Source organism: Phenylobacterium sp., assembly GCF_013911965.1.
Classification (GTDB): Bacteria; Pseudomonadota; Alphaproteobacteria; order Caulobacterales; family Caulobacteraceae; genus Phenylobacterium.
The window spans coordinates 55,522-99,335 of sequence record NZ_JACESE010000015.1 but is presented as its reverse complement, the minus strand read 5'-3'; the positions used below and the strand labels follow the sequence as shown (position 1 = coordinate 99,335).

Genomic DNA, 43,814 nt, shown 5'->3' with positions numbered 1-43,814 from the left:
CCCGCCGCAGCCTGATGGCCGCAGGCCTCGGCCTCGCGCTTCCGCCGTCGCTCGCGATCGCCGCGCCGCCGGCCGGCGGGCGGCTCGCCTTCGCCGTCTTCCGCAACGGCGACCGCGTCGGCGAGCACCTGATGCGGTTTTCCCGCAGCGGCGGCGGGGTCGACGTCTCGACCGAGGCCGAGATGATCGTGAAGCTCGGCCCCGTGCCCGTCTTCCGCTACACCCACACGGCGACCGAACGCTGGCGCGACGGCGACTTCGCCGCCCTTTCGACCCAGACCAACTCCAACGGCAAGCGCGAGCGGGTCAGCGCCGAGGCCACCGGCGCCGGCGTGCGCATCGAGGGCCCCGGCGGCCAGGTGAACGCCCCCGCCGGGACCGCGCCCCTCACCCACTGGAATACGGCCGCCTTCGACGGGCCGCTGTTCAATCCCCAGCTCGGCAAGCTCCTGAAGGTCAGCGTTTCCCGGGGCGGGCGCGAGCGCGTGCAGACCGCGGCCGGCGCCACGGTCGCCGCCACCCGCTGGTCGGTGCGGGGCGAGGCCGAGATCGACAACTGGTATGACGAAGGCGGCGTCTGGGCCGGTTTGCGCGGCAGGCTCGAGGATGGGTCGACCCTGCTCTACCGCCGGCTCTGACGGGCAAAACTTCCCGTGGCGCCGGGCCCCGCGGAGGCCTAAATCTTCCCCATGCGCCAGACCTTCGATGAAACCACCGACCGCTCCTTCGGCCCCAAGCACGTCCCCCTGATCCGCCAGGCCATGGCCGAGCAGGCCCTGGACGGATTCCTCGTGCCGCATGAGGACGAGCACCAGAACGAATATCTGCCCGAGGCCAACGACCGCCTGGCCTGGGCCACCGGCTTCACCGGCTCGGCCGGCGCCGCGGTGATCCTGAAGGACAAGGCCGCCGTCTTCGTCGACGGGCGCTACACGCTGCAGGTCCGCGACCAGGTGGACGAGAGCCTGTTCGAGATCCGCGACCTCGTGGAGGGCGGCGTGCCGGCCTATCTCGAGACCGCCGCGGCCAGGGGCCAGGCCATCGGCTATGATCCGCGCCTGCACAGCCCCGATGCGCTGGCCCGAATCCGCGCGGCGGTGGAGAAGGCCGGGGCGACGCTGAAGCCCGTGGCGAAGAACCCGCTGGACGCCGCCTGGGGCGCCGCCCGCCCCGCCCAGCCGCAGGCCCCGGTCGTTCCCCATCCGCTCGAATACGCTGGCGAAGAGTCCGGCGCCAAGCGCGCCCGGGTGGGCGAGGCTGTGGCCGAGAAGGGCGCGGACGCCGCCGTCCTCACCGCCCCGGCCTCCATCGCCTGGCTGTTCAACATCCGCGGCGGCGACGTGATCCGCAGCCCCCTGCCGCTGGCCCAGGCGATCCTGCGCAAGGACGGCTCGGCCCGCCTCTTCCTCGACCCGGCCAAGGTGACGCCCGACCTGCCAGCCTGGCTCGGCAACGAGGTCAGCCTGGAGACGCCCGACCAACTGGAAGGCGCGCTCGCAAGCCTCAAGGGCCAGAAGGTGCTGGTGGACGCCGGCCAGTCCTCGGCCTGGTACTTCGACACCCTGGAGGGCGCCGGCGCGCAGACCATCCGCGCCGAGGATCCCTGCGCCCTGCCGCGGGCCTGCAAGAACGCCGTGGAGATCGAAGGCGCCCACAAGGCCCATGTGCGCGACGGCGCGGCGCTGGCCCGCTTCCTCCATTGGCTGGCCACCGAGGCGCAGGTGAGCCTGCCCGACGAGAAGACGGTGGTGACCAAGCTGGAAGGCTTCCGTGAGGCCACCGGCGCGCTGAAGGACCTCTCCTTCGACACCATCGCAGGCGCGGCCTCCAACGGCGCCATCGTCCACTACCGCCCGACCGAGCGGCTGAACAGGCGCACCGAGGCCGGCTCCCTGCTGCTGGTCGATTCCGGCGCCCAGTACCTGGACGGCACCACCGACGTGACCCGCACGGTCGCCATCGGCGAGCCCTCCCGCGAGATGGCCGAGCGCTTCACCCTGGTGCTGAAGGGCCACCTGGCGCTCGCCCGCATTCGCTTCCCGGCCGGGACCACCGGCTCGGCCCTGGATGCGCTGGCGCGCGCGCCGCTGTGGATGGCGGGCCTCGACTACGACCACGGCACCGGCCATGGCGTCGGCAGCTATCTGGGCGTCCACGAGGGGCCGCAGCGCATCTCGAAGGCCCCGAACAGCGTGGCCCTGAAGCCCGGCATGATCGTCTCCAACGAGCCCGGCTACTACAAGGAAGGCGCCTACGGCATCCGCATCGAGAACCTGCAGTATGTGACCGCGGCCAAGGAGATCGACGGCGGCGAGCGGCCCATGCTGGGCTTCGAAACCCTGACGCTCGCGCCCATCGACCGCCGCCTGATCGTGGTCGACATGCTGAGCCCGGAGGAACGCGGCCAGATGGACGCCTACCACGCCCGCGTCCTGCGCGAGGTCGGCCCGCTGGTCGATGGCGAGGTCAAGGCCTGGCTCACCGAGGCCTGCGCGGCGCTGTAGCACCTGAAAGCCCCTCCCCCTTGCGGGGAGGGGAAAGGACCACGGCTAGCCCGCCACCAGCTTCAGCCAGTCGTCCTCGCTGATGACCTCGATGCCGAGGTCGGTGGCCGTCTTGAGCTTCGAGCCGGCGCCGGGGCCGGCCACGACCAGGTCGGTCTTCTTCGACACCGAACCCGACACCTTGGCGCCCAGCGCCTCGGCCTGGGCCTTGGCCTCGTCGCGGGTCATGCGCTCGAGGCTGCCGGTGAAGACGATCGTCTTGCCGGCCACCGCCGTGTCGGTCTTGGGCCGCTCGGCCGGCTGGACCTCCAGCTCGGCCAGCAGGTTCTCCACCGTGCGGTTGTTGTGGTCCTCGGCGAAGAAGGTCCCGATCATCCGCGCGGCCACGGGGCCGACGCCGTCCACCGCCTCCAGTTCGCGGAAGGCCTCGCCCGGCCGGTGCTCGACGGCCGCGCGGGCGGCGCGCTCGAAGGCCGCCCAGTCGTGGAAGCGCCGCTCCAGCGCCTCGCGCGCCGTCCTGTTCAGCTTCGGGATCGCCGCCTTGGCGCGGGTGTCGAAGCTGGCCTCGTCGGGCACCAGCAGGTCGCGCGGCGGCGCCTCGGCCCAGGCGAGGATGGCCTCCAGCGCCGTCGGCCCGACGCCCTCCAGATGCACGAACTGGGCGTGGGCCTCCCCTTCAAGAGCCGCCGCCGCCGCCCGTGCGGCGGCCAGGAAGGCCTCCACCGTCTCGAAGTTGCGGGCGAGCGCCAGCGAGGTCGTCTCGCCGATGTGGCGCATGCCCAGGCCGTAGATGAAGCGATCCAGCGGGATGGCTCGGCGCGCCTCGATGCCGGCGATCAGATTGGCGACGCTCGTCTCGCCGTAGCCCTCGGTCCCGCGCAGTTCGTCGAGCTTCTCCTGGTCCTTGGCCAGACGGAAGATGTCGGCGGGCTCCTTGATCCAGCCGCGATCGAAGAAGGCCTGGAGCTGCTTCTCGCCCAGGCCCTCGATGTCGAAGGCCCGCCGCGAGACGAAGTGCTTCAGGTGTTCGATCCGCTGGAAGGGACAGGCGAGTTCGCCGGTGCAGCGGCGCACCACCGTCTCGGCGCCTGAGGCGGTCGTCTCGCGCGCCAGGGGCGTCTTCAGCGGACAGGGACAGGTCTCGGGAAAGTCGTACGGCGCGGCCTCCGCCGGGCGCGCCTCCAGCACCGGGCCGACCACCTGCGGGATCACGTCGCCGGCCCGCTGGACGATGACCGTGTCGCCGATGCGGATGTCCTTGCGGGCGATCTCGTCGGCGTTGTGCAGCGTGGCGTTCTCGACCACCACGCCGCCGACCGTGACGGGCGCCAGCCGGGCCACCGGCGTCACCGCGCCCGTGCGGCCCACCTGCAGGTCGATGGCGTTCAGGACCGTGCGCGCCTGCTCGGCCGGGAACTTGCGCGCGATGGCCCAGCGCGGGGAGCGCGAGACGAAGCCCAGCCGGTGCTGCCAGTCCAGTCGGTCGACCTTGTAGACCACCCCGTCGATGTCGAAGCCGAGCTTCGGGCGCTCCACCTCCATGTCGCGGTAGGCGTCGAGCAGGCCTTGCGCCCCCTCCACCCGCCGGGACTGCGGCGTCGTCTGGAACCCCCAGGCCTTCAGCAGCTCCAGCGCCTGCCACTGGGTCTCGGCGAAGGGTTCGCTGGTCAGGCCCCAGGCATAGGCGAAGAAGCGCAGCGGGCGCTGGGCGGTGATCTTCGGATCGATCTGCCGCAACGAACCGGCCGCGGCGTTGCGGGGATTGGCGTAGGTCCGCTGGCCGGCGGCCTCGGCCGCATCGTTCAGCGCCTGGAAGCCCGCGTGCTCCAGATAGACCTCGCCGCGGATCTCGATCACGTCGGGAAAGCCCGATCCCTTCAGCCGGTGCGGAATGTCGGCGATGGTCCGCAGATTGGCCGTGACGTCTTCGCCCACCCGCCCGTCGCCGCGCGTGGCGCCGCGGACCAGCTGGCCCTTCTCGTAACGGATCGAGGCCGACAGCCCGTCGATCTTGGGCTCGGCCGTATAGGCGAAGGTCTCGCCGTCGAGGCGCAGGAAGCGCCGCACGCGGGCGTCGAACTCCACCGCCTCCTCGTCGGAGAAGGCGTTGTCCAGGCTGAGCATGGGCACGCCGTGCTCGACCGGGGAGAACTGGGCGGACGCCGCCGCGCCGACCTTCAGGCTCGGGGAATTCTCGCGGATGAGGTCCGGAAAGAGCGCCTCGATCTCGGCGTTGCGGCGCTTGAGCGCGTCGTACTCGGCGTCGGAGACCTTCGGCGCGTCTTCCTGGAAATAGGCGATGTCGTGGGCCGCCAGGGTGTCGGCGAGCCAGGTCAGCTCCTCGGCGGCCTCGGCTTCGGAAAGCTCGGCCGGGGGCCTGGGGTTCGGCGTCTCAAGCATGCATCAGGGCCCGGGCGGCGGCGCGAGCCGCATCGGTGATCTCCGCGCCGGCCAGCATGCGGGCGATCTCCTCCTCGCGGTCGTCGGGGGAAAGCACCTCGACGGCGGTGCGCACGCTCTGCGCATCGCCCGCCTTCTTGATGCGCCAGTGGGCGTCGGCCCGGGCGGCCACCTGCGGGCTGTGGGTGACCACCAGCACCTGGGCGTCGGCCGCCAGCCGGCGCAGGCGCAGGCCCACCGCGTCTGCCACGGCCCCGCCCACGCCCTGGTCCACCTCGTCGAAGATCATCAGCGGCTGGGCGCCCTCGGCCCGGCCGGCGAGCGCCGCCTTCAGCGCCAGGGCCAGGCGCGCCAGCTCCCCGCCCGAGGCGATCTGGCCCAGTTCGCCGAAGGGCGCGCCGGGATTGGTGGAGATCTCGAAGGCGACGCGGTCCTGGCCGGCGGGGCCCGCCTTTTCCGGCGCCAGGGTCTCCAGCGCGACGCGGAAGCGGGCCTTGTCGAGCTTCAGCGGGCCGAGCTCGGTCATGACGGCCGCGGCCAGGCGTTCGCCCGCGGCGGCGCGCGCCTCGCTCAGGGTCTGGGCGGCGGCCAGATAGTCGGACCGGGCCTGGGCAAGCGCGGCCTCGGCCGCCTTCAGATCCTCGCCCGAGCTTTCGGCGGCGCGCAGGCGCTCGGCGAAGCGGACGCGCAGGGCCGGCAACTCCTCGACGCTGACCGAAAGCTTGCGGGCCATGCCCCGCAGGTCGAACAGCCGCTCCTCGGTCTTCTCCAGACGCTCGGGCTCGAAATCGAACGCCTCGGCGGCCGCGTCAATGGCGGCCTCGGCCTCCTGCGCCTCGACCAGGGCCCGGTCGATGGCCGCCGACGCGGCGGCCAGCCGGCTGACGGCGGGGCCGTCGTCGGCCGCCCCGGCGGTGACCGCCCGCTCGCGCGCCCGTTCCAGCGCCCGGATGGCCTGGCCCATGCGCGGCGACAGGCCCTCGAACGCCTCGCGCGCCGAGGCGATGTCGGCGAGCGCCTTTTCCGAGGCCCCCAGCACCGCGCGGATTTCGGCGAGTTCGGTCTCCTCCCCCTCCCGCGGCTCCAGCCGGTCGAGCTCGGAGAGGCGCAGCGACAGCTCCTCCATCTCCGCAGCGGCGCGATCGGCCATCTCGGCCAGTTCGTCCCGGCGGGCCTGCGCCGCACGCCAGGCCTTCCACCGCTCCGCCACCACGGCGAGCGGCGCGGAAAGCTGGCCATAGGCGTCGAGCAGCGGCCGGTGCGTGCGGGAATCGAGCAGGCCCACCGTTTCGTGCTGGCCATGCACCTCGATCAGCAGGCCGCCGAGCTCGCGAAGGACCCCGACGCTGGTGGCCTGGTCGTTGACGAAGGCGCGGCTGCGGCCGTCGGCCGAGACGGTGCGGCGCAGGATCAGGTCTTCGGAGGGATCATAGGCCAGGCCCTTCTCCTCCAGCACCGCCCACACCGGATGATCGGGGGCCGGCGCGAACAGGGCCGTCGCCTGGGCCTGGGGCGCGCCCTGGCGGACAAGCGCGGCCTCGGCGCGGGCGCCGGTCGCCAGGCCAAGGGCGTCGAGGATGATCGACTTGCCCGCCCCCGTCTCGCCGGTCAGGGCCGTCAGCCCCGGCCCGATCGGCAGGTCGAGCGCCTCGATCAGCACCACGTCGCGGATCCACAGTCCGATCAGCATGGGCCGCAAGATTGCTTGGAATCGCTTCGGGCGGAAGCCCGCACGTTCGCCTTAGGTTCTAATCCCGCACGCCTAGTTGGTGGTCGGCGGGCGCAGGGTCGCATCCTTGTCCTGGACGAGCTCGCCCTCCTCTTCGCCGCCGCCCACGAAGGGCAGGCGCGAGAAGAGGCCGCGCCGCTCGGCCGATTCCGGCGCGTTGGCCGGTCGCAGGCCGCGGCTGGTGAGCAGGTCATAGGCGTCCCGATACCAGACCGTGCCGGGATAGTTGAAGCCGAGGACCGCGCCGTTGCGCTTGGCCTCCTCGGCCAGGCCCAGCGTCAGATAGGCCTCCACCAGACGGTAGAGCGCCTCGGGCGTGTGGCTGGTGGTCTCGTAGCTGTCGATGACGGTGTTGAAGCGGCCGATGGCGGCGAGCGTGTCGCCGTTGCGCAGATAGTAGCGCCCGATCGTCATTTCCTTGCCGGCCAGCTGGTCGCGGACCATGTCGATCTTCAGGCGGGCGTCACGGGCGTATTCGCTCTCGGGATAGCGCTGCACCACCTCCTGCAGGGCGGCCAGCGCCTGGCCCGTGGCCGCCTGGTCGCGGCCCACGTCGACGATCTGCTCGAAGTAGCAGATGGCCTTCAGATAGTAGGCGTACACCGCCGCCGGATTGCCCGGCGCCTGGGTGAGGAAGCGGTCGGCGTCGGCGATCGCCTCGGCGTAGTCGTTGGCCTGATAGTGGGCGTAGGCCGTCATCAGGATCGCGCGGCGGGCCCAGACCGAATAGGGGTGCTGGCGCTCCACCTCGGCGAAATAGTCCACCGCCTGGTTCCACAGGCCACGGTCCAGCCGGTTGGCGCCGGTGTTGTAGAGCAGCTCCACCGGGCGCTCTTCATAGACCAGCCGGGGCCGCTCTTCGCGGCCGGCGCAGCCCGCTGTCAGGGCGAGAGCGGCGAGGACCGCCATCACGGCGGGACCCCGCAGGGAATTGTGAAGCAGAGACACCTTCACCTCAAAAGGACCAACGCGCGCCCCCGCGCCGCGAGCCCTCGCTTCTACACCACACGGACGGTCGCGCAAACGGAAGGTCAGACCGCCAGGGCGAGCTCGGGGGCGAAGGTCCGCACGCGCCAGGCTTGCGGCTGGTCCAGCAGGGCGCGCACCAGCTGGTTGTTGATGCCGTGGCCCGCCAGCTTGCCTTCGAAACGGCCGACGATGGGCGCGCCCAGCACATAGAGGTCGCCGATGGCGTCCAGCGCCTTGTGGCGCACGAACTCGTCGGGGCGGCGCAGGCCTTCGGGATTGAGGATGCGGTCGCCCTCGATGACGACGGCGTTCTCCAGCGAGCCGCCGCGGGCGAGGCCCATGGCGCGCAGGGCCTCAACCTCATGGGCGAAGCCGAAGGTGCGGCAGTCGGCCAGTTCCCGACGGAACGCCTGTTCGTCCATGGGAAGGTCGACCGCCTGACGGCCGATGACGGGCGAGGCGAAGGCGATCTCGAAGGCCATTTCGAAGCGCTCGGCCGGAAGGAGGCGGGCGCTCTTGTCGCCGTCGACCACCTCGATGGGGGCGAGGATCTCGATATAGCGGCGCGGGGCCTCCTGGCGACGGCGGCCGGCCTGGTCGAGGATCTGGACGAAAGGCTCGGACGAGCCGTCCATGATCGGCATTTCCGGGCCGTCGAGCTCGACCACGGCGTTGTCGACGCCGAGCATGGCGAAGGCCGCCATCAGGTGCTCGATGGTGGAGACGGTGACGCCGTCGGCGTTGCCGATGACGGTGCCCAGCTGGGTCTTGCAGACCGCCTCGCCCGACACGGGCACGCGGTTGTCGCGGTCGGTCACGTCGGTGCGCACGAAGACGACGCCGGCGTCGGCCGGCGCGGGGCGCACCGCCACGCGGACGTGCGCGCCGGTGTGGACGCCGACGCCCGCAAAGATGGCCGGGCCCAGGACGGTATGCTGGCAGGCGATGACGGCGTTGGCTGCGGACACGACGGTAACCTTCTTAACGAACAGGAGGCGCGGCCCGTCAGTGACGGCCGCGAATTGCCCCACAGGCCAGATAGTCGCTCTGTTGCGGCGCCGCAAAGCACGTCCTGTTTCCGAATGTTTCGCGTGAACTGGACCATGAAAGTTTGAACGCTTTCAGCCGCTTAGCCTGACGCAAGTTCGCGCGGCGCGGGAATCAACAACGGCCGGACCCGAATGGATCCGGCCGTCGCCGAAACGGAACTGGCGCGGACGCCTAGTTGGCCAGGCGGCGCAGGAAGGACGGGATCTCCAGATCCTCGCCGGCGTCGCCGCTCTCCTCCGGCTGCTCGGCGGCCTGAGCGCCGCCGCGGCTGGCGGCGGGACGGCTCTGAGCCGGCGCCGGCGCGGGGGCCGGCGGCGTGTCGTAGCGCGGACGCCCGCCGAACAGGCTCAGGAAGCCGCCGCGCTGGCGGCGGTCGTCGCCATAGGCGTTGTCGGTGAACAGGGGCTCGTCCTCGCCCTCCTCGGCCACCATCGGATCGACGATGCGGGTGACCGGGCGCTGTTGCGGCGCCTGGGCGGCCGGCTGGGGCTGCGGCTCGGGGGCCGGCGGCGGAGCGTAGAGATCGCGCTGGACCTCCGGCTCGTCGTCATAGGCCGCGGCCGGCGGCTCGGGCGCGCGCGCCTGGGGCTGGGGCGGCGGGGCGTAGGCCTGCGGCTCCGGCGCGCGGGGCGCGGGCTCGGGCGGCCGGTAGGCGGCCGGACGCTCATAGGTCGGCTGCTGGGCCACCGGGCGAGCCGGCTCGGGCTGGCGGATCGGCGCCGGCTGCGGCGCAGGGGCCGCCGGGCGGCGCACTTCGGCCTTGGGCTCGATCGCCGCGATGGACGCGCCGTCCATGCCGGTCGCCACGACCGAGACGCGGATCATGCCTTCCAGCGACGGGTCGAAGGCCGCGCCGAAGATGATGTTGGCTTCGCTGTCGACCTGTTCGGAGATGGCGTTGGCCGCCTCGTCGACCTCCAGCAGGGTCATGTCCAGGCCGCCGGTGACGTTGACCAGCACGGCCTTGGCGCCCTTCAGCGACACCTCGTCGAGCAGCGGGTTCTGGATGGCGTTCTGGGCCGCCATCAGGGCGCGGTCGTCGCCCGAGGCCTCGCCCGTCCCCATCATCGCCTTGCCCATCTCGGTCATGACCGTGCGGACGTCGGCGAAGTCGAGGTTGATCAGGCCCGGCAGGACCATCAGGTCGGTGATGGAGCGCACGCCGGAGTGCAGCACCTGGTCGGCCATGCCGAAGGCCTCGGCGAAGGTCGTCCGCTCGTTGGCCACGCGGAACAGGTTCTGGTTCGGGATGACGATCAGGGTGTCGACATAGCGCTGCAGCTCGGCGATGCCGGAGTCGGCCAGACGCATGCGGTGGCGGCCCTCGAAGTGGAAGGGCTTGGTCACCACGCCGACGGTCAGGATGCCGCGTTCGCGGGCGCACTTGGCGATGATCGGGGCCGCGCCGGTGCCGGTGCCGCCGCCCATGCCGGCGGTGATGAACACCATGTGGGCGCCGTCGAGGTGCTCGCCGATCTCCGGGATCGACTCCTCGGCCGCGCTCATGCCGACCTCGGGATGGGCGCCGGCGCCGAGGCCTTGCGTCACCGTCGCGCCGAGCTGGATGCGCCGGTCGGTCTTGGAGAAGGCGAGCTGCTGGGCGTCGGTGTTGGCCACCACGAACTCGACGCCCTCGAGATGGGCCTCGATCATGTTGTTGACCGCGTTGCCGCCCGCGCCGCCGACGCCGAACACTACGATACGCGGCTTCAGTTCCGTCTCGCGCGGCGCCGTCAATGCAATAGCCATAGGACCCTGCGTCCTCCGCAAATCTCTGTATGAAGCGCACGCGACCCGCCCGCAGCGCGCTTCGATTGGGATGCGGTTAACTAAGCGACCACCATCCTTAATCGAACGTAAACCGCTTACATTGAGTCGCGGGTCCGTCGATCCGTGGAACGTGTATATTTTCTTGTGGCGTAAGGGCTGTGGCGACTTTGCGGCAAGCTTGCTGCGTCACCCTGACTCAGGCCTGCGGCGGCGTGGCGCAGGGACTGGCCAAGCTTTGCCGCTTGCGACTCATCTTGGCCGGCCGAAACTAAACTTGACCTTACAGGTTTTCGCGCAGCCAGGCGGCGGCCTTGGCCACCGGATTGGCCCGGGGATCCAAGGATTCGCGCCGAATTCGCGCACCTGTCATCGCGTTGGCCGAGACCGCCTCACGCGGGCCGAAGGCGGCGCGGTGCAGCACGCCGGCCGCCGCGCAGAAGGCCGGTCCCGAGGCGGCGTCGGCCAGGTGCGGCACGCGGCGCGGCCGGCCCAGGCGCACGGGCCGGTCGAAGACGCGGACGGCCACCTCCCGGACGCCGGCCAGCTGGCTGGCCCCGCCGGTCAGGACGATGCCCGCCCCCGGCTCCACCGGCGCGCCGGAGGCCTTGAGCCGGTCGCGAAGCAGTTCCAGCGTCTCCTCGACGCGCGGCGCGATGATGCCCTTGAGCAGCGAGCGCGGGGCGATCACCGGCCCGGCGCCCGGATCGTCGCCCCGCGGCGGCGCCTCGATCATCTCGCGGTCCTCGTTGGCCGAGGCGATGGCGCTGCCGTGCAGGGTCTTGATCCGCTCCGCGCCGGCCAGGGAGGTGGAAAGCCCGCGGGCGATGTCGGCGGTCACGTGCTGGCCGCCCACCGGCAGGGTCTCCACATGGACGAGGCTGCCGGCGGTGAACACCGCGGCGGAGGTCGAGCCGCCGCCCATGTCGATGCAAACCGCGCCGAGGTCCATCTCGTCTTCTTCCAGCGCCGCGAGCGCCGAAACGAAGGGCGCGGCGACGACGCCTTCGAACTGCAGGTGAGCGCGCTCGACGCAGGCGCCGAGCGTCTGGAAGGCGGCTTCGCTGATCGAGACGACGAGCAGCTCCACCGCCAGGCTGCGGCCGAACATGGCGCGCGGATCGCGGACGCCGCTCTGGCCGTCGACGCGCCAGGCGATGGGCAGGATATGGGCCGCGCGGCGGTCGGGGATCTTCACCTGGGCGAGCGCGGCGTGGATGGCGCGCACCAGGTCGTGGTCGGCGATCGGCTTGGCGCCCAGGGAGACCCGGCCGGCGATGCGGTGGCTGGCCAGCTGGCCGCCGGCGACCGCCACGGTGACGCCCTGGACGTTGACGCCCGCGACGTTCTCGGCCCGCTCCACGGCCTGGGCGATGGCGTCGGAGGCCTCGTCCAGATTGACGATCGAGCCGCCGCGGATGCCGCGCGACTGGACATAGCCGACGCCCGTGGCCGTCAGCGTGCGGTCGGCCCGGCGGACGCCGTCCGGCTTCATGATGAAGCAGGAGACCTTGGAGGCGCCGAGATCGACGGCCGCCACCAGGGGCTGACGCCCCAGGGCGGCCTTCAGGCTCTCGCGGTTGTCCTTCCGGTCGACGGTCTTGGCCCCGAACGGCACGCTTCTTCTTCCTTCTGACACCTAGGCGCCGTCGGCGACCATCTGGCCGGGCTGGCCATGGTCGCGCGGACGGACCGCCACCATCGTCGGATCGCGCAGGTCGATCCGTTCAAAACCGAGTTCCAGGATGCGCGAGCGCTGGTCGAGCTGCTCGAGCTGGATGAGGGCCGCTTCTTCGTCGACCGCAGGAAGCTGAACCAGGGACCCGTCCTTCAGACGCAGGTCCCAGCGACGATCGTCCACGCGCACCAGGGCTTCGACCCGCGCCAGCAGGCGCGGACGGGCCGCCACGCGCGGCAGGATGGCCGCGGCGTTTCGGTTGGCCCCCTCGCCCACCACCAGCGGCAGGTCGGCGAAGTCCATGGCCTGGGCCTCGGGGATCACCTCGCCCCGTTCGTCGATGACGAAGCTGCGGCCTTCGTGCTGCCAGACGGCGAGCTGACGGCGCTCGGTCACGGCGATGACGAGGGTGTCGGGCAGCAGGCGCACCACGCGGGCGTCCTTGACCCAGCCGACCGCCTCCACCCGCTGACGCAGGCCTTCCAGGTCGAGGCCCAGCAGGGGCTGGTCGCGATAGACGCCGGCGGCGGCCAGGATGTCCCGCGTGGCGGCGGGCGAGGCGCCCTGCACATGGACGGCGCGCAGCTTGAACCCCATGGCCGCGAACTGGCGGCCGATCGCGCTCTCCGTTCCCGCCCCCAGCCGCTCCGCCCGGTCGCCGGTGGCGAGCGCCACGGCCAGGGTGAGGACGAGCACGGCGCCGGCGGCGCCCAGGGCGTAGGCCGGCGACAGCCCCACGCCACGCGCCGCGCCCAGCTTGGCGGGCGCATAGCCCGGCTGAGCCTTGGCGCCGCCGCGGGACTTTCGGGGACTGGAGGCCGCTTTGGGCCGGGGCTTCGCCTTAGACTGCGGTCCCCCCCGCAACGCCGCGGGCATAAGCGTCCTCCACGATCCAGAGCACAAGATGGTCGAAATCCACCCCGAGCTTGGCCGCCTGCTCCGGTACGAGCGAGGTGGGGGTCATCCCGGGCTGGGTATTGACCTCCAAGAGGACCAGAATGTCGTTAATGTCGTCATAACGAAGATCCGAGCGGGTCACGCCGCGACAACCTAGCGCGGCATGGGCGCGCTCGCTCAACTCCATCGCCTTTTCAAACACATGGGCCGGGAGATCGGCCGGAACGACGTGGTCCGAACCGCCCTCCCCGTACTTGGCCTCGTAGTCGTAGAAGCCCGCTCTGGGCACGATCTCGGTCACCGTCATGGCCTTGCCGTCCATGACGCCGCAGGCCAGCTCCTTGCCGCGGATATAGGGCTCGATCAGCACCTCTTCGCCGAAGGTCCAGGACGGGGCGACGAGGTCCTGCGGCGGGCGATTCGCCCCCTCGAAGACCATGAACACGCCGACCGACGAGCCCTGGGCGTTGGGCTTGATCACATAGGGCGGGGCCATGACGTGGTCGGCCGCGGCCTCGAAGCGGTTGAAGAGCCCGCCGCCGGGAACGGCGACGCCGGCCGCGGCCAGCACCGCCTTGGCCTTGGCCTTGTCCATGGCGAGCGCCGAGGCGAGCACGCCCGAATGGGTGTAGCGCAGGCCGAGCGTCTCCAGGACGCCCTGAATGCAGCCGTCCTCGCCCCACTCGCCGTGCAGGGCGTTGAAGCAGACGTCCGGCGCAAGCTCCGTCAGGCGCAGCGCCACGTCGCGGCCGGCGTCCAGCCGCGTCACCTTCGCCCCCAGCCGCTCCAGGGCGCGGGCGCAGGCCTCGCCGGAGACGAGGCTGACCTCCCGTTCGGGCGAGAGGCCGCCCAGCAGGACGGCGACGTGTTGACCGGCGATGGAAAAGGCCATGGGGGTCTCGGGACTTGCAGTGGGGAGAGCGCCTCCCTTCGGCGGCGGGAAGGCCGCCGTCAAGCGCCCTCACCCGATCAGAGGGCCGGCGACGGCGCCGCGGGCGCAGGCTCGGCGGCCGGCCCGACAACCTTCTCGCCGCGCGACAGCAGCCAGTACATGACCGGCGTGGCCACGCGCGAGAGCACGGTGGAGGTGACCAGGCCGCCGATGATGGCGATGGCGAGCGGCGAATAGAGGCCAGATCCCTCCAGGGCCAGCGGCGTCAGGCCGGCGATGGCCGTCACCGAGGTCAGCAGCACCGGCAGGAAGCGCACCTCGCCGGCCCGCTCGATGGCCGGGCGCAACGCCATGCCGCCGCGGCGGAGCTGCTCGGTGAAGTCCACCAGCAGGATGGAGTTTTTGATCTCGATCCCGATGAGGGCGATCATGCCGATGGTGGCGGTGAAGCTCATCGAATTGCCGGTGATCCAGAGCGCGGTCACCGCCCCGAACAGGCCGAGCGGGATGATGCCGGCCACCACCAGGGCGGTCTTGAACTTGCCGAACTCCAGGACCAGCACGGCGAGGATGCCGAAGACGGCGATCATGATGGCCGCGCCGAGGCCCGCGAAGCTTTCGGACTGAGCCTCAGCCTGGCCGCCGAGGCTCAGCGTATAGCCCGGCGGCAGGTTCAGCTCCCTTTCGAGCCGCGCCACCACGTCCTCCGTCACCGCCGAGGTCAGGTAGCCGGTGGAGACATAGGCCGTCACCGTCACCGTCCGCAGGCGGTCGATGCGGTCGATCCGCGCCGGACTGGAGGTCAGCTCCGGCTCGGCGACGACCCCCAGCGGCACGGCCGAGCCGGTCGTGGTCGGCAGGTAGATGTCCTCCAGCGCCGCAAGCTCGTTGCGGCCCGCCATCGGCAGCCGGACGTTCACGGCGTAGTCGTCCCCGTCGGCGTCGCGGTAGCGGGCCACCGGCTCGCCGGACAGCGCCAGGCGCGCGATCCGCCGCCCCGCCCCGGCCGGCACGCCGAGCGCGGCGGCCTTGGCCTCGTCCAGGCCGAGCTCGAGGTCGGTGCGGTCCAGGCGCATGGGGTTCACCACGTCGCGGGCGCCCGGCGTGGCCTTCAGCACACCCTCCGCCTGCCCGGCCAGCGCCTTGAGCACCTCCAGGTTCTGCCCTTGAAGCCGCACGGCGATCGGCGCCTCGATCGGCGGGCCGTTCTCGAAGACGATCACGCGGATGCGCGCGCCGGGATAGCGGTCGAAGTCGCGCCGCAGCGCGTCCAGCAGGGCGCCGCTTTCGCCGGGCTCCCAGGCCTCCAGCGAGGCGTAGACCTCGGCATAGTTGGGCTGCGGCTCGGCCTGGTTGACGTTGTAGAAGATCTGCGGATTGCCGCGCCCGAGATTGGCCGCGCGCCAGACGATCGCCTCCTCCTGCGCCAGCCGTCGCTCGACGAAGCGCAGCGCCTCGTCGGTCTTGGCCAGCGCCGTCCCCTGCTGGGTCTCGATCCGGACGATGAACTGCGGGGTTTCGGCCGCGGGAAACAGGCTCGAGCCGATGGCGCCGAGCATCGGGATGGTGGTGGCGCAGATGCCGAGAATGATGGCCAGCGCGATCCAGGGCCGCGCCAGGGCCCGGTGCAGGATCGGCGTGTAGAAGCGATGGATGCCGCCGTTGATGGTCCGCAGGAGGGCGTTGCCCTCCGGATCCTCGTGGCGTGACAGGATGCGGCTGGCCAGGAAGGGCACGATGGTCAGGGAGACGATCAGCGAGGCGCCCACCGTGGTCAGCACCGCCACCGGCAGGGAGCGGATATAGGCGCCCGAGCCTTCCGGCAGCGCCATCAGCGGCAGGAAGGCCAGCATCAGGGTCGCCGTGCAGCCGAGGACCGCCAGCGAGATCTGCCGCGTGCCGTTCACCGCCGCAGCGGTCCGATCCTCGCCCTCGCGCAGGCGCCGCGCGATGTTCTCCGTGACCACGATGGAGTCGTCGACCAGCAGGCCGAGACTGAGCACGAAGCCGGCGATGGCAAGCTGGTTCAGGGTGAAGCCGAAGCCCTGCATGACCGCCAGGCCCATCAGCAGGGAGAGCGGGATCGACATCATCACCACCACGCCGGCCCGCAGGCCGAGCGGCAGAAGGGTGATCAGCACCAGGGTCAGGGCCAGGCCGAAATCGCGGAACAGGCGGTTCAGCCGATGCTTGACGTTCTCCGACTGCTGGAAGGCCCGCTCCAGCTTCACGCCGGGCGGAAGGCTCCGCTCGAACTCGTCCAGGGCGGCGTTGACGCTGCGGGTGACCTTGGCGACGTCGGCGCCGTCCTTCTGCTTCACGGTGACGAACAGGGCGCGCTGGCCGTTGAACCGGGTCAGGTGGGTGGCCTCGGCCTGGGCCCAGCCCACCTGGGCCACGTCCTGAACGCGGACGACCCGTCCGTCCACCGAGCGGACCGGGGTCTGGCGGATGGCCTCCAGATCGCGGAAGGCGCCGCCGGATTTGACGTTGAACCGCCGGTCGCCGGCGTGGACCGCGCCGATCGGCGCCTCGGCGCCCGCCGCCGCCAGCGCGTCGGCGACGGCCGTGGCCGGAAGCTGCAGGGCCGAGAGCTTGGGCAGGTCCAGCGCCACCTGCACTTCGGAGGGCGGCGCGCCCCAGTATTCGGCCTGGCGGACTCCGGGCGTCCGCGCCAGTCGCTCGCGCAGCCGCTCGGCCACCTTCTCCAGGCGGCGCATGGGCAGATGGTCGCTGACGAGCGCCACCTGGACGATGGCGACTTCGGTGGTGCGGGCGCGGCGGACCTCCAGCAGGGCCAGTCCGTCGGGCAGGCGCGAGCGGATGGCGTTCACCTCGCGCACCACCTCGTCGTACTTCCGGTCGGGCTCGACGCTCCAGTCGAAGCTCACCTGGACCACGGCCGCGCCGTCCTGGCTGGTGGAGCGGATCTCCTCGACGTCGTCCAGACCGTCCAGCGCGTCCTCCAGCGGGTCGGCGACGAGCTGCTCCATCTCGGTCGGTTCGGCGCCGGGCAGGACGGCGCGCACCACCATGATCGGGATCGGGAAGTGCGGATCCTCCGACCGCGGGATGCTGAAGAAGGCGTTCAGCCCCAGGACCGTCAGCAGGGCGAAGGCGACGAGGGTGAACTGCCAGCGGCGGACGGCGAAACCGGCGGGATCGAAGCTCACGAGCCGGCGTCCTGCGCCTGGGCGATCAGGGCCTGCGGGTCGACCACCTGCACCTTGTCGCCGTCGCCGACGAAGCCGCCGCCGGCGGTGATGACCCGCGCGTCCGCGGGCAGACCGCGGACCAGGGCGTCGTCGCCCTCGAAGCCGCCGAAGGCGACTTCCGTCCGGCGGGCCACGCCCTTGTCCAGCCGCAGGACATAGGCGCGGCCGTTCTGCGCCTCCTGGATGGCCTCGGCCGGCACGCGGGCGAAGTCCGTCCCGCCCTCGGCCGGGGCGGAGATCTCGGCGCTCGCCACCTGGCCGCTGCGCAGGCCGGGGCCGGGCGGAATCTCGATGTCGACATTGACCGTGCCCGTGGCGCGTCCGGCCTGGCCGCCGATCTGGATGATGCGCCCCTGCAGCTCTCGCTCGCCGATGCGCACGGTGGCGGAGGCGCCGGTCTGCAGCCGGGCGGCGTCCTGGTCCGGAACCGGCGCACGCAGGACGAGCGGGCTGGCCGCGTCGGCCACCACCACCACGGCCTGTCCGGGCTGGACCACCTGGCCCGGCGCGGCGGGGCGCGACAGCACCACCCCGTCCGACGGGGCGGCGAGCGTCGCCCAGCGCCGGTCGAAGGCGGCGGCCGCATAGGCCGCTTCGGCCGCCTCCAGCGCGCTCTTGCGGTCGTCCAGCCGCTGCCGGCTGACGAAGCCCTGCTCGAAAAGGGTTTGGTCGCGCGCATAGTTGCGCCGCGCCTGCTCCAGGCTGGCGAGGGCCTGCTGGCGTCCGGCCTCCACGGCCGTCGGGTCGATGCGCGCGATCAGTTGGCCCTTTCGGACGAGGTCGCCCTCCTCCACCGAAAGCTGGGTGATGACGCCAGGCACGCGGAAGGAAAGCTGGGCTTCGCGCTGGCGCTGCAGGGTCCCGGTGGCGGTGACCCGATCAAGCCCGCCGGCGGGACGCACGGCCGCCGCCTCGACGGCCGGCGGCGGCGGCTCGGCCGCCTCCTCCGTCCCGCCGCCGCAGGCGGCGAGCAGCATAACGGCGGCCATGGCCGCGCTGCTCGACAACAGGCTCGATCGCGTCATCCCCGGCCGCTCCGATGCTCACACCGTCAATTTGAACAGTGTTAGCTTACGTCGTAAGCGATGGCAATGCGGCGGATCGGCGTTCGCCGGAAGGCCGCCTCAGGCGGGCCGGCCGATCCGCTTGATCTCCCAGTGGAGGTCGACGCCCGTCTTGGCCTTCACGTCGGCGCGGACGGCCTCGCCCAGGCCTTCCAGGTCCGCGGCCGTGGCCTCGCCGGTGTTGATCATGAAGTTGGCATGCAGGGGCGAGAACATGGCCCCGCCGAAGGGTTTGCCGCGCCAGCCGGCCTCGTCGACCAGTTTCCAGGAGGAATGCCCCTCCGGATTCTTGAAGGTCGAGCCGCCGGTCTTTTCGCGGATCGGCTGGCTCTGTTCGCGCCGGGCCGTGATCGCCTCGATCCGGCCCTGGATCGCGTCGGGCGCGTCGGGCCGGCCCTCATAGGTCGCCTCGATCCAGATGATGTCGGCCGGCGCCTGGCTGTGGCGATAGGCGTAGCCGAAGTCGTCCAGGGCGAAGTCCCGGCGGGCGCCGGTGCGGTCGATCCCCCAGGCGGAGACCAGGACGTCCTTGGTCTCCGACCCGTAGCAGCCGGCGTTCATGGTCAGCGCCCCGCCGACCGAGCCAGGAATGCCGGCGTAGAATTCCAGGCCCGCCACGCCCGCCTTGGCGGCGGCCCGGGCGACGGCGGCGTCCAGCGCCGCGGCGCCGGCGGTGACGCGCGTCCCCTCCACGGCGATCTGGCCGAAGGCGCGGCCGGCCAGGCGGATGACCACGCCCTCCACCCCGCCGTCGCGGACGATGACGTTGGAGCCGACGCCGAGCACCGTGACGGGGACCTCGCGGGGAAGCGCCTTCAGGAAGGCCGCCAGGTCCTCGGCGTCGGCCGGCAGGAAGAGGACGTCCGCCGCCCCGCCCACGCGGAACCAGGTGAAGGGCGCCAGCGGCTCGTCGCGCAGCAGCCGGCCGCGGACCGCCGGCAGGGCGTCACGCCAGCTCATTTCGCCTTCGCGCGCAGGGCGTCGAGCTGGTCGGGCAGAGCATAGGCCCAGGCGGTGATGTCCCCGGCGCCCAGGCAGACCACGAGGTCGCCCTCGCGCGCCTCGTTCAGCACGATCTCCGGCAGGGCCTCAGGGCTTGGCAGGGCCAGGGCGCGGCGGTGGCCGTAGCGGCGCAGGCCGTCGACCAGGGCGTCGCGGCTGGCGCCCTCCAGCGGCGCCTCGCCGGCGGCGTAGACGTCGGCCACGATCACCACGTCGGCGTCGGTGAAGCAGGCGCAGAAGTCCTCGAACAGGTCCTTCAGCCGGGAGTAGCGGTGCGGCTGGACGACGGCGATCACCCGGGCGTTGGTCACCGCGCGGGCCGCCTTGAGGACCGAGCCGATCTCGACCGGATGGTGGCCGTAGTCGTCGATGATGCGCACCCCGCCCGAGACGCCGGTGGTGGTGAAGCGACGCTTCACGCCGCCAAAGCCCTTCAGCCCGGCGCGGATCGCCTCGGCGTCCACCGACAGCTCACGGGCCACGGCGATGGCGGCGAGCGCGTTGAGCACATTGTGCATGCCGGCCATGGGCAGGTGCAGGTCCGCCAGGCGGATCTCCTCGCCGTCGAGCGGACGGATCACCACGTCGAAATGGGCGCCGTCCGGCCCCATGGAGATCTTCTCGGCGCGCACCTCGGCCTGCGGATTGGCGCCATAGGTGACGAGCCGGCGGTTCTCCACCCGGGCGGCGAGCGCCAGCACCTCGGGATGGTCGGTGCAGACCGCGGCGAAGCCGTAGAAAGGGATGTTCTCGATGAAGTCCTGGAAGGCCTTCTTCACCGCCTCGAAGTCGCCGTAGTGGTCCAGGTGCTCGGGGTCGATGTTGGTGACCACGGCGACGGTGGACTTCAGCTTCAGGAAGGTGCCGTCGCTCTCGTCGGCCTCGACCACGATCCAGTCGCCCTCGCCCACCTTGGCGTTGGTGCCGTAGGCGTTGATGATGCCGCCATTGACCACGGTCGGATCGAGACCGCCGGCGTCGAGCAGGGCGGCGATCATCGAGGTCGTGGTGGTCTTGCCGTGCGTGCCGCCCACGGCGACGGAGAACTGCAGCCGCATCAGCTCGGCCAGCATCTCGGCCCGGCGGACGAGCGGCAGGCGCCGCTCGCGGGCGGCCTGCATCTCCGGATTGTCCGGCTTCACCGCGGTGGAATAGACGACGGCCGAGGCGCCCTCCACCTGGCTCCCCTCGTGGCCGATGAAGATCTTCGCGCCCAGCTTCTCCAGCCGCTCGGTGTTGGCGCTGGCCTTGGCGTCGGAGCCCTGCACCGTATAGCCGATGCGCAGCATGATCTCGGCGATGCCGCTCATGCCGATGCCGCCGATGCCGATGAAGTGGACGGGACCGAGCTCGAAGGGGACGGGGCGGCGGCGGTTCATGGTCAGGGAAGGCCTTAAGGTGGGCCGCGGGCGCTAACGGCCCTGGGCGGCGGTCTGTTCGACGAGGTCGGCCAGGCGCTCGGCGGCGTCCGGCTTGGCGATGGAGCGGGCGCCGGCCGACATGCGGGCCAGGCGTTCGGGATTGGTCAGCAGCTTCTCCAGGGCGTTGGCCATGGAGTCGACGGTGAGCTGGTGTTCGCGCGCCATGACCGCCCCGCCGGCGTCGACCATCACCTGGGCGTTCTGGCCCTGGTCGTCGTCCAGCGCGATGGCCAGAGGCACGAGGATGGAGGGCCGCCCGGCGATGGCGAACTCGCAGACCGTCCCAGCCCCCGCGCGGCCCACGACCAGATGCGCCTGGCGCAGGCGGGTGGCCATGTCGCGGAAGAAGGGCGCGATCTCCGCCTCCACCATGGCGTCGGCATAGATGCGGCGCGCGGCGTCCATGGACTCCTTGCGCGTCTGCTGCTGAACGCGCAGGCGGGTGCGCAGGCCCTCGGGCAGCTTGCGGATCGCCTCGGGCGTCAGCTCGGAGAGCAGGCGCGCGCCCTGGCTGCCGCCCGTGACCAGGAGGCGCAGCGTGCCGCCCTCTTCCGGCGGCAGGTAGGGCTTGTCGGCGAGGTCACGGATTTCCTGGCGGACCGGATTGCCGACCACGACGGCGTTCTGCGCCACCTTGGGCGGGGCCTTCTGCAGGGTGGGGAAGGCGCAGGCGACGGCGCGGACGTGGCTGGCCAGCCGGCGGTTGGCGCGGCCCATGACGGCGTTCTGCTCGTGGATCACCGTCGGCCGGCCCTGGGTGATGCCGGCGAGCAGGCCGGGCACGGACGGGTAGCCGCCGAAGCCGACGATGACCGCCGGGTCCAGCCGCTTGAAGGCCGCCCGCGCCTGCATCACGCCCTGGACGATGGCCAGGCCGGCGGCGGCCATGCCGATCGGGTCGCCGGACTTGAAGGTCCTGGCCGAGAGGCCGATCCGCTCCTCGGCGGGGAAGCTCTCGGCGAAGGCGGCGACGCGTTCGTCCGAGGCGAGCACGATGCGCCAGCCGCGCGCAATGAGCGTCTCGGCCAGCGCCTGGGCGGGGAACAGATGTCCGCCGGTTCCCCCGGCGGCGACCACGGCGAGCTTGCGCATGGCTCTGCGTTTAGGCGAAGGCGCCGGCCTTGGCGAGCCCCTCGGCCGGGGCATAGGCGCCCGGACGACGTCGGGTGAGCGCCAGAGCCATGCCCACGGTGAGACCGGAGGCCATCAGGGACGAACCGCCATAGGAGATGAACGGCAAGGTCATGCCCTTGGTCGGGATCATGTTGAGGTTCACCGCGATGTTGATGATCGCCTGCTGCCCCACCATCACGAAGAGGCCGGCGGCGGCCACCTGTTCGAACGGGTTGGACAGCTTCATGGCCTTGTAGAGGCCCCGGGTGACGATGACCGCGAAGAGGCTGATGACGATCAGCGAGAAGACGAGACCATACTCCTCCGCGGCCACCGAATAGATGAAGTCGGTGTGCAGGTCGGGCACGTGGCGCTTCATGACGCCCTCGCCCGGGCCGCGGCCAAAGAGGCCGCCGGCGGCGATGGCCTCGGCCGCCCGGTCCACCTGGTGGGTGTCGGCGGCTTCGGGCCGCAGGAAGCGGTTCACCCGGTCGGCCACGTGGGAGAAGAGGAAATAGGTGCTGAAGAGGCCGCACACCGCCACGCCGCCGAGCAGCATCACCCAGGAGAGCGGCACGCCGGCCATCCAAAAGGCGGCCCCGAAGGCCACGGTGATGAGCACCGTCTGGCCCACGTCCGGCTGGATCAGCAGCAGGATGACCGAGGTCAGATAGAGGGCGAAGGCGATGGAGACGCCGGGCACCCCCTCCCCCTTCTGCCCTTCGGAGAACATCCAGGCCACCAGCACGATCAGGGCCGGCTTCATGAATTCGGAGGGCTGCAGGGTGAAGCCGGCGAACTCCACCCACCGCGTCGCGCCCTTGGCGCTGTGCCCCATGAACGGCAGGGCGATCATCAGAGCGATGGCCGCCAGATAGGTGAAGAAGGCGAGCCTGCGGATGCCGCGCACGTCGAGCATCGAGACGATCAGCAGGACGCCGGCGCCCGCCACGGCGAAAACGCACTGGCGCAGGGCGAAGTGGAAGGGGTCGCCGACGTTCATCCGCGCCGCCGCCGCCGGGCTGGCGGCGAAGGACAGCAGGATGCCCAGGCCGATCAGGACGGCCACGGCGCCCAGCAGCCAGCGGTCGGTGGTCCACCACCAGACGCCGAGCGGCGAGCGGTCGCTGCGGGCGAAGGCGTGCGCCTGGCTCGGCTTGATCAGGTGGTCGGCGGTGCTCACGCGCGCGCGCCTTTCTGGACGGGGGCCTCGAGCCCCTGGACGGCGGCGCGGAACGCCTCGCCCCGGGCCTCGAAGTCGGCGAACTGGTCGAAGGAGGCGCAGGCCGGCGACAGCAGAACGACGGCGTCCTGGCCGGACGCGGCGGCGTCGGCATAGGCGCGCTCCACGGCCCGCTCCAGCGTGCCGCACTCAGCGACCGGGGCCTTGCCGTCCAGCACGTCGGCGAAGACGGGAGCGGCCTCCCCGATCAGGTAGGCCTTCTCGATGCGCGGGAAGAGGTCGGTCAGGCTCTCGATGCCGCCGGCCTTCGCCTGACCGCCGGCGATCCAGTAGAATTTCGGATAGCTGGACATGGCCTGGCGCGCGGCGTCGGCGTTGGTGGCCTTGGAATCATTGACGAAGCGCACGCGGCCCACCTGGCCGACCGTCTCCATCCGGTGGGCCAGGCCCGGGAAGGTCATCAGGCCCTCGGCGGCCTCCTCGGCCGACAGGCCCAGGCCCCGGGCGGCGGCATAGGCGGCCGCCGCGTTCTGCCAGTTGTGGCGGCCCGGCAGGGAGCGGGCCCGCAGCAGGTCGGCGATCTCCACGGCGCGTTCGCCGGTGGCGTCGTAGAGCAGGCCCTGCAGCACATAGACCCCGCGGCCTATGGCCTTGGAGGACGAGATCGGCACGATGGTCCGGCGGTTGGCCGCGGTGATCTCCGTGCAGATGCGCTGGCAGTAGGCGTCGTCCACGCCGATGACTGCGACATCGCCCTTGCCCTGGTTCAGCAGCACCCGGCGCTTGGCCGCCACATAGCCGTCCATGCCGCCGTGGCGGTCCAGATGGTCGGGCGTGATGTTGAGCAGGATCGAGACGTCGGGCTTGAGGCTGTGCGTCAGGTCGAGCTGGTAGGAGGAGACCTCCAGCACATAGACCGCGCCGCCGTGCATGTCGTCGAGGCCGAGCACCCCGTAGCCGATATTGCCGCCGATGCGGGTGTCGCGGCCCGCATGGGCGCAGATGTGGCCGATCAGGGCGGTGGTGGTGGACTTGCCGTTGGTGCCGGTGATGGCGACCACCTTGGGCCGCTTGTGCTCCGGCGCGGCGTTCACCGCGCGGGCGAAGAGCTCGATGTCGCCGATGATCTCGACGCCGGCCGCCTTGGCCCGTTCGACCGTCCAGTGCGGCGTCGGATGCGTGAGCGGGACGCCCGGCGACAGGACCAGGGCGGCGAAGCTCCACCAGTCGGCGGAGTTGAGGTCCACAAGCTCGAACCCTTCGGCCGCCGCAGCCTCGCGCGCGGCTGGGCGCTCGTCCCACAGGGCCACCTGGGCGCCGCCGGCCTGCAGGGCGCGCGCGGCCGCAAGCCCCGTACGGGCCAGGCCGAACACCGCCACCGTCTTGCCTTCGAAGCCGCGGACCGGGATCATCGGACGAGCACCAGCCTCCCTATCTCAGCTTCAGGGTCGCAAGGCCGATGAGGGCCAGGACCACGGCCACGATCCAGAAGCGGATCACGACGGTGGACTCCGACCAGCCGAGCTTTTCGAAGTGGTGGTGGATGGGCGCCATGCGGAAGACGCGGCGTCCGGTGAGCTTGAACGAGACCACCTGGATCATCACCGACAGGGTCTCGAGCACGAAGAGGCCGCCGACGATGGCCAGCACGATCTCGTGCTTGGTGGCCACGGCCACGGCGCCGAGCGCGCCGCCGAGCGCCAGCGAACCCGTGTCGCCCATGAAGATCTTGGCCGGCGGGGCGTTGTACCAGAGGAAGCCCAGACCGGCCCCGATAATGGCTCCGCAAAAGACCGCCACCTCGCCCACGCCGGGCACGAAGTGGAGCTGCAGGTAGTTGGCGAACAGATAGTTGCCGACCAGATAGGCGATCAGGCCGAAGGCGGCGGCGGCGATCATCACCGGCACGGTGGCGAGGCCATCGAGCCCATCGGTGAAGTTCACCGCATTGGCCGCGCCGACGATCACGAAGGCCCCGAAGGCCAGGTAGAACCAGCCCAGGTCGAGCAGCAGCGCCTTGAAGATCGGGAAGGCCAGCGCCGTCGGCAGGTCGGGCGACTCCGCCGTGCGGCCGCCGTACAGGACGAGGATGGTCACCGCGGCCACGGCGACGGCGATCTCGAGGATCAGCCGCAGCCGGCTGGAAACCCCTGCGGTCGTCTGCTTGGTGACCTTGGCGTAGTCGTCGGTGAAGCCGAGGACGCCGTAGCTGGCGGTCACGAACAGGACCACCCAGACATAGACGTTCGAGAGGTCGGCCCACAGCAGGGTGCCGACGATCAGGCCGGCCAGGATCATCACCCCGCCCATGGTCGGCGTGCCGGCCTTTTCGACGATGTGCCGCTCGATGCCCTCGGCGCGGATCGGCTGGCCCTTGCCCTGCTTGGCCTGCATCCAGCGGATGAAGCGCGAGCCCATGGCGATCACCACCAGCTGGGCGGTGAACAGCGCCATTCCGGTACGGAAGGTGAGATATTTCAGCAGGTTGAGGAGCGGAATATGCCCCTCGGCCGCCAGCTGCGTGTAGAGCCAATAGAACATCAGCCCCGTCCCCCTTGCGCACGGCCGACCTCGGCCAGGGCGGCGGCGACCGCACCGGCTTTGGAACCGTTTGAACCCTTAACCATCACCACGTCGCCGGGCTCTACGGCCTGGACGATCTGCGGCCCCAGCTCGACCGCAGAGGAGGCGTAACCGCCCCGACGAGTCGAAGGAAGGGCGTCCCAGAGGGATTTCATGAGCGGTCCGCCGCAGAAGACGAGATCGACGCCCGCAGCCTCCAGCGGGCCCGCCAGCGCCGCGTGATAGGCCGGCGCCTCGGCGCCCAGCTCCAGCATGTCGGTCAGCGCGACGATCCGCCGCCCCTCGGGCTTGCGGGCGCCGAGGCTGGCGATGGCCGCGGCCATGGAGACCGGATTGGCGTTGTAGCTCTCGTCGATCAGGGTGAAGGCGCCGCCCTTCAGCGGCACGTGGCGCTCGGCCCCGCGGCCGGCCAGGGGCTCGAAAGCCCCCAGGGCGGCGACGGCGTCGTCCAGACGGACCTCCAGCGCCTCCAGCATCAGCAGCACGGCCATGCTGTTGAGGCCCCAGTGGAAGCCGGTCTGCAGGATCGGGAACTCCAGATCACGGCCATGCAGGCGCGCCCGGACGATCGCCTGGCCGGGTCCCGGACTGAAGGCGGTCAGGCGCGCATCGGCGCCCTCCCCCGTGCCGAAGGTCATCACGGTCGCGCCGGCGGCGCGCGCCTCGGCGGCCAACAGGTCGAACCAGGCATTGTCCGCGTTCAGGATCGCCGCGCCGCCGGGAACGAGGCCCGCGAAGATCTCGGCCTTCGCCCGGGCCACGCCGATCTCCCCGTCCGGGAAGTTCTCCACATGGACGGGGCCGACGGTGGTGATCACCGCCGCATGCGGACGCACCATCTGCGACAGGGGCGTGATCTCGTCGGCGTGGTTCATGCCGATCTCGAAGACGGCGCGCGCCGTCTCCCGCGGCATGCGGGCGAGCGTGAGCGGCACGCCGATGTGGTTGTTGTAGGACTTGACCGAGCTGTGGGCCGGCCCGGCCAGGGTCAGGCCCGCGCGAACGGCTTGCGTGACGCTGGTCTTGCCCACAGAGCCGGTGACGGCGCCGCGCCTGGCCTGCGGCGCGCGCTCGCGGGCGGCGACGCCGAGGGCCTCCAGGGCCTGGAAGGTGTCCTCGACCACCACGGCGGGCCCGTCCACGGGACGGGAGACCAGGGCGGCGGCCGCGCCCCTTTCCAGGGCCTGGGCCACGAACTCATGCCCGTCGCGGGCGCCGGCCAGCGCGATGAACAGGTCGCCCGGCTCGATGCTGCGGCTGTCGATGGAGACGCCGGCGACGGCGAAGCCGCCGCCCTCCACGCGCCCGCCCGTCGCCTGGGCGATCTCCTGCGAGGTCCAGAGCGGCTCAGACATGGTCGAGCTCCAGGGCCGCCGCCGTCTCGGCCACGTCGTCGAAATGGTGGGCCACGCCGCCGATGGTCTGGGTCTGCTCGTGACCCTTGCCGGCCACCACCAGCACGTCGCCCTCGCGAAGCTGGGCCACGCCGGCCCGGATCGCCTCGCGACGGTCGCCGATGTCCTGGGCGCCGGGCGCGCCGGCGCGCACCTGGGCGCGGATGGCGGCCGGGTCCTCGCTGCGCGGATTGTCGTCGGTGACGATGGCGATGTCGGCGAGTTCGGCGGCGGCCCGGCCCATCAGCGGCCGCTTGGCGGCGTCGCGATCGCCGCCGGCGCCGAAGACGACGATCAGCCGGCCGCGGGTATGGGGCCGCAGGGCCTTGAGCACGGTCTCCAGCCCGTCGGGGGTGTGGGCGTAGTCCACATAGGCCTCGCCCCCGCGCGGACCGGCCCCGACCCGCTGCAGGCGTCCCGGGGCGCCCTGCAGGCGCTCCAGCCCGGCCATGACCGTCTCGATGCTCTCGCCCGCGGCCAGGCAGAGGCCGGCGGCGACGAGGGCGTTGGAGGCCTGGAACGCGCCCGCCAGCGGCAGGCGCAGGTCCCACATGCGGCCGTCATAGGCCAGGCTCAGCCTCTGACCGTCCGGCTGCAGCTCGCGACGCGCCAGGCGCAGGGTCTCCCCCGCCTCGCCGACGGTGATCAGTCCCTGCCCCGACTGCACCGCGGCGGCGGCGAAGGCGCCGAAGGCGTCGGAATCGGCGTTCAGCACGGCCGTCGCCCCGCGCGGCAGCAGGCTCTCGAACAGGCGCAGCTTGGCCGCACGATAGGCGGCCATGGTGCCATGATAGTCCAGATGGTCCTGGGTCAGGTTCAGGAAGCCCGCGGCCTTCAGGGTGACCCCGTCCAGGCGGCGCTGATCGACGCCGTGGGACGACGCCTCCAGCGCCAGGTGCGTGACCTCCAGTTCGACCAGCTTCGCCAGCAGTTCGGCCATGTCGGCGGCGTCGGGCGTGGTCAGGCCCGGCGGGGTGAGCTGTTCGTCCAGCCCCGGCCCGGTGGCCCGCACGCCCAGCGTGCCCATGCTGGCGGCCCGGCGGCCGGCGCTGTTGAAGATCTGGCGGCAGAAGGCGGCCACCGAGGTCTTGCCGTTGGTGCCGGTGACCGCGACGCAGGTCTGCGGCTGGGCGCCCCAGAAGGCGGCGGCGGCCAGGGCGTAGGCGCGCCGGGGGTCGGCGACCTCGATCACCGGGATGGACAGCCCCTGGATCGGCTGGCCGGCGATCACGGCGGCTGCGCCCGCCTCGGCCGCCTGGGCGGCGAAGGCCGCGCCGTCGGCCTTGGCGCCCGGCAGGGCGGCGAACAGGAAGCCCGGCTTCACCTTGCGGCTGTCGGCGGTGACGCCGGAAATCTCGCAGTCGCCCGCCAGGTCGCGGCGCAGGATGTCGGAAAGACGCTTGCCCATCAGCGGCCGCCTCCGTCCAGGGCGTCGGCCGAGGCCAGGCGCGGCTGCTCGGCCAGCGGCCCGATATGACGCTGCACGCCCAGGAAGGGGGCGATGCGGGCGATGGTGTTTCCCACCGCCGGGGCGGCGACCCAGCCGCCGGTGGAATAGCCGAAGGTCTCCGGCGTGCCGTGCGGCTCGTCCAGCAGGACGAGGACGAAGTAGCGGTCGTTCTCCAGCGGGCCGTCGGTCGGGAAGACGGCGGCGAAGGAGGACACCTGCCGCTTGCCGTTGTAGCCGCGGATGGCGGGGTCGTACTTCTCGCCGGTGCCGGTCTTGCCGCCGACGCTCAGGCCGGGCACGTCGGCCTTGCCGCCGGAGCCGCCGGTGACGTTGGCGCGCATGATCTGCAGCATCTGGGCCGATGTGGTTTCCGACAGGACGCGCCGGCCGGCGGGCGCCTGACCCGGCTCAAGCTTGCGGATGGTCAATGGCAACAGCTTTCCTCCGTTCAGGAGGGGCAGCATGGCGCGAGTCAGGGCCAGGGGTGTGACATTCATCCCGTGGCCGAACGAGGTGGAGGCCACGGCGTCCTCGTTCCACACCTTGGGCGTCAGGGGCGAGGCGGACTCCGCCAGCTCGATCGGCGCCTTCTCGGTCAGGCCGAGCGCCTCGAAATAGTGGCTCAGCCGCTGCGGGCCGACGCCGACGGCGAGCTTGGCCGTGCCGATGTTGGAAGAGTGCTGGAACACCTCCACCAGCGACAGGATCTTCCGCGAGGCGTGATAGTCGTGGATCGTCCGATAGCCGAGCTTGTACGGTTCGCGGGCGTCGAAGGTCGAGGCCATGGTGGCCACGCCGGTGTCCAGCCCGATGGCGACGGTGAACGCCTTGAAGGTCGAGCCCATCTCATAGACCGTCGAGGCCGCGCGGTTCAGCCGCTGCTCGGCCGAGGCCCCGCCGGGATCGTTCGGGTCGAAATCGGGATAGCTGGCCAGGCCCAGGATCTCACCGGTGTGGACGTTGGCGACGATGCCGACCGCGCCCTTGGGGCCATAGGTCAGCGCAGCCTTGCGCACCTCGTCCTCCAGCGCCGCCTGGACGCGCAGGTCGATGGACAGCGCCACCTCACCCTTGCCGCCCGCGAGCGCCTTGATGTCGTCGTTCAGCGCCAGTTCGGCGCCGGCCAGGCCCTTGCCGCCGGTGTCGGCGAAGCCGATCAGGTGCGAGGCGGTGGCCTCCAGCGGATAGACCCGCTTCTGCTCGGGCTCGAAGGAGATCCCCGGCAGGCCCAGCCGATGGACGGCCGCCTTCTCCACCGGCGTCATGCCGCCGGTCAGGAAGACCCGCCGGTCGCCGGACAGGGCCCGGTCGAGACGGTCCAGGCTCACCTCCGGAAGCGCCTTGGCCAGGGCCTGGCGGGTGGCGGCCACGTCCCAGACCTCGGCCGGGTCCACATAGAGCCCGTAGTGCAGCAGATCGGCGGCCAGCAGCCGGCCTTCGCGGTCGACCACGTCGGCGCGCGCCTGCTCGGAGACCCAGCCGACCCCGCCGCCCCGGCTCGCCTCGGAGAACAGGGCCGCATGGGTGGCGCCGATCGCCAGGGCGCAGAAGCCGAGGCCGAAGGCGAGCATCACGGCGAAGATGCGGATGCGCGTGTCGTCCTCGACCTTGCCCGAAGCCCGGGCGCGCTCGAAGGCGTGCTCCAGCCGCCAGAAGAACTGGCCGAGCCAACGGAGGCCGAAGGGGAACCGGCGCTGGACGACGCCCTGGGCGGTCATGGGCGCGCCTCCGGCCGGGCCACCTGGAAGAGGGTGTCCGGGGTCGCCTCGCGTTCGGCCTCGACGGGGCCCATTTCGAGATAGGTGGTCGACAGATGCTCGATGCGCGCCGGCTGCTCCAGGTGGGCGACCTCGGCCTCCAGCAGGCGGATGCGCGACTTCTCCGCCGCGATCTGGCGCTCGACGCGGCTGATCTCGGCCCGCTCGCGGCTGGCCATGGTCTTGGCCAGATAGACGCTCATCACCAGCAGCACGAGCAGGCTGAAGGCGACCACGTCGATCAGGCGGAAACCGCGGACCTTGCGCTGAAGGAGGCTCATGCCGCTTGGCTCCAGACGGGGGCATGGGTGCGAACGGCCGCGCGCAGCTTGGCCGAACGCGCCCGGGGGTTGGCCTCGACCTCAGCCTCGCCCGGCGACCGGGCGCCGTTGAAGAGCAGCTCGAAGCTCGGATCGCGCGAGTCGACGCTGGGCGGCAGATGCCGCGACGCCGCAGGGGTGCGCCCGGCCCTTTCCGTCAGGAAGGCCTTCACGATGCGGTCTTCCAGCGAATGGAAGGTCACCACCGCCAGACGCCCGCCAGGCTTCAGCACGCGCTCTGCAGCGGCGAGGCCGGCCTCCAGCTCGCCGAGCTCGTCATTGACCGCGATGCGCAAGGCCTGGAAGGACCGCGTCGCCGGATGCACCTTGGCGCCGCGACGGCCGCCCAGCACGCCCTCGATGAAGTCGGCCAGTTCGCCGGTGCGGGTGAAGGGCTGCTCCTGCCGGCGCCGCGCGATGGCGCCGGCGATGCGGCGGGACTTCTTCTCCTCGCCATAGACCCAGAGGATGCGGGCCAGGTCCTCCGGCTCGGCGGTGTTGACCAGATCGGCGGCGGTCTCGCCCGCATCGCCCATGCGCATGTCCAGCGGACCGTCGCGCAGGAAGGAGAAGCCGCGATCGGCCTCGTCGAGCTGCATGGAGGAGACGCCCAGGTCGAGCGCCACGCCGTCGACGGCGCCCTCGCCCAGCACCTCGTCCATTTCGGAAAAGCGCGCGCAGACCAGGCGGAAACGGTCGGCCGGCAGATCGGCGGCGAAGCGGGCGGCGGACGGGTCGCGATCGAAGGCCACCACATGGGCCCCGGCCGCCAGGAAGGCGCGGGCGTAGCCGCCGGCGCCGAAGGTGCCGTCGATGATCGTCTCGCCCGGCGCGATCGCCAGGGCGTGGACCACCTCCGCCAGGAGGACGGAAACGTGGGGCGCGCTCATCAGGCCGCTCCCGCGGCGAGCCGCGCGGCCCGCTGGTCGGCGCGCAGCTTGGCCAGGCCTTCGCGGGCCAGTTCGCGCTGGGCGGCGCGGTGCGCCTGGAAGGCCTCGCGTTGCCAGATCTGGAACCGGTCGCCCAGGCCGACGATGACGACCCAGTCGGTCAGGCCGAACATGTCGCAGAGGCTTTCCGGCAGGGTGATGCGGCCAGCTGTGTCGAAGGACATGCGGGCCATGCCGCCGAGCACCGACGTCTCCAGCGCCGAGCGCAGGGGGTCGCCGAACTCCAGCTCCTCGATCAGGCCGGCGTAGCGGTCGAACAGGGCCTTGCCGCCCCCCTCGATGCAGTCGGCCTCGATGGAGGGGAAGCAGACGACGCCGTCGAAGGGCCCGGAGACCAGGGCGCGGAACTCCTGCGGCACCACGAGGCGGCGCTTGGCGTCCAGCTGCTTTTCGAACGTCGAGACGAACATCCCGGTTCGACACCCTCTCCCGCGATCCAAGACCGCCGCCCAGACCTCCCCGCAGCGCGGCGCGCACAGGGCTTGCCCGCCCCTAGCGAACAGGAATTGGGTTAACATGGGACGAATTGGGCCGCAATGACTCTACTGGCCCAAAACCGCAGAAACCAAAGATGTCGCACCTGAATTATGGTTAACGCTGGTAAACATTCCACAGAACATACACGGAACACGTTAAGTATAGTCCGGCGCGAACGCTTGGGTGTGGAAGGGTGATCGGATCAGACGGCCTATAAGCCGGGTTCTGTGTCACCCGGGCCCAGCAGAACCAGGCCCAGGCGCGGCGACCATTCCTCTGGACCGGCCCTCGCGGGACGGTTCGCGCGACCAACCCGGATCCCTCGGGCCGACGACGGCCCTGCCGTCCGTCCCGAAGGACAGCCGGCGCAGGATCCCTATTCGGTCTTGCTCCTGGCGGGGCTTGCCATGCCGCCGACGTTGCCGCCCGCGCGGTGCGCTCTTACCGCACCCTTTCACCCTTACCCGTCACGAGGACGGGCGGTTTGCTTTCTGTGGCGCTTTCCCTGGGGTCGCCCCCGGCGGGCGTTACCCGCCGCCATGTCGTCGTGGAGCCCGGACTTTCCTCGACCGCTCGCGCGGCCGCGGCCGCCCGGCCATCTGATCCGCCGCGATAAGTGAGCGCCCGCCCGCCCGCGGTCAAGTGTGTCAGTCGGAGGCGCCGCGGCCCATCAGTCGCGCGATCGGGCGCCCCGCGAGGGCTTCGGCCACCCGGGCCCGTTCGCCGGGCGGCTTGTTCTGGGAGAGCTTGAAGGTTCCCTCGAGCCGGCGGACCTGCAGCCGGAAGCCCTGGATCCCCCGCAGCATGGCCTCGAACCGTCCGGGCGACATCTTGCCCCGCGTCCAGGGCGGCTTTGGCGCGAGCCGCGCCTCCTCCTGGGCGGAGAGATCGTCCAGCAGAGCGACGAGGCCCGCCTCGTCCAGGGGCGAGACGTCGCCCTCGGCCTCGACGGCGACATAGTTCCAGGTGGGGACCTGGTCGGCCAGTTCGTACCAGTCGGGGCTGACATAGGCGTCCGGCCCCTGCGACACGGCCAGGGCCGGCGCGCCGGCGGCGAAGGTCGCCGTCAGGCCGTTGCTTCGCGACAGGTGGAAATCGAGGGCGAGCCCTCCCCCGCCCGTTCGCACGACGGCCGGCGAATGCGCCACCCGCGGCCCCGCCTCCGCCACGGCGAAGACGGCGACGAAGGGATGGCTGGCGAGGTGCGCCAGCAGCGCCTCTCGCCCCTCCGGGCGGAAGCTCGCCGCCGGATGCATCAGGCCGCCGCCCGCAGAAGCGCGATCAGCCGGGCCCGCGTCTCGCCGTCGGCCACGCCGTCCACCTTCTCCGGCCGCCAGTGGCGCTGGAAGGCGCTAACGATGGTGGCGGTGCCGGCGTCGAAGCGGCCTGACGGCGCGCAGTCGTAGCCCAGGCGCGTCAGTCCGGCCTGGAGGGCGAAGACGCCCGCCCCCTCCTCGCCCTCGGCCAGGGCCGGGCCGGGCGCCGGCGGCGGCTCGACCCACAGGCCATGGCCGGCCTCGGCGAGCCGCCTCCAGGGGAAGAGCTCGCCCGGATCGATCTTGCGCGAGGGCGCCACGTCGGAATGGCCGATGATGCGGGCGTCGGTCACCATCCAGCGGGTGCGGATGTCGGCGATGAGATCGATGACCGCGGCGATCTGCGCTTCGGGAAACGGCCGGTAGCCCAGGTCGTGGCCGGGATTGACGATCTCGATCCCGATGGAGCGGCCGTTGACGTCGGTCTCGCCCTTCCAGAAGGAGACGCCCGCATGCCAGGCGCGCCGCTCCTCGGCCACCAGCGAGAAGATCCGCCCGTCCTCCTCCACCAGATAGTGGGAGCTGACCTTGGCCTCCGGATCGCGCAGGCGGTCCAGCGCCCCCTGCCCGGTCGCCATGCCGGTGTAGTGGAGCACGATCAGGTCGGGGGGAACGTGCCGCTCGTTGAAGTTGGGCGACGGGGCCGGGATGATGTCCATGGCCTTATTGGGCGCGGTTGCGCCAGGCGAGCAAGAGGGGGGCGACCTGGTTGGGCCGAAGCGCGATGATCAGGACCCCGGCCAGGGCCACGATGGTGCCGACCACCATGCGCGGACCGAAGGGATCGTTCATCAGCACCACGCCCAGGCCGATGGTGGCCAGCGGCGTCATCAGGGTCAGCGGCGAGATCAGGTTCGCCTCGTAGCGCTGGATCAGGCCGTAATAGGCCGTGTGGGCCAGGACCGAGACGATGACCGCCGAGAAGACCACGGCGGCCACGAAGGCCCAGCCGGCGTCCAGCGCCGCCTGGAGGGCGCCCGGCTCCGCCGCCAGCGAGAGCGCCGCCAGCGGCCAGACCGAGGCGAAGCCGACCCAGGCCTGGAACTGCAGCGGCCGCACGCCCTGCATCTGCTTCATCATCACCGCGCCGAGCGACCCGAGGAACGCGGCGGCGACCACGAACAGCAGCCCGGTGGAGACCACGAAGCCGCCCGGGTCCCACATGACCGCCAGCGCGCCCAGCAGGGTGAGCGCGATGCCGATGCCGCGCCGCCAGCGCACCTGTTCGCCCAGCATCACCATGGAGAGCACGGTGGTGATCGGCACGCCGAGCTGGATGACGACGGCCGCGGCCGAGGCGGTCGCCGTCTGCAGCCCGATGAAGAGGAGCGCGAAGTTGCCGCCGCCCATCAGCAGGGCGACGACGACCAGCCGCCAGCGCGGGCGCGGGGCCGGGATCAGCCAGCGGGCCGTGATCGCCGCCACGAGGGCGAAGCGCACGGCGGCGTAGAAGAGCGGCGGCACAGCGAGGTCGGCCACCACGAACTTCGAGATGATGTTGTTGGTCGCCCAGATCAGACAGACGAGGACGAGCAGGGCGAAGTCGCGAAGGGCCATGGCGTCGCCTTAAGCGCGCTTCCCACGCGCAAGGCAAGACGAATGAGGGCGCCGGCCCCCTCCGGCCCTCCGGGCCGCCTCCCCCTCGGCGAGGGGCAGGATCTGCTCAGCAGCTGAGGAGATCTCGGCGCCAAGATGCTCCCCCTCGTCGAGGGGGAGCTGTCACCGCAGGTGACTGAGGGGGACCTTCGCCGTCGCTACGCCGCCTTGCCCAGCGACAGGCCTTCGTAGCGGGCCAGATGGTGATCGGTGGAGCCGAAGGCGCTCTCGATCATGGTGGCGCGCTTGAAGTAGTGGCCGATGGCCATCTCGTCGGTCATGCCCATGCCGCCGTGCAGCTGGATGGCGTTCTGGCCGACGAACTTGCAGGCCTTGCCGATCTGCACCTTGGCCGCCGAGACGGCCTTGGCGCGGGCCTCGGCCTCCTCCGACAGACGGATGGTGGCCATGTAGGTCATCGAGATCGACTGCTCGAGCTGGATGAACATGTCGACCATGCGGTGCTGCAGCACCTGGAAGGCCGAGATCGGCTGGCCGAACTGCTTGCGGGTGCGGGTGTACTCCACCGTCCCTTCCTGCAGCCGGCGCAGCACGCCGCAGGCCTCGGCGCAGGTGGCGGCCACGGCCTCGTCCATCACCTGCTCGACGAGCGGCAGGCCCTGGCCTTCGGTCCCGATCAGGGCCTCGGCCGGCAGGGAGACGTTCTCGAAGGTGACTTCCGAGGCGCGCTGCCCATCGACGGTCGGATAGTCGCGGGTGGTCACGCCCTTGGCGGACTTCTCCACCAGGAAGACCGACACGCCCTGCGCGTCGCGCTGGCCGCCGCCGGTGCGGGCGGTGACGATCAGGTGGGTGGCCCAGGGGGCGCCGATCACGACCGCCTTCTGGCCGTTCAGGACGTAGCCGGAACCGTCCTTCTTGGCCGTGGTCTTCAGGTCCTGCCAGGCGTAGCGGGCCTGGGGCTCGGCATAGGCGAAGGCGATGGTGGCTTCGCCGGCGATGATCTTGCCGATCACGTCAGCCGCGCCGGCGTGGCCCGAATGCTTCATGAAGCCGCCGCCGATGACGACCGTGCCCATATAAGGCTCGACCACCAGGGCTTTGCCGAACTCCTCCATGACGATCATGTTCTCGACCGCGCCGCCGCCCAGGCCGCCATGGTCTTCGGAGAAGGGCGCCCCCAGGATGCCGAGCTCTTCGGCGAAGGCCTTCCAGACCTCCGGCCGCCAGCCGGCCTCGCTCTTGATCGCCGCGCGCCGCGCATCGAAGCCGTAGTTGTCGGAGAGGTAGCTGGCGACCGTGTCGCGCAGCATCGACTGTTCGTCGGTGAAGTTGAAGTCCATGGAGCGGTCTCCTTCAGAGCCCTTCAGCGCACGTCGCGAGGGCTTTGGAAATTCGGTTCAGGCAGAGCGAAGGGCCCCTCCCCGCAAGAGGGAGGGGTGTCTTCCGGGTTCACCTCAGAGACCCAGCACCATCTTGGCGATGATGTTGCGCTGGATCTCGTTGGAGCCGCCGTAGATCGAGGTCTTGCGGCCGTTGAAGTACTCGCCCGCCAGGCCTTCGGCGTAGTCGGGGCCGATGTTGGCGTTGTGGCCGAGGTCGCGCAGGAAGGGCGCGCCGTAGTGGCCGGCGGCCTCGAGCGCCAGTTCCTGCAGGCGCTGCTGGATCTCGGTGCCCTTGATCTTGAGGATCGAGGATTCCGGACCCGGGCCCTTGCCGCTGGATTCGCCGGCCAGCGTCCGCAGCTCGGTGAACTCGAGCGCCGTCAGGTCGATCTCCAGCTCGGCCACCTTCCGCTTGAAGAAGGGGTCGGCCAGCAGGGGGCCGCCGACATCGCTCTGTTCGGTGGTCGCCATCTCGCGCAGCCGCTCCAGGCCGCGCTTGGAGCGCGCGACGCCGGCGATGCCGGAGCGCTCGTGGGCCAGCAGGGCCTTGGCGCAGGTCCAGCCCTGGTTCTCGTGGAAAATGCGGTTCTCCACCGGCACCTTCACATTGTCGAGGAAGACGTCGTTGACCTCGTGGCCGCCCTCCAGGGTGATGATCGGGCGAACCTCGATGCCGGGGCTCTTCATGTCGATCAGAAGGAAGGAGATGCCGGCCTGCGGCTTGGCGTCCGGATCGGTGCGGACGAGGAAGAAGCCCCAGTCGGCGAACTGGCCGAGCGTGGTCCAGGTCTTCTGACCGTTGACGATGTAGTACTCCTTGCCGTCGTCGCCCTTCACCCGCTCGGCGCGGGTCTTCAGCGAGGCGAGGTCGGAGCCGGCGCCCGGCTCGGAGTAGCCCTGGCACCACCAGACGTCGCCATTATAGATGCCGGGCAGGAAGCGCTGCTTCTGCTCCTCGGTGCCGAAGGTGTAGATCACCGGGGCCAGCATGCTGACGCCGAAGGGCAGGACGGCGATGGTGTCGGCCCGGGCCTGTTCCTCGGACCAGATATACTTCTGGGTCGGCGTCCAGTCGGTGCCGCCATGCTCCTTGGGCCAGGAGGGCGCGACCCAACCCTTCTTGGCCAGCACCTTGTGCCAGGCCAGATAGTCGTCGCGGCCCAGCGGCTCGCCGCTCTCCTGCTTGGCGCGCAGGTCCTTCGGATAGTTCTCGGCGATGAAGGCGCGGACTTCCTCGCGGAAGGCGACGTCCTCGGGGGAGAAATCAAGGTTCATGGCGAACTCCCTGGATGGCCTCTTCGGCGGACGGCGCCTTGGGCCGCCCGGCTCGCCGCGGACAATAGGCGCGAGGCCTGCGCGAGAAAAGATGACGCTAACGTCAACGTAAGCGGATCGCGCTCTGAAACCCTGGGGTGAGCGACTTGCATCCGCCCTGTTCGGCGCGCAGAAGGACGCAAGCATGCCTCGCATCCTCACCTACAACGTCCACCGTTGCGTCGGCACGGACCGGCGGCTCGACGTCGGCCGGGTCGCCGACGCGATCGCGGCCCTGGAGCCCGACATCGTCGCCCTTCAGGAGCTGGACGTCGGTCGGATGCGGACCAACGGCGTCGACCAGGCCCACGAGATCGCCCGGCGGCTGGAGATGGCCTTCCACTTCCATCCGGCGATGAAGGTGGAGGAAGAACTCTATGGCGACGCCATTCTGACGCGGCACCCGGAGCGCAAGGTCAAGGCCGCCGCCCTGCCCGGCCACGAGCGCGTGCCGCAGCTCGAGCCCCGCGGGGCGCTGTGGGTGGAGGTCGACCTCGACGGCCGGCCGCTGCAGGTCATCAACACCCATCTGGGCCTTGTCCCGCGCGAGCAGCAGAACCAGGCCGCCGCCCTGGCGGGCTCCGGCTGGATCGGCCATCCCGACCGCACGGGCCCGACCATCCTGCTGGGCGACTTCAACGTCACCTCGGCCTCTCTGGTCTATCGCACCCTGTCGGCCAAGCTCGCCCCCGCGCGCAAGATCGCCGAGAAGAAGTCGGCCTCGGCCTCCTTCCCCTCCGTCCTGCCCGTGCTGCGGATCGACCACATCTTCGTCAGTCCGGAGGTGCGCGTGCTCGACGTCTTTGCGCCCTACGATCCGGTCACGCGGGCGGCGTCGGATCACCTGCCGCTGGTGATGGACTTCGAGCTCTCCTCGGCCGCATAGGGCCGGCCCTGGGCGATGGCGAGGGCCAGGCGACGGGCGGCGTCGTAGAGCCGCTCGCGCCGTCGGAAGACCCGCCAGGAATCGGCCACGTCGGCGGGATCGCCGATGTGAAAGGCCGCGATGATCTTGCCGAGCGTGGTCATGTCCTGCGGCCCCAGGCGGCGCAGCCGGCCTTCGCGGTTCAGCGCCTCGATCGCCGCACCCAGTCCGCCCCGCTCGCGCCGAGCCTTGGCGACGGCCTCGCCGGTATAGCCCATGAAGTGGCCGACCAGCCGGTCGCGGAACGCCGCCACATTGCGCCGGGAGCTTTCCCCTTGCGCGTCCAGCGCCATCTCGCACTCGGTGTCGAAGCCGCCGGACCGGTTGTTCAGATTGGCCGATCCGACCCGGACGATGCGGTCGTCGATCACCGTCACCTTCGAGTGGACGATGACGTACTCGCCCGAGGCCGTGACCGGATAATAGGCGTAGAAGCGCCCGAACACGTCGGCCGCCTGCAGGCGCCAGAGCATGTTGGTGCGGGCCCGGTCCATGGTCAGCTGATCGAACCAGCTCGGACACTTGCCCGTGGAGATGAGCACCACCTCCGGGCCTTCGGGCTCGGCCAGCCGCGCGGCCAGGGCCTCGGCGTAGATGGGCGAGGTGAAGTACTGGTTCTCCAGATAGATCACGTCCCGCGCCTCGGCGATCGAGGCGAGCGTCAGACGACGGATCTCGTCGGTCGTCTTCTCCCGCTGCCAGGCCGGCTCGGTGCGGGCGATCGCCACTTCCACGTCCAGAAGATGGGCCGGCACGCGGCTCGGCCACGGATCGCCCGGCCCGGGCGCGGCCTTCGGAACCACCTCGTCGGCCGAACGGCGCCAGCGCATGCGGAAGAGGTCGCCCATGGCGCTGGCGGCCGCGCCATCGACCATCATCATCACCTCGTGCCGCGGCGCGTGGCACTCCTGGTCGGGCATGATCCTGCGGCGGTCGTCGTCGAGGTGGCCGGGGGTGTCCCAGCGGTCGACGCAGATGTCGCCGCCGCCGCAGATGGCCACCGCATCGTCGACCACGAGCGCCTTCTGGTGATGGCACGCGCCGAAGGGGACGGATTCGTCCAGGCGCAGCTGCACCGTCGTGCCGTGGAACCAGGCCTTGGCCCTGTGGGGGAAGAAGTTCTGGCTGGCGCTGATCGGCAGGGCCGACTTCCAGATCAGGAGCCGAATGTCCAGGTCGGGCCGGCGTCGCGACAGCTCCACCAGGATGCGGCCGATCTCGTCGGGATCGTCGGGGCCGTCGAAGCCGTCGGGCGTCAGGCGGGTCCGCGGGTCGAACCCCCAGCCGAGCAGATAGATCGACCGGCGCGCATTGGGCAGGATCTCGGCCAGCGCGTTGAAGTAGGCCTCGTTGTCGATGAGGAAAGCCGCGCGGTGGGCGTGTTCGCGCCGCCAGCAGGTTTCCCCGGGGGTCAGGATGCTCATCGCGCTCCGGTTACTGCACGGCCAAGCTCACCTGCGCAAGAAGGCGCGCCGCGCCGCCCGGGTTCCTTCCGCCGACAAAAAAGCGGGCGCGCCTCCAGGGGAGAGACGCGCCCGAGGGACTAGGCGACAGAAGGTGGTGCGAGGCGCGAGCCTCAGTCGGCGGCCGGGCCGCCGGCCTTGGCGGTCTTCAGGCTCTCGGCGCCGCTGAGCCAGGCCTGGCAGGGGCCGTTGACCTCGGCCAGAAGGCGGCTGCGCTCCTCGCCCTCGGCGCTGCGCGCCTGGCGGCCGGCGCGGCTGCGCTCGCTGTTCGCGCGCTCCAGCACGTAGGAGCTGCGGCCGTAGCGCTGGTCCTGCAGCATCTTGTCGATCGCCGCGGTGTCCAGATCGACCAGGTCGGTGCTGGCCAGCGCGTGGCAGCGGGTCGCGCGCAGATAGTCCATGTCCGACAGATCGGCGGCGTTGGCGGCGGCGCCTGCGGCGGCGAAGGCGGAAGCGGCGAGAACGATGGCGGTGATCTTCATGGGGGCGGTCCTCTCGAAGTTGGTGAGAGGATGGTGCCGGCGGGCCCATCTAAACTCAAATGAACTTGCGGCAATATTACGCAGATTCCGATTAAACATGCGTAATGTGTATCCCGCCACAATTCGATGACATGAATACTTGGTAATGTTACGTCCGCGCCGTGCTCTGGCGAGGCGGCCCGCCGCCGCCTAGATTGCCGCCATGTCCAGCGCCCCGCCCGCCCCGATCAAGACGCCCTGCATCAAGGTCTGCGCCATCGACGGCGAGAGCGGTCTGTGTCTCGGCTGCTATCGGACGCTTCCCGAGGTCGCCGGCTGGGCCAAGCTGACGCCCGAGAGGCGCGAGGCGCTGATGGCCGAACTGCCCGCCCGCCGCGGACGCATTTCGCCGGAGAAGTTGGGCTTCGTCTGACCGGCGGCGCCCGTCCCGGCGATTCACCGGATGCAAACCCGCAGGGGTCTAGGCTCGTCCCATAACAAGGCCGATACGGCCAATGCCTTCGGTGAGGCGGGACATGTTCAGGTTTGCAATGCTGACCCTTGTGGCGGCCGTTTCGGCCGTCGGCGCGGCCCAGGCCGTGGTGGCGCTCGACCCGGTTCGCGGGGCGACCGCGCTCGCCGCCGTCTGGCGCGAGGGCGCGCCGCCGCCGCAGGTCCAGGACCGGGCGGCCATCCTCAAATCGGCCGACGGCCACTACTGGGCCGAGGGCGAGATCCAGGGCCGGCCCGTCCGCTTCCTGGTCGACACCGGCGCCACCACCGTGGCCCTGACCCAGGAAGACGCCCGCCGGCTCGGCTATGACACCGAGGCGCTCGTCTATGGCCAGAAGGTGCTGACCGCCGCCGGCGAGGCGCGGGCCGCCGTGGTCAAGCTTCCGGCCGTCTCCATCGCCGGCGCCAGCGTCTCCGACGTGGACGCCATGATCGTCGAGAAGGGCCTGGAGACCTCGCTTCTGGGCATGAGCTATCTCGGTCGCCTGTCGGGCTTCGAGGCCACCCGCACCTCCCTGGTCCTGCAGCCCTGAGCATGGCGGCCCTGCGGCCCATGACGGCGGACGACCTGCCCGCAGTTCTCGCCCTGCAGACGCAGGGCTATCCGCCCGCCCTGCACGACGCCGCGCCGGCCTTCCTCAGCCGCATGGCCATGGCGCCGGCGATGAACCTCGTCGCCTGGGACGAGGCCGGTCTGAGCGGCTATCTCGTCAGCCACGCCTGGATCTCGGGCTCGCCGCCGCCGGTCGACACGGTCCTGTCGCCGCCGCCCTCGCCGCAGTGCTGGTATGTCCATGATCTTTCCGTCGGGCCCCAGGCGCGCGGCACGGGCCTCGCTCAGGCCCTGATCGCGGCCGGCGCGGCGGCGGCCCGAGCCGCGGGGCTCGGCGCGTCGGAACTGGTCGCCGTCGAGGGCGCGGCGCCCTTCTGGGAGAAGCAGGGGTGGCGAGTCCAGAGCGCTCTGAGCCTGGAACTCGCCGCCAAGGTGGCCGCCTACGGCGCCTCGGCCGTCTTCATGACCAAGGCGCCGATCTGAGGCGGGCGGTCAGAACCGCTTGCGGAAGCCGACCTTATAGGTCCGGCCGTACGGATTGCCGATGAAGGGATCGTAGCTGTACTCCAGCCGCGCCGCCGAGGGATCCCGATCGAAGACGTTGAACACCGACGCCGTGAGGATGGTGTCCCATGGCAGATCCACCCGATAGGTCAGGTCCAGGGAATAGAAGTCCTCCACCTTCTGACCGAAGGTGATCGGCTGCAGGGCGCCGGTCTGGTTCTGCACGCTGATCGGCGCGCGGTTGTCCACAACGCCGTCGATGAAGGTCAAGTCGGCACGCAGGTTGTGCGGCCCGCGGCCATACTCGGCATAGGCCGTCGCCCGCCACTCCGAGATGGTGCCCGGCAGACGGTCATAGTTGGCGAAGCCGCGGGCGTCATAGCCCTCATTGACCAGTACGCCGTTGAAGATGAAGTCGTCGTACTCGTACTGGAGGTAGTAGCTGACCGACGCCCCTGCCCCGGCCCGCCCGCCCCAGGCGTCCGTGGTGCGAAAGTCGAGCTGGGCGTCGATGCCCGAGACACGGAACTCCGGCCCGTTGGTCACCGGCGACAGCACGCGGGCGATGTCGTTGCCGACCGTCACGCCTTGCGTGCAGGTGTTGTTGTTGTTGAAGGTGATCAGGTCGCGCAGAGCGCTGCTGCAGTTGACCGTCTGCGTCCCGTTGCCCACCCCGGCCACCGAGGTGGCGATGACGTTGGCCGGCACCTGGACGATCTGGTCCTCGATCTTGAAGTTCCAGTAGTCGAGGATGGCGCGGAAGCCGCCCTGCTCGAAGATCAGGCCGACATTGTAGGTGGTGGCCTTTTCCGGGCCGATGGCCGGATTTCCGGGGAAGTCCACGGACTTGAAGTTGTTGCCCGCCGCGATGATGCCCGACAGGCCCGTCACCTGGTTGGTCGAGCGGTTGACCGGGGTCGGACCGCGGAAGGTGGTCCCCACCGAGCCGCGCAGAGCCAGCGCCTCGGTGATCTGCCACTTCAGGGCCAGCTTAGGATTGGTGGTCGACCCCGTCTGGCCGCCATAGTCCTCGTAGCGGACGGCCAGCTGAGCATTGATCGAGTCGGTGATCGGCAGGCTCGCCTCGGCGAAGACGGCGTAGATGGAGTCGTCCAGCTGCGAAGGCGTGCTCTGGCCGAGGAAAATATAGGGGCCTGTCGGGAAGGCGCAGGTGGTGACGCCCGGAACCGGGCAAGGCGTGACGCGGGAGTCCTGGAACGGACTGAAGAGCGTCGTCTGCAGCTCGTTGCGACGGTACTGCGCGCCCACAGCCCAGCCGATGTCTCCGCCCGGCAGGGTCCAGCCGAGTTCGCCGTTCAGAACCGCGTCCACCACCAACAGCCGCGACCGGTTCTCCGACATCTGCGTGTCGAACAGCCAGCCCACCAGCGCCGGGTCGTTGGCGTTGGCAGAGACGTAGCCCGGGTTGGTCAGTCCGAGCGCGGGATTGCCCGGATAGGCGTTGGAGAACGGGTTCAGGTACTGGCAGCCGTTGGCGCCGGGCGTATTGCCCGTGCAGTTGGGTCCGCCAAGTCCGTTCAGCGCCCGCTGCAGACGGTCGATCAGAATGTCGGTCGTGTTCTGATTGCTCGTGGCCTCCGAATAGGTGACCGCCGTCTCCCAGCCGAGACCGTTCTCGAACTCGCCGGTGAGCGCGCCCGAGACACGATAGATTTCATAGGACCGGCTGCCGATCTGCGCCCCGTCCGTCGCCGGATTGCCACCCGCCCCGAGGGCCCGCCACAAGGTCAGCGAGATGTTGTTGGTCGCCGCGATCTGTCCAGGCGACAGGCCCGCCTGCTGCAACGCCGTCACAGCACCTGGATTGCTGATGGGCACGGTGAACACGCCGACGCTGCCCGGGCCGTTGGGGCCGGAGGTGGGCGGATAGGAGGGTGAGAAGCGGATGTTGGGGATGTCGGTCTTGGCGTAGAGCGCCTCGACGTGCAGCTCGACCTTGTCGGACAGCTCCACATTGGCCTGGCCGAAGAGCTGGTAGCGATCCTCG

36 protein-coding genes and 1 other RNA gene (1 of these 37 running past the window's edge) are annotated in these 43,814 nt (G+C 70.9%); 6 read left to right on the top strand and 31 right to left on the bottom strand.

The annotated features are described in order from the left end of the window. Nucleotides 1-638 (top strand): DUF6134 family protein (locus tag H2041_RS15055; RefSeq protein ID WP_293414012.1); only part of this gene is annotated, 638 nt, incomplete at its 5' end. A gap of 51 nt (nt 639-689) precedes the next feature. Continuing rightward, the gene (locus H2041_RS15050; RefSeq protein ID WP_293414010.1) at nt 690-2,504 is read left to right on the top strand and encodes an aminopeptidase P family protein; all 1,815 of its coding nucleotides are present in this window, start codon (nt 690-692) and stop codon (nt 2,502-2,504) included. A gap of 45 nt (nt 2,505-2,549) precedes the next feature. On the opposite strand, the gene ligA is transcribed toward H2041_RS15050, so the two are convergent. The 28 genes from ligA to H2041_RS14910 form a co-directional block, all read right to left on the bottom strand. Next, nucleotides 2,550-4,904 (bottom strand): NAD-dependent DNA ligase LigA, encoded by a 2,355-nt coding sequence (gene ligA, locus H2041_RS15045; protein WP_293414008.1) that lies wholly within the window; start codon nt 4,902-4,904, stop codon nt 2,550-2,552. After that, entirely contained in the window at nt 4,897-6,594 is a 1,698-nt protein-coding gene (gene recN / locus H2041_RS15040; RefSeq protein WP_293414006.1) for a DNA repair protein RecN, read from the bottom strand. Before recN ends, ligA begins: the two co-directional genes overlap by 8 nt. Before the next feature lie 72 nt (nt 6,595-6,666). Beyond that, on the bottom strand, nt 6,667-7,542 hold the full coding sequence (locus H2041_RS15035; RefSeq protein ID WP_293414020.1) for an outer membrane protein assembly factor BamD: 876 nt from the start codon (nt 7,540-7,542) through the stop codon (nt 6,667-6,669). Nucleotides 7,543-7,664: 122 nt separating this feature from the next. Further along, on the bottom strand, nt 7,665-8,549 hold the full coding sequence (gene lpxC, locus H2041_RS15030) for a UDP-3-O-acyl-N-acetylglucosamine deacetylase (protein WP_293414018.1): 885 nt from the start codon (nt 8,547-8,549) through the stop codon (nt 7,665-7,667). Between the two features lie 274 nt (nt 8,550-8,823). Then, nucleotides 8,824-10,401: a cell division protein FtsZ gene (ftsZ, locus tag H2041_RS15025; RefSeq protein ID WP_293414004.1), complete on the bottom strand. Its 1,578-nt coding sequence runs from the start codon at nt 10,399-10,401 to the stop codon at nt 8,824-8,826. Nucleotides 10,402-10,702: 301 nt separating this feature from the next. Then, nucleotides 10,703-12,037 (bottom strand): cell division protein FtsA, encoded by a 1,335-nt coding sequence (gene ftsA, locus H2041_RS15020; RefSeq protein ID WP_293414002.1) that lies wholly within the window; start codon nt 12,035-12,037, stop codon nt 10,703-10,705. 21 nt (nt 12,038-12,058) lie between these two features. Continuing rightward, complete coding sequence (locus H2041_RS15015) at nt 12,059-12,973, bottom strand: cell division protein FtsQ/DivIB (protein WP_293414000.1); 915 nt, start codon at nt 12,971-12,973, stop codon at nt 12,059-12,061. Then, the gene (locus tag H2041_RS15010; protein ID WP_293413998.1) at nt 12,939-13,886 is read right to left on the bottom strand and encodes a D-alanine--D-alanine ligase; all 948 of its coding nucleotides are present in this window, start codon (nt 13,884-13,886) and stop codon (nt 12,939-12,941) included. Before H2041_RS15010 ends, H2041_RS15015 begins: the two co-directional genes overlap by 35 nt. 77 nt (nt 13,887-13,963) lie before the next feature. Then, nucleotides 13,964-17,059 (bottom strand): efflux RND transporter permease subunit, encoded by a 3,096-nt coding sequence (locus tag H2041_RS15005; protein ID WP_293413996.1) that lies wholly within the window; start codon nt 17,057-17,059, stop codon nt 13,964-13,966. After that, nucleotides 17,056-18,090: an efflux RND transporter periplasmic adaptor subunit gene (locus H2041_RS15000; RefSeq protein ID WP_293413994.1), complete on the bottom strand. Its 1,035-nt coding sequence runs from the start codon at nt 18,088-18,090 to the stop codon at nt 17,056-17,058. The genes H2041_RS15005 and H2041_RS15000 overlap by 4 nt, the downstream gene beginning before the upstream one ends. 135 nt (nt 18,091-18,225) lie before the next feature. Further along, complete coding sequence (gene murB, locus H2041_RS14995; protein ID WP_293413992.1) at nt 18,226-19,125, bottom strand: UDP-N-acetylmuramate dehydrogenase; 900 nt, start codon at nt 19,123-19,125, stop codon at nt 18,226-18,228. Then, nucleotides 19,122-20,546 carry a UDP-N-acetylmuramate--L-alanine ligase gene (murC, locus tag H2041_RS14990; RefSeq protein ID WP_293413990.1) on the bottom strand — a complete coding sequence of 475 codons (1,425 nt, stop codon included), beginning with the start codon at nt 20,544-20,546 and terminating at the stop codon, nt 19,122-19,124. Before murC ends, murB begins: the two co-directional genes overlap by 4 nt. A gap of 33 nt (nt 20,547-20,579) precedes the next feature. Then, nucleotides 20,580-21,680: an undecaprenyldiphospho-muramoylpentapeptide beta-N-acetylglucosaminyltransferase gene (gene murG, locus H2041_RS14985; RefSeq protein WP_293413988.1), complete on the bottom strand. Its 1,101-nt coding sequence runs from the start codon at nt 21,678-21,680 to the stop codon at nt 20,580-20,582. A gap of 10 nt (nt 21,681-21,690) precedes the next feature. Continuing rightward, the gene (ftsW, locus tag H2041_RS14980; RefSeq protein WP_293414016.1) at nt 21,691-22,863 is read right to left on the bottom strand and encodes a putative lipid II flippase FtsW; all 1,173 of its coding nucleotides are present in this window, start codon (nt 22,861-22,863) and stop codon (nt 21,691-21,693) included. Nucleotides 22,864-22,880: 17 nt separating this feature from the next. Beyond that, the gene (gene murD, locus H2041_RS14975; RefSeq protein ID WP_293413986.1) at nt 22,881-24,296 is read right to left on the bottom strand and encodes a UDP-N-acetylmuramoyl-L-alanine--D-glutamate ligase; all 1,416 of its coding nucleotides are present in this window, start codon (nt 24,294-24,296) and stop codon (nt 22,881-22,883) included. Between the two features lie 19 nt (nt 24,297-24,315). Further along, nucleotides 24,316-25,425, bottom strand: a complete 1,110-nt coding sequence (gene mraY / locus H2041_RS14970; protein ID WP_293413984.1) for a phospho-N-acetylmuramoyl-pentapeptide-transferase — start codon at nt 25,423-25,425, stop codon at nt 24,316-24,318. Next, on the bottom strand, nt 25,425-26,822 hold the full coding sequence (gene murF, locus H2041_RS14965; RefSeq protein ID WP_293413982.1) for a UDP-N-acetylmuramoyl-tripeptide--D-alanyl-D-alanine ligase: 1,398 nt from the start codon (nt 26,820-26,822) through the stop codon (nt 25,425-25,427). The genes mraY and murF overlap by 1 nt, the downstream gene beginning before the upstream one ends. Further along, the gene (locus tag H2041_RS14960; RefSeq protein WP_293413980.1) at nt 26,815-28,269 is read right to left on the bottom strand and encodes a UDP-N-acetylmuramoyl-L-alanyl-D-glutamate--2,6-diaminopimelate ligase; all 1,455 of its coding nucleotides are present in this window, start codon (nt 28,267-28,269) and stop codon (nt 26,815-26,817) included. Before H2041_RS14960 ends, murF begins: the two co-directional genes overlap by 8 nt. Then, nucleotides 28,269-30,029: a penicillin-binding protein 2 gene (locus tag H2041_RS14955; protein WP_293413978.1), complete on the bottom strand. Its 1,761-nt coding sequence runs from the start codon at nt 30,027-30,029 to the stop codon at nt 28,269-28,271. Before H2041_RS14955 ends, H2041_RS14960 begins: the two co-directional genes overlap by 1 nt. After that, nucleotides 30,026-30,349 carry a cell division protein gene (locus tag H2041_RS14950; RefSeq protein WP_293413976.1) on the bottom strand — a complete coding sequence of 108 codons (324 nt, stop codon included), beginning with the start codon at nt 30,347-30,349 and terminating at the stop codon, nt 30,026-30,028. Before H2041_RS14950 ends, H2041_RS14955 begins: the two co-directional genes overlap by 4 nt. Further along, nucleotides 30,346-31,281 (bottom strand): 16S rRNA (cytosine(1402)-N(4))-methyltransferase RsmH, encoded by a 936-nt coding sequence (rsmH, locus tag H2041_RS14945; RefSeq protein ID WP_293414014.1) that lies wholly within the window; start codon nt 31,279-31,281, stop codon nt 30,346-30,348. The genes H2041_RS14950 and rsmH overlap by 4 nt, the downstream gene beginning before the upstream one ends. Further along, nucleotides 31,278-31,748, bottom strand: a complete 471-nt coding sequence (locus H2041_RS14940) for a division/cell wall cluster transcriptional repressor MraZ (RefSeq protein WP_293413974.1) — start codon at nt 31,746-31,748, stop codon at nt 31,278-31,280. Before H2041_RS14940 ends, rsmH begins: the two co-directional genes overlap by 4 nt. Before the next feature lie 265 nt (nt 31,749-32,013). Beyond that, nucleotides 32,014-32,418, bottom strand: an RNA gene (rnpB, locus tag H2041_RS14935) — RNase P RNA component class A. A gap of 44 nt (nt 32,419-32,462) precedes the next feature. Then, nucleotides 32,463-33,071 (bottom strand): FMN-binding negative transcriptional regulator, encoded by a 609-nt coding sequence (locus H2041_RS14930; protein WP_293413972.1) that lies wholly within the window; start codon nt 33,069-33,071, stop codon nt 32,463-32,465. Further along, the gene (locus H2041_RS14925) at nt 33,071-33,790 is read right to left on the bottom strand and encodes an N-acetylmuramoyl-L-alanine amidase (protein ID WP_293413970.1); all 720 of its coding nucleotides are present in this window, start codon (nt 33,788-33,790) and stop codon (nt 33,071-33,073) included. Before H2041_RS14925 ends, H2041_RS14930 begins: the two co-directional genes overlap by 1 nt. 4 nt (nt 33,791-33,794) lie before the next feature. Then, on the bottom strand, nt 33,795-34,688 hold the full coding sequence (locus tag H2041_RS14920) for a DMT family transporter (protein WP_293413968.1): 894 nt from the start codon (nt 34,686-34,688) through the stop codon (nt 33,795-33,797). Between the two features lie 197 nt (nt 34,689-34,885). After that, the gene (locus tag H2041_RS14915; RefSeq protein WP_293413966.1) at nt 34,886-36,031 is read right to left on the bottom strand and encodes an acyl-CoA dehydrogenase family protein; all 1,146 of its coding nucleotides are present in this window, start codon (nt 36,029-36,031) and stop codon (nt 34,886-34,888) included. A gap of 114 nt (nt 36,032-36,145) precedes the next feature. After that, on the bottom strand, nt 36,146-37,348 hold the full coding sequence (locus H2041_RS14910; protein WP_293413964.1) for an acyl-CoA dehydrogenase family protein: 1,203 nt from the start codon (nt 37,346-37,348) through the stop codon (nt 36,146-36,148). Between the two features lie 184 nt (nt 37,349-37,532). Here H2041_RS14910 and H2041_RS14905 point away from each other — a divergent pair, with 184 nt between their 5' ends. Continuing rightward, nucleotides 37,533-38,273 carry an endonuclease/exonuclease/phosphatase family protein gene (locus tag H2041_RS14905; RefSeq protein ID WP_293413962.1) on the top strand — a complete coding sequence of 247 codons (741 nt, stop codon included), beginning with the start codon at nt 37,533-37,535 and terminating at the stop codon, nt 38,271-38,273. On the opposite strand, the gene H2041_RS14900 is transcribed toward H2041_RS14905, so the two are convergent. Both H2041_RS14900 and H2041_RS14895 read right to left on the bottom strand, forming a co-directional pair. Next, nucleotides 38,228-39,736, bottom strand: a complete 1,509-nt coding sequence (locus tag H2041_RS14900; protein ID WP_293413960.1) for a phospholipase D-like domain-containing protein — start codon at nt 39,734-39,736, stop codon at nt 38,228-38,230. The genes H2041_RS14905 and H2041_RS14900 overlap by 46 nt on opposite strands. 152 nt (nt 39,737-39,888) lie before the next feature. After that, the gene (locus H2041_RS14895) at nt 39,889-40,257 is read right to left on the bottom strand and encodes a hypothetical protein (RefSeq protein WP_293413958.1); all 369 of its coding nucleotides are present in this window, start codon (nt 40,255-40,257) and stop codon (nt 39,889-39,891) included. 202 nt (nt 40,258-40,459) lie between these two features. Here H2041_RS14895 and H2041_RS14890 point away from each other — a divergent pair, with 202 nt between their 5' ends. The 3 genes from H2041_RS14890 (at nt 40,460) to H2041_RS14880 (ending at nt 41,785) form a co-directional block, all read left to right on the top strand. Beyond that, nucleotides 40,460-40,669 carry a DUF1289 domain-containing protein gene (locus tag H2041_RS14890; RefSeq protein WP_293413956.1) on the top strand — a complete coding sequence of 70 codons (210 nt, stop codon included), beginning with the start codon at nt 40,460-40,462 and terminating at the stop codon, nt 40,667-40,669. Nucleotides 40,670-40,772: 103 nt separating this feature from the next. Beyond that, on the top strand, nt 40,773-41,282 hold the full coding sequence (locus tag H2041_RS14885; RefSeq protein WP_293413954.1) for a TIGR02281 family clan AA aspartic protease: 510 nt from the start codon (nt 40,773-40,775) through the stop codon (nt 41,280-41,282). Between the two features lie 2 nt (nt 41,283-41,284). Further along, the gene (locus tag H2041_RS14880; protein WP_293413952.1) at nt 41,285-41,785 is read left to right on the top strand and encodes a GNAT family N-acetyltransferase; all 501 of its coding nucleotides are present in this window, start codon (nt 41,285-41,287) and stop codon (nt 41,783-41,785) included. 9 nt (nt 41,786-41,794) lie between these two features. On the opposite strand, the gene H2041_RS14875 is transcribed toward H2041_RS14880, so the two are convergent. Beyond that, nucleotides 41,795-43,814, bottom strand: the 3' portion of a protein-coding gene (locus tag H2041_RS14875) for a TonB-dependent siderophore receptor (protein WP_293413950.1). The gene runs 878 nt beyond the window's last position; only the last 2,020 of its 2,898 coding nucleotides appear in the window; the start codon falls outside the window, past its right edge — the gene reads right to left on this strand; its stop codon occupies nt 41,795-41,797.

Bases quoted from the DNA above. Each gene is read 5' to 3' on its own strand.
- H2041_RS15050 (WP_293414010.1), top strand. From the start codon at position 690: ATGCGCCAGACCTTCGATGAAACCACCGACCGCTCCTTCGGCCCCAAG.
- ligA (WP_293414008.1), bottom strand. From the start codon at position 4,904: ATGCTTGAGACGCCGAACCCCAGGCCCCCGGCCGAGCTTTCCGAAGCC.
- recN (WP_293414006.1), bottom strand. From the start codon at position 6,594: ATGCTGATCGGACTGTGGATCCGCGACGTGGTGCTGATCGAGGCGCTC.
- H2041_RS15035 (WP_293414020.1), bottom strand. From the start codon at position 7,542: ATGGCGGTCCTCGCCGCTCTCGCCCTGACAGCGGGCTGCGCCGGCCGC.
- ftsZ (WP_293414004.1), bottom strand. From the start codon at position 10,401: ATGGCTATTGCATTGACGGCGCCGCGCGAGACGGAACTGAAGCCGCGT.
- H2041_RS15015 (WP_293414000.1), bottom strand. From the start codon at position 12,973: ATGCCCGCGGCGTTGCGGGGGGGACCGCAGTCTAAGGCGAAGCCCCGG.
- H2041_RS15010 (WP_293413998.1), bottom strand. From the start codon at position 13,886: ATGGCCTTTTCCATCGCCGGTCAACACGTCGCCGTCCTGCTGGGCGGC.
- H2041_RS15000 (WP_293413994.1), bottom strand. From the start codon at position 18,090: ATGGCCGCCGTTATGCTGCTCGCCGCCTGCGGCGGCGGGACGGAGGAG.
- murB (WP_293413992.1), bottom strand. From the start codon at position 19,125: ATGAGCTGGCGTGACGCCCTGCCGGCGGTCCGCGGCCGGCTGCTGCGC.
- murC (WP_293413990.1), bottom strand. From the start codon at position 20,546: ATGAACCGCCGCCGCCCCGTCCCCTTCGAGCTCGGTCCCGTCCACTTC.
- murG (WP_293413988.1), bottom strand. From the start codon at position 21,680: ATGCGCAAGCTCGCCGTGGTCGCCGCCGGGGGAACCGGCGGACATCTG.
- murD (WP_293413986.1), bottom strand. From the start codon at position 24,296: ATGATCCCGGTCCGCGGCTTCGAAGGCAAGACGGTGGCGGTGTTCGGC.
- mraY (WP_293413984.1), bottom strand. From the start codon at position 25,425: ATGTTCTATTGGCTCTACACGCAGCTGGCGGCCGAGGGGCATATTCCG.
- murF (WP_293413982.1), bottom strand. From the start codon at position 26,822: ATGTCTGAGCCGCTCTGGACCTCGCAGGAGATCGCCCAGGCGACGGGC.
- H2041_RS14960 (WP_293413980.1), bottom strand. From the start codon at position 28,269: ATGGGCAAGCGTCTTTCCGACATCCTGCGCCGCGACCTGGCGGGCGAC.
- H2041_RS14955 (WP_293413978.1), bottom strand. From the start codon at position 30,029: ATGACCGCCCAGGGCGTCGTCCAGCGCCGGTTCCCCTTCGGCCTCCGT.
- H2041_RS14950 (WP_293413976.1), bottom strand. From the start codon at position 30,349: ATGAGCCTCCTTCAGCGCAAGGTCCGCGGTTTCCGCCTGATCGACGTG.
- H2041_RS14940 (WP_293413974.1), bottom strand. From the start codon at position 31,748: ATGTTCGTCTCGACGTTCGAAAAGCAGCTGGACGCCAAGCGCCGCCTC.
- H2041_RS14930 (WP_293413972.1), bottom strand. From the start codon at position 33,071: ATGCATCCGGCGGCGAGCTTCCGCCCGGAGGGGCGAGAGGCGCTGCTG.
- H2041_RS14925 (WP_293413970.1), bottom strand. From the start codon at position 33,790: ATGGACATCATCCCGGCCCCGTCGCCCAACTTCAACGAGCGGCACGTT.
- H2041_RS14920 (WP_293413968.1), bottom strand. From the start codon at position 34,688: ATGGCCCTTCGCGACTTCGCCCTGCTCGTCCTCGTCTGTCTGATCTGG.
- H2041_RS14915 (WP_293413966.1), bottom strand. From the start codon at position 36,031: ATGGACTTCAACTTCACCGACGAACAGTCGATGCTGCGCGACACGGTC.
- H2041_RS14910 (WP_293413964.1), bottom strand. From the start codon at position 37,348: ATGAACCTTGATTTCTCCCCCGAGGACGTCGCCTTCCGCGAGGAAGTC.
- H2041_RS14905 (WP_293413962.1), top strand. From the start codon at position 37,533: ATGCCTCGCATCCTCACCTACAACGTCCACCGTTGCGTCGGCACGGAC.
- H2041_RS14900 (WP_293413960.1), bottom strand. From the start codon at position 39,736: ATGAGCATCCTGACCCCCGGGGAAACCTGCTGGCGGCGCGAACACGCC.
- H2041_RS14895 (WP_293413958.1), bottom strand. From the start codon at position 40,257: ATGAAGATCACCGCCATCGTTCTCGCCGCTTCCGCCTTCGCCGCCGCA.
- H2041_RS14890 (WP_293413956.1), top strand. From the start codon at position 40,460: ATGTCCAGCGCCCCGCCCGCCCCGATCAAGACGCCCTGCATCAAGGTC.
- H2041_RS14885 (WP_293413954.1), top strand. From the start codon at position 40,773: ATGTTCAGGTTTGCAATGCTGACCCTTGTGGCGGCCGTTTCGGCCGTC.
- H2041_RS14880 (WP_293413952.1), top strand. From the start codon at position 41,285: ATGGCGGCCCTGCGGCCCATGACGGCGGACGACCTGCCCGCAGTTCTC.